General features: G+C 60.0%; 36 protein-coding genes and 1 pseudogene. 22 read left to right on the top strand and 15 right to left on the bottom strand.

Going from position 1 to position 43682, the window contains the following annotated elements; translation table 11 throughout:
* The 8 genes and pseudogenes from QZ511_RS05685 to QZ511_RS05650 all read left to right on the top strand — a co-directional run.
* Positions 1–814 (top strand): annotated as a pseudogene (locus QZ511_RS05685) (tryptophan 7-halogenase); the annotation flags it as partial.
* 34 nt (positions 815–848) lie between these two features.
* Complete coding sequence (locus QZ511_RS05680; protein WP_295800253.1) at positions 849–2015, top strand: beta-ketoacyl-ACP synthase; 1167 nt, start codon at positions 849–851, stop codon at positions 2013–2015.
* The gene (locus QZ511_RS05675; protein WP_295800250.1) at positions 2015–2485 is read left to right on the top strand and encodes a hotdog family protein; all 471 of its coding nucleotides are present in this window, start codon (positions 2015–2017) and stop codon (positions 2483–2485) included. Before QZ511_RS05680 ends, QZ511_RS05675 begins: the two co-directional genes overlap by 1 nt.
* Complete coding sequence (gene fabG / locus QZ511_RS05670) at positions 2486–3214, top strand: 3-oxoacyl-ACP reductase FabG (protein ID WP_295800247.1); 729 nt, start codon at positions 2486–2488, stop codon at positions 3212–3214. It abuts the gene before it with no gap.
* Positions 3214–4440, top strand: a complete 1227-nt coding sequence (locus QZ511_RS05665) for a beta-ketoacyl-ACP synthase (RefSeq protein ID WP_366935619.1) — start codon at positions 3214–3216, stop codon at positions 4438–4440. The genes fabG and QZ511_RS05665 overlap by 1 nt, the downstream gene beginning before the upstream one ends.
* Before the next feature lie 42 nt (positions 4441–4482).
* Positions 4483–5019 carry an acyloxyacyl hydrolase gene (locus QZ511_RS05660; protein WP_295800244.1) on the top strand — a complete coding sequence of 179 codons (537 nt, stop codon included), beginning with the start codon at positions 4483–4485 and terminating at the stop codon, positions 5017–5019.
* 10 nt (positions 5020–5029) lie between these two features.
* Positions 5030–5662: a sulfotransferase family protein gene (locus tag QZ511_RS05655; protein WP_295800241.1), complete on the top strand. Its 633-nt coding sequence runs from the start codon at positions 5030–5032 to the stop codon at positions 5660–5662.
* Between the two features lie 112 nt (positions 5663–5774).
* Entirely contained in the window at positions 5775–6236 is a 462-nt protein-coding gene (locus QZ511_RS05650; protein WP_295800240.1) for an Sbal_3080 family lipoprotein, read from the top strand.
* A 52-nt stretch (positions 6237–6288) separates the two neighbouring features.
* On the opposite strand, the gene QZ511_RS05645 is transcribed toward QZ511_RS05650, so the two are convergent.
* Positions 6289–6684, bottom strand: coding sequence for a hypothetical protein (locus tag QZ511_RS05645; RefSeq protein ID WP_295800237.1), 396 nt, complete (start codon positions 6682–6684; stop codon positions 6289–6291).
* 99 nt (positions 6685–6783) lie between these two features.
* A complete protein-coding gene (locus QZ511_RS05640; RefSeq protein ID WP_295800233.1) occupies positions 6784–7932 on the bottom strand; it encodes a GNAT family N-acetyltransferase/peptidase C39 family protein in 1149 nt (382 codons plus the stop codon).
* A 199-nt stretch (positions 7933–8131) separates the two neighbouring features.
* On the opposite strand from QZ511_RS05640, the gene QZ511_RS05635 reads away from it, so the two are divergent.
* Positions 8132–9604, top strand: coding sequence for a RimK family protein (locus QZ511_RS05635; RefSeq protein ID WP_295800231.1), 1473 nt, complete (start codon positions 8132–8134; stop codon positions 9602–9604).
* 28 nt (positions 9605–9632) lie between these two features.
* Here QZ511_RS05635 and QZ511_RS05630 read toward each other — a convergent pair whose 3' ends face one another.
* Positions 9633–10514, bottom strand: coding sequence for a LysR family transcriptional regulator (locus QZ511_RS05630; RefSeq protein ID WP_295800229.1), 882 nt, complete (start codon positions 10512–10514; stop codon positions 9633–9635).
* A 125-nt stretch (positions 10515–10639) separates the two neighbouring features.
* On the opposite strand from QZ511_RS05630, the gene QZ511_RS05625 reads away from it, so the two are divergent.
* Positions 10640–11416 (top strand): ferredoxin--NADP reductase, encoded by a 777-nt coding sequence (locus QZ511_RS05625; RefSeq protein WP_295800228.1) that lies wholly within the window; start codon positions 10640–10642, stop codon positions 11414–11416.
* A gap of 107 nt (positions 11417–11523) precedes the next feature.
* On the opposite strand, the gene QZ511_RS05620 is transcribed toward QZ511_RS05625, so the two are convergent.
* From QZ511_RS05620 to QZ511_RS05580, 9 genes are all read right to left on the bottom strand, one after another.
* The gene (locus QZ511_RS05620) at positions 11524–13248 is read right to left on the bottom strand and encodes a hypothetical protein (protein ID WP_295800225.1); all 1725 of its coding nucleotides are present in this window, start codon (positions 13246–13248) and stop codon (positions 11524–11526) included.
* Entirely contained in the window at positions 13245–15473 is a 2229-nt protein-coding gene (locus tag QZ511_RS05615; protein ID WP_295800222.1) for a hypothetical protein, read from the bottom strand. Before QZ511_RS05615 ends, QZ511_RS05620 begins: the two co-directional genes overlap by 4 nt.
* The gene (locus tag QZ511_RS05610) at positions 15463–16692 is read right to left on the bottom strand and encodes a BatA domain-containing protein (RefSeq protein WP_295800219.1); all 1230 of its coding nucleotides are present in this window, start codon (positions 16690–16692) and stop codon (positions 15463–15465) included. The genes QZ511_RS05615 and QZ511_RS05610 overlap by 11 nt, the downstream gene beginning before the upstream one ends.
* A 1-nt stretch (position 16693) precedes the next feature.
* On the bottom strand, positions 16694–17593 hold the full coding sequence (locus tag QZ511_RS05605; RefSeq protein ID WP_295800217.1) for a DUF58 domain-containing protein: 900 nt from the start codon (positions 17591–17593) through the stop codon (positions 16694–16696).
* A gap of 18 nt (positions 17594–17611) precedes the next feature.
* Positions 17612–18622 (bottom strand): MoxR family ATPase, encoded by a 1011-nt coding sequence (locus tag QZ511_RS05600; RefSeq protein WP_295800214.1) that lies wholly within the window; start codon positions 18620–18622, stop codon positions 17612–17614.
* A 36-nt stretch (positions 18623–18658) separates the two neighbouring features.
* Positions 18659–19372: a DUF4159 domain-containing protein gene (locus tag QZ511_RS05595; protein WP_295800212.1), complete on the bottom strand. Its 714-nt coding sequence runs from the start codon at positions 19370–19372 to the stop codon at positions 18659–18661.
* A gap of 221 nt (positions 19373–19593) precedes the next feature.
* Positions 19594–21225 (bottom strand): TldD/PmbA family protein, encoded by a 1632-nt coding sequence (locus QZ511_RS05590; RefSeq protein WP_295800207.1) that lies wholly within the window; start codon positions 21223–21225, stop codon positions 19594–19596.
* Positions 21226–21252: 27 nt separating this feature from the next.
* On the bottom strand, positions 21253–22584 hold the full coding sequence (locus QZ511_RS05585) for a TldD/PmbA family protein (protein WP_295800206.1): 1332 nt from the start codon (positions 22582–22584) through the stop codon (positions 21253–21255).
* Positions 22585–22614: 30 nt separating this feature from the next.
* Positions 22615–24246 (bottom strand): TldD/PmbA family protein, encoded by a 1632-nt coding sequence (locus tag QZ511_RS05580; protein ID WP_295800203.1) that lies wholly within the window; start codon positions 24244–24246, stop codon positions 22615–22617.
* Between the two features lie 385 nt (positions 24247–24631).
* Here QZ511_RS05580 and QZ511_RS05575 point away from each other — a divergent pair, with 385 nt between their 5' ends.
* From QZ511_RS05575 to QZ511_RS05540, 8 genes are all read left to right on the top strand, one after another.
* On the top strand, positions 24632–25087 hold the full coding sequence (locus QZ511_RS05575) for a hypothetical protein (protein WP_295800200.1): 456 nt from the start codon (positions 24632–24634) through the stop codon (positions 25085–25087).
* A 33-nt stretch (positions 25088–25120) separates the two neighbouring features.
* Positions 25121–25789: a PspA/IM30 family protein gene (locus QZ511_RS05570; RefSeq protein ID WP_295800196.1), complete on the top strand. Its 669-nt coding sequence runs from the start codon at positions 25121–25123 to the stop codon at positions 25787–25789.
* Positions 25789–26448, top strand: coding sequence for a YqiJ family protein (locus tag QZ511_RS05565; RefSeq protein WP_295800193.1), 660 nt, complete (start codon positions 25789–25791; stop codon positions 26446–26448). The genes QZ511_RS05570 and QZ511_RS05565 overlap by 1 nt, the downstream gene beginning before the upstream one ends.
* Before the next feature lie 15 nt (positions 26449–26463).
* Positions 26464–28158 carry a flotillin domain-containing protein gene (locus tag QZ511_RS05560; protein ID WP_295800191.1) on the top strand — a complete coding sequence of 565 codons (1695 nt, stop codon included), beginning with the start codon at positions 26464–26466 and terminating at the stop codon, positions 28156–28158.
* A 259-nt stretch (positions 28159–28417) separates the two neighbouring features.
* Complete coding sequence (gene hppD, locus QZ511_RS05555) at positions 28418–29515, top strand: 4-hydroxyphenylpyruvate dioxygenase (RefSeq protein ID WP_295800189.1); 1098 nt, start codon at positions 28418–28420, stop codon at positions 29513–29515.
* A gap of 34 nt (positions 29516–29549) precedes the next feature.
* Positions 29550–30098, top strand: a complete 549-nt coding sequence (locus QZ511_RS05550) for a VOC family protein (RefSeq protein ID WP_295800186.1) — start codon at positions 29550–29552, stop codon at positions 30096–30098.
* Between the two features lie 31 nt (positions 30099–30129).
* Entirely contained in the window at positions 30130–31137 is a 1008-nt protein-coding gene (locus tag QZ511_RS05545; RefSeq protein ID WP_295800183.1) for a fumarylacetoacetate hydrolase family protein, read from the top strand.
* A 192-nt stretch (positions 31138–31329) separates the two neighbouring features.
* The gene (locus QZ511_RS05540; RefSeq protein WP_295800180.1) at positions 31330–34020 is read left to right on the top strand and encodes a glycoside hydrolase family 3 C-terminal domain-containing protein; all 2691 of its coding nucleotides are present in this window, start codon (positions 31330–31332) and stop codon (positions 34018–34020) included.
* A 121-nt stretch (positions 34021–34141) separates the two neighbouring features.
* Here the strand turns inward: QZ511_RS05540 and QZ511_RS05535 are convergent, their stop codons facing one another.
* Both QZ511_RS05535 and QZ511_RS05530 read right to left on the bottom strand, forming a co-directional pair.
* A complete protein-coding gene (locus tag QZ511_RS05535) occupies positions 34142–34993 on the bottom strand; it encodes a carbon-nitrogen hydrolase family protein (protein ID WP_295800177.1) in 852 nt (283 codons plus the stop codon).
* 88 nt (positions 34994–35081) lie between these two features.
* Positions 35082–35945 carry a transporter gene (locus tag QZ511_RS05530; protein WP_295800175.1) on the bottom strand — a complete coding sequence of 288 codons (864 nt, stop codon included), beginning with the start codon at positions 35943–35945 and terminating at the stop codon, positions 35082–35084.
* 371 nt (positions 35946–36316) lie between these two features.
* On the opposite strand from QZ511_RS05530, the gene QZ511_RS05525 reads away from it, so the two are divergent.
* The 4 genes from QZ511_RS05525 (at position 36317) to QZ511_RS05510 (ending at position 43129) form a co-directional block, all read left to right on the top strand.
* Positions 36317–38041: a DUF885 family protein gene (locus QZ511_RS05525; RefSeq protein ID WP_295800172.1), complete on the top strand. Its 1725-nt coding sequence runs from the start codon at positions 36317–36319 to the stop codon at positions 38039–38041.
* 248 nt (positions 38042–38289) lie between these two features.
* Entirely contained in the window at positions 38290–40611 is a 2322-nt protein-coding gene (locus tag QZ511_RS05520; protein WP_295800168.1) for a TonB-dependent receptor, read from the top strand.
* Between the two features lie 13 nt (positions 40612–40624).
* Positions 40625–41965, top strand: a complete 1341-nt coding sequence (locus tag QZ511_RS05515; RefSeq protein WP_295800165.1) for a dipeptidase — start codon at positions 40625–40627, stop codon at positions 41963–41965.
* Positions 41966–42100: 135 nt separating this feature from the next.
* Entirely contained in the window at positions 42101–43129 is a 1029-nt protein-coding gene (locus tag QZ511_RS05510) for a zinc-binding dehydrogenase (RefSeq protein WP_295800162.1), read from the top strand.
* A gap of 112 nt (positions 43130–43241) precedes the next feature.
* On the opposite strand, the gene QZ511_RS05505 is transcribed toward QZ511_RS05510, so the two are convergent.
* The coding region (locus QZ511_RS05505; protein ID WP_295800160.1) for a hypothetical protein at positions 43242–43682 on the bottom strand (441 nt) is incomplete at its 5' end.

The following is a 43682-nucleotide window of genomic DNA, read 5'->3' as shown; positions in this document are numbered from 1 at the left end:
GCGTCTGATCGCCGAGTGCGATGGCGAGCAGGTGGCCTTCAACGGCAAGTTTGTGCTCGACGCCAGCGGTTTTGGCCGGGTGTTGCCGCGCCTGCTGGAGCTGGACCGGCCATCGGATTTCCCCGTGCGCCAGTCGGTGTTCACCCATGTGCAGGACAACATCGATGAGGTCGGCTTCGACCGCGACAAGATCCTGATCACCGTGCACCCGGAGCAGCGGGATATCTGGTACTGGCTGATTCCCTTCGCCGGTGGCCGCGCATCCCTGGGTGTGGTGGGTAAACAGGAACAGATCGAAGCGCTGGGAGAAACTCCGGAGGAAATCCTGCGCGCGGCGGTGAATGGCTCCCCGAACCTGGCCAAGACCCTGCAGAACGCCGAGTTCGATACCCCTGTGCAGCGCATCACCGGTTACGCCAGTGATGTGAAATCCCTTACCGGACCCGGCTTTGCACTGCTGGGCAACGCGGGGGAGTTCCTCGACCCGGTATTTTCCTCCGGCGTCACCATCGCCATGAAGTCCGCCCAGCTTGCCAGCGATTGCCTGGACCGGGAGTTGCGCGGGGAGACCGTGGACTGGCAGGCCGAGTTTGCCGCGCCGCTGAAGGCCGGCGTCGACGTGTTCAAGGTCTACGTGACCGCCTGGTATGAAGGGACTTTTCAGGATGTGATTTTCCATCCCAACCCGCAGCCGGAGATCAAGCGCATGATCTGCTCGATCCTCGCCGGTTACGCCTGGGACACCAACAACCCCTATGTGGCCAGTGCGCAGCGCCGCCTGCGCACCCTCGCAGAAATCTGCGCGCGCGACTGAACAGGACTGAGAGCGAAAAAGTACGAACAGCGTTATGCCCGATTACTACCTCAACCATATGAGCCTGACCTGTGCCCTCGGTACAGGAACCGATGCGGATGCCGAAGCACTGGCCCAGCGCCTGTTCCGCGGCGACACCTCGGGGATGCGCCAGGGCAGCCCGTGGCTCGGCCCGGATCACAGCCGTTTTGGCGCCGTGGGCATGGAGCTGCCGCAGGTCCCGGAACATCTGCTGGAATACGACTGCCGCAACAATCGCCTGGCACAGCAGGTGGTTTCCGGCCTGCGGGAACCGCTACAAAGCCTGATCGAGCGCGTCGGCGCTGCGCGTATTGGTGTGGTGATGGGAACCTCCACCTCCGGTATTGCCAGTGGTGAACAGCGCCTGGCCAGTCCGGGGCAGAAAAATTATCGCTATCGCTATCAACAACAGATGGCGGCGCTGGCAGAATACGTCGCCCGCTATTTACAGCTGGATGGACCGCGCCTGACGGTGTCCACTGCCTGCTCCTCCAGTGCCAACGCCTTCGCCAGTGCGCGCAGGCTGTTGGCCATGGACGTGTGCGACGCAGTCGTGGTCGGCGGTGTAGACACCCTGTGCGGCATGACCGTCACCGGCTTTAATGGCCTGGGTGCCCTGAGCGCTGGCCATACAAGCCCGTTCAGCGCCGACCGCGACGGCATCAATTTGGGTGAGGCGGGCGCGGTGTTTATCATGAGCCGCGAGCCGGGCCCGGTGCGCCTGTGCGGTGTGGCCGCGAGCTCCGATGCCCACCATATGTCGGCGCCGGACCCGGAGGGTCGCGGTGCGGAAGCGGCCATGGCCGGAGCGCTGAAAGACGCCGGCCTGCAGCCCGCGGATATCAGCTATCTCAATCTGCATGGCACCGGCACTCCGCAGAACGACATCATGGAAGCGCTGGCGGTGAGCCGGCTATTGGGGGAGGCGACACCCTGTTCGTCTACCAAACCCATGACCGGGCACACCCTGGGTGCGGCGGGCGCACTGGAGGCGGCATTCTGCTGGCTGGCACTCAGCCGTGGCCAACTGCCCCCCCACTGCAATGGCAGCGACCGCGACCCCGCACTGCCGCCAATCAATCTGGTGCGCACGGGTGATACCGCGAGCGCGCCGCGCTTTGTAATGAGTAACTCCTTCGCCTTTGGCGGGAGTAACTGTTCACTGATACTGGGAAGCTAATGGAACAGAATCCATCATCCCCGTCCCAGCCCTACAGTGCTGAGGAACTGGTACCCCACAGTGGCGACATGTCGCTGGTGGACGAGGTGCTGGAGGTGGCCGAGGAGAGTCTGCGCGCGCGACTGACCGTGCGTGATGACGACATCTTCAGCCGCAACCGGCGCGTGCCCGCCTATGTGGGTATCGAATATATGGCTCAAGCAGTAGCCGCTTTCTCCGGCTACCACGCGCGCGAGGCCGGGCAACCGGTGCAGTTGGGATTCCTGCTCGGCACCCGCCGCTTCGCCAGCAATGTGGCCTGGTTTGAGTGCGGCTGCCAACTGCAGATCGCGGTGGAGCGCCTGCTGCAGGCGGACAACGGCATGGCGACGTTCGAGTGCCGCCTCACCGGCGAGGGCATCGAACAGACCGCGCGGCTGAATGTGTATCAGCCGGACAACATCGAAGAATACCTGAAGGAAAAACGCTGAATGTCTGATTGGGTACTGGTAACCGGCTCCAGCCGCGGCATCGGGCGCGCCATCGCGCTGCGCCTGGCCAACGACGGATTCAATATCGTGTTGCACTGCCGCAGCCGCCGCGAAGAGGCGGAGCAGGTGGGCAGTGAGGTTGCGGCACTGGGCCGCGAAAGCCGCATTCTGCAGTTCGATATTCTCGATCGCGATGCCGCCCGCGCCGCGCTGGAAGGGGATGTGGAAGCCCACGGCGCCTATTACGGTGTGGTGTGCAATGCCGGCCTCACCGCCGACAACGCCTTCCCGGCGATGCCCGCGGCAGACTGGGACCGGGTGGTGCACACCAATCTGGATGGCTTCTACAACGTGCTGCACCCGCTCACCATGCCCATGGTACGGCGCAAGAGCGGCGGCCGCATTGTGGTGATGACCTCGGTGTCCGGTATCGCCGGCAACCGCGGCCAGGTGAATTACTCCGCCTCCAAGGCCGGCCTGATCGGCGCCAGCAAGGCGCTGGCGCTGGAGCTGGCCAAGCGCAAGATCACCGTCAACTGCGTGGCCCCGGGACTGATCGACACCGACATGGTGAGCGACGAGCTGCCGGTGGAGGAAATCAAGAAAATGATCCCCGCCCGCCGTCTCGGCAAACCCGAGGAAGTGGCCGCAACCGTGGCCTTCCTGATGGGCGAACACGCGGGCTATATCACCCGCCAGGTGATTTCCGTTAACGGTGGGCTGTGCTGATGAAACGTGTAGTGGTAACCGGTATGGCCGGACTGTCGCCGATCGGTCAGGGTTGGGAGGAAGTCGAAGCCTCCCTGCGCGGACGCGAGTCCGGCGTGGTGTACATGGACGACTGGGACAAATACGAGGGCCTGAACACCCGCCTGGGCGCCCCGGTGAAAGACTTTACAAAACCCGCGCACTACCACCGCAAGCGCGTGCGTAGCATGGGCCGCGTTTCCCTGCTGGCGGTGCGCGCCACCGAACTGGCGCTGCAAGACGCCGGCCTGCTGGAAGACCCGATTATCACCAGTGGCATGGCGGGCATCGCCTACGGTTCCTCCGCGGGTACTCCAGCGGCCATGGGGGACTTCGGCAATATGCTGCTGAACCACCGCACCGACGGCCTCAATGCCACCAGCTATATCAAGATGATGGCGCACACCGCGCCGGTGAACATCGGCGTGTTCTTCGGCATGTGCGGGCGTATCTATACCACCAGTTCCGCCTGTACCTCCGGCAGCCAGGGTATCGGCTACGCCTTCGAGGCGATCCGCAACGGCAGCCAGACGGTGATGGTAGCGGGCGGCGCGGAAGAACTGTGTGCGACGGAAGCGGCGGTGTTCGATACCCTGTTTGCCACCTCCACCAGCAACGACGCCCCGGGTACCACCCCGCGTCCGTTCGACCGCGAGCGCGACGGCCTGGTGATCGGCGAGGGCGCCGGCACCCTGATCCTGGAGGAGTACCAGCACGCCACGGCGCGCGGCGCGCACATCTATGCGGAAATCGTCGGCTTTGGCACCAACTCCGATGGCCAGCACGTCACCCAGCCGCAGGCAGAGACCATGCAGATTGCGCTCAAGCAGGCCATGGGCCAGGCCGGCATCGACGGTAGTGCCGTCGGCTATGTCAGCGCCCACGGCACCGCTACCGACCGCGGCGACGTGGCCGAGAGCCGGGCAACCCGCGCGGCCTTCGGCCGCGCGGTGCCGATCAGTTCCATGAAAAGCTATACCGGTCACACCCTGGGCGCCTGCGGCGCGCTGGAAGCCTGGGCCAGCATTCAGATGATGCACCGGGGCTGGTTCCACCCCACCATCAACCTGCAGCAGGTGGATCCCGAGTGCGCGGATCTGGACTACATTGTGGGGGATGGCCGGGCCATCGATACCGAGTACGTCATGAGCAATAACTTTGCGTTTGGCGGTATCAATACCTCGCTGATTTTCAAGCGGCCCAGTTAAATATCGGAATCACACTGATAACAACATAAACAGGTGAATACATTGGCTTTTCGTTTGCTCGCATTTCTGATTTCAGTCTTTTTTGTTCAGCAGGCGGCGGCCAATGAATTACTGTTCAGCGCCGGCGGCGGCCCGCAGCCGGATTCGCCGCAGAGCAACCGCACCTACGGTATCGATTACTCTTTCAAAAAATTCGAGAAGAGTTACCGCCAGCATATCCACCTGGGGGTTAGCTACACCAAGGTGACAACCGATGCGGATAGCCACCGCTCCTTCCAGGCCGTCTCTATTTATCCGCAGCTAAACCTGTACCCGCGCAAACAGAGCTGGGGTCAGCCGTACTTTTTTGTGCGCGCCCTGGGACCGAGCTACATCAGCAGCAACCAGCTGGGCGACCGCCACCAGGACAACCACTTCGCCTTCCAGGCCCAGGTCGGCTACGCCGCGCGTATCAACTGGCAGGACCGGGAAGACCTGGTGGTGATGGTTTCCTGGAAGCACTTCTCCAACGCCAATCTGTTCAGCGACAACGACGGTATCGATATGCCGTTCGTGGTTAATGTGGGGCTGAATTTTTAATAAAGAATAAGTGAACTCCCCGATCATCGGTGCCAGCCTGGGGCGGACCGGCACCTACTCGCTGAAGTTGGCATTGGAAAGGCTAGGATTTGCCCCGTGTCTGCATATGAGCGACTTCTCCTCGAACCCGGCGCTTTGCCGCAAATGGATACGGGCGCTGGATTCAGGCTTTCCGGATTGGCCTGCGCTGCTGAATGGTTATCGCGCGGTGGTCGATTGGCCCGCATGTAATCATGTAGCGGAATTTCTGCAGTGTTTTCCCAATGCGACGGTTATCTATACCGAGCGCACCTTTGAGGATTGGTACAGTAGCATCCGTCAGACCATTGTTCCTGCTTTGCAATGGTCAACACAGATCGCGTCTGGCAAACGTTCACCATTTATCGAGCTGGCCAACCATGAAGTGCTGGGTACAAGTTTTCAGGGAAAACTGGATCGTGACAGTCTGAAGCTTGTTTACGAGCAGCACCGGCAGCAAATCGCTGAGCTGGTGCCCTCCGAGCAGATTCTGTTTATTGACCTGCAGCAGGGCTGGGTTCCCCTGTGCCAGTTTCTGGGTTTTCCTGTACCAGAAGACACTTTTCCGCATGCCAATATGGCAGGGGATTTTGTTCGTACCCTGCGCCGGAACCGCCGCGCTTAGTGTGCCGATCAGGAATAATTGACCGAATAAGAGACTTTCAGGAGATTTTAATATCGCTATTTCTGTGTTGAAATGTGTGTCACAACATCAACAAAAGAAAATGGGGTATTAAATGTACAAAAAATTTTCACTTCTCCTGGGGGCACTGCTTTTGGTGGCCGGCTGTTCCATTCAGCAGACGGTAGAGCCGTCCAGTGTATCTACCGGTGGCGAGCTGTGTATTGTAGAAAACTCTGCGGTGCGCGAAGGGTTTCTGGCGGAGTTGCAATCTTCTTTAGCAGCCAACGGTGTGCACTATAAAGTCCTGCCTGCCAATTCATCACTGGTGGAGTGCGAGTGGACGGCTACCTATACAGCACGTTGGACCTGGGATCTCGCTCTTTACATGTCATTTGCTGAAATCAAGGTCTACCGCAATGGCGCGCCGGATGGTAGCGCTGTTTATGACTCCACTCGCGGTGGCGCAAACATGAGCAAGTTTATTGATGCGGAAACCAAAATTCGTGAGCTGGTAGATCAGTTGTTGCAGAAAACTGCGCTGCTGAAAGCGATCGAAAATGAAAACGCTGCGTAAAAGCTGCAAATTGCAGTAACAATAAAAAAGGCCCTTAAAGGGCCTTTTTTATTCAGATTGCCAGATTCTTGGCAATCGCGTGATCAAGGTTATTGATCCAGTTGTTGTAATTGCGATGGATGGTGTTGCGCCTGGCGTTGTAGTCCAGCAGGTAGCTGTCTTTGTAAACGATGCTGTAGCGGTTGGTATCGAAATTGATTTCTGTTGTGGCGCGGTGCTTTCGCAGAGCCAGGGATGCATCAATTTTTCCCGGTGCCACTTTCTTGCAGGTCCAGCCCTTGTCCATGCAGCCGGCAATAATGCCCTTTGCTACCGATTCCATGGTCTGGGGCTTGCCGTCGAGACGATCCGGCACCGGGCGGTCGAAAACATTCATTACCGGGTGGCTGGTGCAGGCGGTAAGCCACACGGTGCAGATAAGCAGTGAAAATTTGAATAGGCGCAACATCCTGATTTCTCCATGTTCTTGATACATACGCCGCTGCAATTCTGACAAAAGTTGCAGGGCAAAGACAGTTTTATACAAGAACCTTTTACCTTTCCGCGATTATGACGACTCCGCCAGCCCGACCACGATGGCGGTGCGCAGGCGATCCCGCCCGAACATCGACATCGCTGCAAAATCCTCGCGCGCAATCGGCAGGTACTGGCTGTCCAGTGGGTTGTCCTCATCGTCCACGTCCGGGTCGTGGACATAGAAGCACTGCTCATCCATTCCGCTCAGCGTCACCCAGTGGGGTATCTTCTTGCCATCCAGGCGGTAGGTGCTGATCAGCAGCAGCACAAGTGCGCCCTGCTCGAGCCACTGCTGGCACTGGGTCTGGGTAAATTCCCGTTCGATCACCGGCAACCCGGTTGCGGCGGCCGCGTTGCGGAAGTCCGCATCCACCAGCTCGATCACCGTCTTCTTTTCTGCACTGCGCACGCTGTCCACAAACAGCGGACCGGCCTGGTTCAGATACACCTCACACTGGAAGCCGCGTTTTTGCATCGCCAGTGCCAGGCCGATGGGATGGCAGCCACCGTGGCCGGAGGTCATAAAGATGGTGGTGGCTTCCCGCCACAGCGCCAGCTCCTCGCTCGGGCCCGGCTGGTACTCCGGGTCCAGTCCCGTCATGGCCATCATCGCCGCGGCGGGGCCGCAGGTGAAATCTGTGGTCTGGCCGTACCAGGGCACCTCCGCGGTACACAGGTTTTGCGGGCGGTAGCGGATGCGCTTCTGCATGCGCAGCGCCGCGCCTGCATCCTCGTAGTAATTGGCGTAGCTGCCGAAGGTGCGGTAACCGAGCTTCTGGTACAGGGCGATGGCGGCGCTGTTCTGCTCCGCCACTTCCAGGCGCATATACAGGCGGCCACTGCGGCTGCTGGCGTCCTCCGCGGCGGTGAGCAGTGCCTGACCGATACCCTGGCCGCGACCGGCGGGACTCACGGCGAGGGAATACAGTCGCGCCAGCCGGGTACCGCGGCGCAGCAGGACCAGCGCGTAGCCCAGCAGAAGACCATCGCGTTCCGCCACCAGGAATACCCGGTTGTCGGCGCGCACCCAGTGGCGCAGACGGCGCGGGCTCAGGCGGTCGCCGCGGAAGCTGGCCTGTTCCAGTGCTGACAGGGCACTGATGTCGGTCTCGCCGGCGGCGCGCAGGCGCAGGCCGGAGGTGTCCGCAGGGGCGGAATCGTCGGAAAGATCTCGGGACATGGCGGGGTGGATCACCGGGGCAGGGCACCGCAAAGGTACGGCGTGGCAACGTTAGCAAATCGTTCAAAAAAAACCAGATAGCGACACAAAAAATTATTAGGCGGGAGGGCGAAACTCTTCTATCTTTCGCACATTCACCGGGGCCTTCTCCAGGCCCTGTTTTACCGACCTCTTTCCCTCCGAGGCATATCCCGAATCCATGTCGCAGGTCCTGATTGTGATCGACGAGCCCGATGACTGGGCTCCCTACTACCCCAGCGAGCGGGTAATTACCTTTGCCGACTACCTCGCGTTGCCTGCCCGCCAGCAGCGGGTGCGGGTGATCAACCTGTGCGCCAGCTACGATTACCGCGGTGAGGGCTATTACTGCTCGCTATTGGCGGAGGCCCGCAGCCACAACGTGCTGCCGAGCGTGCGTACCCTCAACGACCTGGCGCTGCCGCAGCTGTACAAGTTGCAGATGGCGCAGGCGATGCCGGCGCTGGCGAAACTGCCATCCGCGGAAGCGGGTGCGGAGCGGGTGGTAAAAACCTATTTCGGACGCTGCAGCGATCCGGCACTGCAACCGCTGGCGCGGGCGCTGTTCGACCGCTTTGCCTGCCCGGTACTGGAGATCCACCTGCGCGCCGACCCCCGCTGGGAAATCGTGGAGTTGAAGATCTGCTCCCACCGCGACCTGAGCGAGGCGGAGGAAACCGAGTTCGCCGAGGCGCTGGACAATTTCAGCAACAAGGTCTGGCGCCAGCACAAGAAGGCCAGCAACAGCCGCTACGACCTTGCGATTCTGGTTAACCCGGAGGAGCAGCTGCCGCCGTCGGATGGCGCTGCGATCAAGAAGTTTGTGTCCGCCGGGCGCGAACTGGGGCTGTCGGTGGAACTGATCGGGCCCGGGGACTACATGCGCCTGTCGGAATTCGACGGCCTGTTTATCCGCGAGACCACCGCCATCGACCACCACACCTACCGCTTTGCGAAAAAGGCGGAAGCGGAGGGACTGGTGGTGCTGGATGACCCCACCAGTATCGTGCGCTGCACCAACAAGATCTACCTGGCGGACCTGTTCAATACTCACAAGGTGCCGGCGCCGCGCACCCGCATCCTGCGCCGCGGCGACGAAGAGAGCCTGCAGGTGGCACTGGAAGAGCTGGGCCTGCCGATGGTGGTGAAGATCCCCGACGGCTCTTTCTCCCGCGGGGTGGTGAAGGTAAAGACCGAAGAGGAGTTCCACCAGCAACTGGCAGAGCTGTTTGCGGAATCCAGCCTGCTGCTGGCCCAGGAGTTCCTGTACACGGAGTTCGACTGGCGCATTGGCGTGCTGGACAACAAGCCCCTGTACGCCTGCCGCTACTACATGGCCAAGAACCACTGGCAGATCTACAACCACGGCAGCAAGAAGAATGTCAGCGGCGGTTTCACCACCCTGCCCACGTTCGAGGTGCCCAAGGCCGTGTTGCAGGCCGCGCTCAAGGCCACCAAGCCCATCGGCCGCGGTTTCTACGGTGTGGATGTGAAGGAGTCCGCGGGCAAGGGCTACGTGATCGAGGTGAACGACAACCCCTCCATCGACAGCGGCGTGGAGGACAAATACCTGGGCCGGGAGCTCTACCGCCTGATCCTGCAGGAATTCATCCGCCGCCTGGATGCGCGCCGCGCGGGGCAGGCGGCAGAATAATAGGTAGGCTGGGCGAAATAGAGGGAACTCAGGGCGCCTGTCGGCACAGTTCCAGCCAGCGCTGGATACCGGCACTGCGGTATTTCTGCCGGTGCAGGGCGAAGTAGAATTCGCGGCTGAAGTCCCGCTGTGGCACCGGCAGTTCTATTAACGTGCCCCGTTTGAAGGCGTCGCTGAGGGAGACCCGGGACAGGCAGCTGATGCCGAGCCCGGCCTCCACCGCGCGCTTGATCGCCTCGGTATGCTGCAGTTCCAGGCGGATATTGAGTTCCGGCAGCAGCCCGGCCAGCGCGCGCTCGAAGGTCTGGCGGGTGCCGGAGCCGGTTTCCCGCAGTATCCAGGTGGCCCGACGCAGGTCGTCGTCACTCAGCTTTGCGCGCCCCGCCAGCGGGTGGTCCGGGGCGCAGAACACCACCTGCTCATCGTCGCGCCAGCGGATCATTTCCAGATCCGGGTGATTCAGTTCGCCCTCGATCAGGCCCAGGTCCAGCTCGAAGTTCACGACTCCCTGGGCGATGGCGGAAGTATTGCCCACCTCCAGTTCTACCCGCGCCCCCGGTTGCTCCTCCATATATCGGGCCATGATACCCGCGGCGAGATAATTGCCGATGGTCAGGGTGGCGCCGATCTTCAAGCGGCCCAGGTCGCCGTGGGCCAGCAGTGTCCCCTCCAGTTCCCGCGCCCGCTCCAGCAGTTCCTCGGCCCGCGGCCACAGCTGGCGCCCCAGCTCGTTGAGGCGCAGGCGCTTGCCGGTGCGTTCGAACAGGCGCAGGTCAAACTGCTGTTCGAACTCCTTCAGTGCGGTGGACGCCGCCGACTGCGACATATTGAGACTCTCGGCGGCACGGCTGACATTTTCGTGGTGGGCGCAGGCGAGGAAAACCTCGAGCTGGCGCAGGGAATAGCGCATGAGAATGGCCTGGCGGATAATCAATAAAACAGATAACGAATATCGAAATATCCCATTTTGCCAATAGATATGCCAGCGCTAGAATTCACCCAGCAAAAAGGTCAGGAATAAGTGGTTATATTGTTATGTCGAATTTGAATAAGGAAACGGTGCTCGAAGTCCATCATTGGAATGACACCCTGTTCAGCTTCAAGACCAGTCGCGACCCCGGTTTTCGTTTCGAAAACGGCCACTTCACCATGATTGGCCTCGAGCAGCCCAATGGCCGCCCGCTGTTGCGCGCCTATTCCATCGCCAGCGCCAATTACGAGGACGAGCTGGAGTTTTTCAGCATCAAGGTACCGGACGGCCCGCTGACCTCGCAGCTGCAGAAAATCAAACCCGGCGACGAGATCTTTGTCAGCCGCAAGCCCACCGGAACCCTGGTTGCCGACCACCTGCTGCCGGGCAAGCGCCTGTGGCTGCTGTCTACCGGCACCGGTCTGGCGCCGTTTATGAGCATCATCAAGGATCCGGACGTATACGAGCGCTTCGACCAGGTGATCCTGACCCACGGTGTGCGCTTCCAGTCCGAGCTGGCGTACCAGGATTACATTGAGAAGGAACTGCCGGAGCACGAGTACTTCGGCGAGATGGTCAAACAGGGCCTGCTGTATTACCCCACAGTGACCCGCGAACCCTACCGCAACAACGGCCGCCTCACCGACCTGATGCTGTCCGGCAAGATCTTCAGCGACCTGGGCCTGCCCACGCCGAATGTGGAAGAAGACCGCTTTATGCTGTGCGGCTCGCCGGCAATGCTGAAAGACCTCACCAGGATTCTTGACGACTGGGGCTTCAGGGAAACCCGCGCCGGGGTGCCCCACGAGTATGTGATAGAGCGGGCCTTTGTAGAGAAGTAATCATCCGGTGCCCTGCAATGGCAGGGCACCGGTGAACGGCCAACCCTGTATTGACAGCCACCCTGCGGGTGGTTTTTTTTGTGCCAAATTTTCTGAATGATTTTGCTTCAGCGCAGGTAGATGCGCTCCCGCCACCAGGTGGCTGTCAGTAACGCCAGCAGTACCAGTGCAATCCAGTAGCGCGGAATCGGGCGACCGGATAACTCGATTTTTTCTGCCGTCCCCAGCCTTGCGCTGGCCATTCCCATGGAATCCTGGCGCGCGAGCCGCGTCTGCCATTCGGGCCAGCTGGTTTTATCAAAAACATAAAATGCAAAACCGTCATCGCTCTCGTGCCAACCGGATTGCTGTGGCCAGAAATCGTAACACTGCCCGGATGTGTCAGTGTTTGCTCGCGCAGTGGGCAGCGGACGTTTATCCGGGTTGGCATTTTCAATGGCTAGTGAAAATAACTCCGGTGGCTGTGACGCAGAAAAATCACCGCTGCAAATGGTTGTACGCTGGTGTGTCCGGGGTAGCGGGGCGCGCATGCGGGTAGCGGCTTCGGTGCCGCGCCAGGCGAGCTGCTGGCGAATAATCTGCGACCACAAGTGGGAAAATTCATTGGCGAAGCCGGCAGTCTGCCAGCGATAGCTGTTGTTGAAAAATACAAACCCCAGTGACTGCTGCGGCCGGACGCGGGCCCAGTAAAGATCCCGTGCGCCCACCACTGTGCGCGCGTCCCCGCCAGCCCGTTGTGCCGGCTCAAACGATACCAGTTTCAATTCCGGGATTTCCGTTGGCGCGGATCCGGGTAGGGATTGGTAACTGATACTTGCCGCGGCAGCGCCCCGCAGTTCCATACCCTGTGCACGAGCGTAATCGGCAAAGCCGGTCCCGGAATCATTGTGCACCAGCCACAGCAGGGATTTTTTGCTGGCAAGCGTGCGCAACCGGGTGCGCTGGCGTGGGGATAATTGCGGCCACAGGCGGCTGTCGAGAATCAACAGGTCAAACGGCGTATCCGCGTCCAGGAGCCCGGCCTCGCGCAATTGAAATTCATTGAATGTCTCGGTGCGCACCATTTCCGGTGCCAGTTGTGTCACCACCTGTGCGGGGGTGCCCGACTGCCGCAGCCAGCGCGCCAGAGCGGCGGTCTCGAACCCGGGGCGTGCGGACCACAGCAGCACCGCGGGCCGTTCCGGTGGATGTACTACCAGGGGCAGGACCTCGCTGCGGGGTTCCGCGTCTGTCGTCTCGTCTGTAGCGACTGCGCTTTCTGCGGGCTCGATGCGCACGCGGTATTCCCAGCGCCCCGCAATCCTGGGTCGGTCGCGCAGTACCAGCTGCGGATTTTCTGCCGAGAGAATTCCGCTATCTACCGCATTGCCAAACGGATCCTCGAGGGTCAGGCTGCGGGTGGTGGCTGGGCCTTCCACCAGGCTGATTTCAAGCGCGAGGGTGTCACCGAGAGTGAGTTCCCGGTTCCAGTCGAGAGTCCAGGCTTCGGCATCCCAGTCCGGCGAGAGTGCGAGGCGCACGGGTGGCAGATCGCGCAGGGCGTCGGTAGTGAAGCCGTTACCGGCAACCTCGAGCGCCTGCAGTGCCTGCAGCTGTGTCGGAGAAATTGCAGCGAGCAGTTCTGTCCGTGCCAACGGCTCGCTGTGTAACAGGGCTTTCGTTTCCCGGGGCAACCACAGGGGTGGCTGCGCCAGGAACCACAGCAGGGTCCAGATGGCACCGTGAATCAGCCCCGCGGTCAGTCGCTTTGCGACGCCGGTACGCCGGCGCGCGATCAAAACCAGCGACAGCAAAATGCCCGCGAAGCACAGGAGATTGAACCAGAACATCATCGGCCTTCACCTCCCTGCTGTTGCAACCAGTTGCGATAGGAGGCGCCTTCCTGTGTGAAGCGCGGCAGCGACGGTTGCGGCTGCGGTGGGGGCAGTAACTGATACAACAGTGCGGCCAGTTCGCGACGGCAATTGGCGCACCCGGGCTGTTGCCGGTAGCGCCGCAATTGCTTGGCCAGCTCGACCCGGATCGATGGCTCTTCCCGCAGCGCGGGCAATTGCTGCAGGTCCGCTGCCGCGCTTTCCGCGATCGGCTCTCCACTGCGCAGATTTTTCAGCAGTGCAAGCAGTTGCTGTTGCTCGCTTTCGTCCCGCTGTCCGCTGACCCGGGGCGGGTCTGCCGGTTCGTGTTCGCCGGACAGGCGACGGGATTCGTCCAGTGCCGGCGCCTCGAAGCCCACCCGCTGCAGGTAGATGCGCGAAGCCTGTTGCACTTCCTTGATATACCGCAGGGCGGCGTGTTGGTCCGGGAGAGACGCGCGCGGCTCGACAATGGACAGGTCGCGCCAGGAGCTCCACATGGCATTCAGGGCATTGCGCAGCAGCTCCTTGGTCTCGGGGTCAAACAGCGTTGCGTGTTCCGAGCTGTCGTGCTGGTGGCCGGCAGCGGCAACGACGCCGGCGGAATCACCGAACTGCTGCGTTGCGCCATCATTATCGTGCCCGGAATGGTCAGCGTGCCCGCGGTGCTCTGTTTCACGCTCGGCCCCGCCTTCTGTGTGTTCTTCCGAATGCGCTTCTGCCGCGCCGGATTCTCCGCCGTGCTCCAGTTCCGAATCTTCTTCACCGAGAAAGCGGCCGTAGCGCATACGCAGTAAATTCTGTTCGTACGCCAGTGATTCGGAACGCTTGCGAAATTCGTCTTCGCCGATGTTGTTTTCATCCTCCAGCAGTGCTTCGGTATCGATGATCAGCTGGCGCTGGCTGCGGAAATACTCCGGCAATATTTTTATTGCCATGCCCTCGGTGTCGCTGAGGCCGAAAATTTCCTGCTGGGGCCAGCGTACGATAAAGTGCTGGCTCTTCTGCACATTGGCATCCGGGGCGCGGTTGTCCCTGGACTCCAGATACCAGTAAAGTTCGTCGCCGGGTTCAATCTGGTAGCGCTGCGCCGGAATGCTAAAACGGTAGTGCGCACTGGCCGGCTCACCGCTTGTGACCTGCAACGGAATGCGCTCATTGCGGAAGCGCACATTTTCCCCACTGCCGCTCGCCAGGGTGAGCAGCAGATCGGTCTGCTGCACGCCAAAGTCGTCACTGACCCGGACACTGACATTGAGCGGTGAGGACTGCTTATCGGCGGCCACATTGACCACGGTGACAGTGTCGCGCGGGTAGTCGAAGGAAAATTCTGGCGGCTGGTCGGGGACAATTTCAATATTGTAAATCTCCGGCAGCACGACATATTCGGCGTCCTCGCCAGTACCCCGGGCAGCCAGCAGGCTCAGCTGGTAAAAGTCCGTTTCCCGAAGGGTGCGGGTCAGGTTCCAGCGGCGGCTGGGCAGCGGGTCCACCGGGGAAAATCCGTAATTTTTGCGAGCGGCAACCATCTGCACCCCGAATACCGCGGAATCCAGAGTCAGGTGCCAGGTTCCCTGCGACAGTTCCGCTGCCTTCACGTGCAGGGATTGGCTGTTTGGCGCAAGGCCGGTATAGGGCGGGGGCTCGATATCGGTTACCGCCGCGACAATTGCTCCGCTACCCCCGACACGCGCGCTGCCGTCATCGCCATCCGCGCTCTGCACGGCGGCATTACCTGCGCCGGAAAACTGTTGCAGTGCCACATACAACAGCAGCCCGATACAGGCACCGGTTGCCGCCAGCAGCGGGCTGCGCAAAGGGGTGGGGCGAAAGCCGCGCAGCTTTCCCGCATCACGCAGTGCCCGCAGGGCTTTCGCGGTGCGGCGCCGCTGCAGTTGCACCAGCGCATATGAACGATCATTTACCGGGTCCAGCAGCAGCGCACAGCTATCCTGCAGTTCGGGAAAGTTGGCATCCAGTTTTGCGCACAGCGTTTTCAGCGGTAGACGCCAGTGCCGGTCCAGCAGCGCCGCCACCAGCGAGAAACCTGCCACCGCAAATAGCGGCCAGCTGGGCCAGGCGAGCAACTGACAGGCAGCAAATACAAGTGCCGAGATCGCAAGCGCAAACCAGAAATAGGGCAGCAGGCTGGCGACCCGCCAGCGCCGTGCCACTTGTCGCAACAGGATTGAATCAGTGGACATCGGCACTCGCTCCAGCGTGAACTGATTCGGTGGCCGCCGCTGGCCGGCGCAACAGCACCGCGCCGCGCTCGATCAGTAACAGTAACGCCAGGAGCAGCAGCAAAGCTTGCGTACCCGGCACATTTTCTTCGTTATCGACTTCTGTATCCGCCACCGGAATGCCGGGATTGCTGTCGAGGGACCAATTGCCGCGCGTGCGGTGCTGCAGGGGCCAGTCCTGTGCGCGCCACTGCTGCCAGAGCTGATACGGCAGGTCGGTGCGCTGGAAAAATGCCACGCTGTGCCAGTCGTCCACATAGCGCAACCAGCTGCCGCGACCGAGGGTCAGGGTTTCCAACGGCGGGTCGGATTCGAGGCGGGAGAATACCGGCAGATTTTCTCCCTGTATCCGCTGGTCGGTAATCAACAAGCCTCCCCGCTCGACAAAACTGCGCACGCCGTCGGGTAGAGCACCGGCACCGTCGTAGATCAGCCAGTCGACCTCGGTGGCAGCGGGCAGGGTGTTTTCATCTAATCCCTGCACCGCAAGATCTGTACCCAGTGACTTGCCCAGCTGCTCGATGGCCGCTGGCAGCCACGGCGGGGGGGAGCCAATAATGCCAATCCGCGGCAGTCCATCGGGTGCCGCGAGCGCGTCATTGTGTAGTGTGTTTCTGTGCAGTGTGTTTCTGTGCAGTGCGTGCCACTGCCAGTGCGGGCTCACCCGCAGGGCGTCATGGCCGCTGGGGTTCGTCGAATCCCGCAGCAGGATATGTGCCCGTCGGAACTTTCCCTGGCCTGCCAGGAGCGACAACGCCGACCAGAGATCGGTAGCCTGCGGGGGGGAATCGGCAAAGTGCGCCGGGTGGCGCTGTAGCCACAGCGGGTTTGTAAACTGCGGATGCCGGGTGAGGAATTCTTCCGCCGCCGCGCGCTCAATGCGCGGATCTATCAGCAGGATATCCCCGGTGGGCGGCGCGCCGCGTTGCAGCAGTGGCTGCGCCAGTAGCAGTGCCAGCAGTATGAACAACAGCAGCCGCAGCAGCAGTAGCCATTTGTCGCGCAGTAACAAGCGGTTGAGACGGCGCTGGTGTTTTGCCAGCAACCATTGCGCGGCGGCAAAGGTGATCTCACGTGGTTTGCTGCGGCGTACCAGGTGTATCGCCACGGGAACCGTGAGGGCCAGCAGCAACCACAGCCACTGGGGAGACAGCCACTGCAGGGCGGTATAGCCGGGCATCTCAGCCAATCCTCCCGTGGGCACCGATAAACGCGCGCAGCGACTGCTCCACCGGTGTTTCCACGGTGCTGGTGGTCAGCGGACATTCCCGCGCGGCAAAGCGGGCGCGAAGCCGGCTTTGGGCCGCGGCAAATGCGCGCAGGTATTCCTGTCGCTGTTGTCGCGCGCCCAGTTCGCGGATGCCGCTGCCCTCGGGGTCGAGGATTTTCAGTTCGCCGGTGAACGGAAAGGTCTCTTCTGCCTCCACCAGAATCTGCAGCGGCAGGCAGGGGCGGTTGGCGGCGTGCAGGCGGGCGGCAAACGCGGACTGTGCAGCGCCTTCATGCTGTTCGAAAAAGTCGCTCACCAGCACCACCTGGCAGGGCTGTTCGAAATACTGCCACACCGCGGCGAGCCGGGACTCGTCCGGCCAGTGACCATGGGCTTCGAGTTGCTCCAGTTCCAGCGCAATGCGCCGGTGATGGCTTTCACCCTGGCCCTCCGGCACGCGCCGGATGCCGGCATCGTTCAGCGCCAGCAGGGAGAAGCGGTCGCCCTGGCGGTACAGCAGCCAGCACAGTGTGGCGATCCAGCATTTGGCATACTGCAGTTTGCGAAGCGCCGGATAGGTAAAACTGGGCTGCTGCATCGAGGCACTGGTATCCAGCACGATACACACATGCATCTGGCTCTCCTGATCTGCTTCGCGCACGTAGTAGCGGTCCGAGCGGGCATACAGCTTCCAGTCGATATTGCGAATGGAATCGCCGGGTTCGTAGCTGCGGTACTGCTGGAACTCAACGCCGGCGCCGCGACGCTGGCTGTGTTGCACACCCAGCAACATGCCTTCGGCGATATGCCGCGAAAGCCACGCCAGGTCGCGGGTTGCCGCCAGCGTCAGGGGATCGATCAGTTGTTGCACTGCCAGACTCCGCGGTGATCAGTCTTTGCCGGGTTCCGGCACTGCACGTACCAGTTCGTCGATCACCTGCTGCACGGTGACGCCGTCCGCCTGGGCGTGGAAGCTGAGCAGAATGCGATGGCGCAGTACCGGCAACAGCAGTGCCTGGATATCCGCGCGGGTAACCGCGAGGCGCTGCTGCAGGAAGGCGCGGGCCTTGGCTGCCAGAATCAGAGCCTGGCCGGCGCGGGGCCCGGCACCCCACTTGATCCACTGCCCCGGCTGCGCCGCGGCATTGTCTCCGGCGCGGGTGGCGCGTACCAGTTGCGCGACATAGTGGTAAAGATCATCGCTGACCGAAACTTCGCGCACCAGTTTCTGCAGTGCCTGCAACTGCGCGGCGTCAAGGCAGGGCTGTGGTTTTTCTGGCGCGCCGCCGGTGGTCGCGCGCAGAATTGCCACCTCTTCCTGCTCCTGTGGATAGTCGATGTGGATATTCAGCAGAAAGCGGTCCAGCTGCGCCTCCGGCAGCGGGTAGGTACCGGCCTGCTCGATGGGGTTCTGGGTGGCGAGTACAAAGTAGGGGTCCGGCAGCGCCATGGTTTCGCCCGCCACCGTCACCGAATATTCCTGCATGGATTCCAGCAGCGCGGCCTGGGTCTTGGGCGGTGTGCGGTTGATTTCATCTGCCAGCAGAATATTGGTGAATATCGGCCCCGCCTGGAATTTGAAAAACCGCTTCCCGGTTGAGTGGTCCTCTTCCAGTATTTCACTGCCGAGAATATCCCCGGGCATCAGGTCCGGCGTGAACTGCACCCGCTTGAATGCCAGGCTGGAGGCATCCGCCAGGGTTTTCACCAGCAGTGTCTTGCCCAGCCCCGGTACCCCTTCGAGCAGCGCATGGCCTTTCGCCAGCAGGCAGATCAGCATCTGTTCCACCACATCCTGCTGGCCGACAATCACCTTGCCGATTTCGGTGCGCAGTTGTGCCAGCGCCTGCTGCTGTTGTTCGATCATCTGTTCGGTCTTGTCTGGTGTCGTGGTGTGCATGTCAGTTCAGCCAGTCTGTGCTCGGATATTTGGTGCTCAGGAAGTCAGTGCGTAGATAACGATATTGACCGCAAACTTGGTATTGTCGATCGCAAGCCAGCGCTTGTTGCGATAGTCGTAGTCCCACTCGCAGCCAAAATCCTTGTTGCTGTAGAGGACCGCAATGCGGCCATTGACCATTATGGCCTTTAGGTAATCGTGTACCAGGTCGTCACCCCAGCCATTCAGTTCGAAACTGGTGACCGGCAGCTCGTCGAACTCGAAAAAACAGCGGTACAGGTCGTGGTCTTGCGGCAGTTTCTGCAGGCAGTCTTCCCCGAACAGTTTCACCATCTGCGCTTCGAATGACTTGGCGAATAGCCCGTCGATATCGTGATTGCAGTCATCCACGAACACGAATCCGCCGCGATTGACATAGTCACGGAAATTACGCGCTTCCGCTTCGGAGAACTCCACCAGCTTGTGGCCCGCCATATAGCAGAAGGGCGCCAGCAGCATTTTTGTATCGGCAAGGGGCACGATGCGCTCCTTGGGATCCACTTGCAGGCTGGTGTATTCGATCAGTGAATTCAGCACATTGGAGGGCATGCGCTGGTCCACATCCCAGTCGCCGGATTCATACATCAGGCGGGTAAAGTAAAAATCGTAGTGAGGCGCACCGTTACCCTGCGCACGCACTACTCCCGGTAGTGCGAAACCACATCCGGTCAGCAACAGGTGCTGTAGAAATTGTTTGCGGGTAAAAGACACGGGTACTGCTCAAAAATGTCCGCGATACATCGATTATTCCGGTGCGATCCACACAGCGAGGCCGGTGGCGGTGGTGCTACCGGGTGTGGCTTTGCGAGACGCGCCGTAAACCCATCCATGGGGGCTCTGCACCGCCATCCATGGCGGTGAAGGTCTCGCAAAGCCACACCCGGCATCACCACCTTCGCGGGTAGCGCGGCACTGTGGTCAGCGCTGCGGAATTAACCGAGCTTGCGTTTGGTGTTTATTACGTTCACCCCGTCAAAGCGCGTGGTGGAACTGCCGTGGGATACCGCACTTACCTGGCTGGGTTGACCCTTGCCATCGAAGAAGGAACCACCCAGGCGATAATCGCGCTTGTCGCAGACCTGTGAACAGGAATTCCAGAATTCCTGGGTATTCGACTGGTAGGCAACGTCCTCCAGCATGCCGGTGATCTTGCCGTCCTCGATCTCATAGAACAGCTGGCCGCCAAACTGGAAGTTGTAGCGCTGCTGGTCGATGGAGAAGGAGCCATCCCCCACGATATAGATGCCTTTTTCCACATCCTTGATCATATCGTCGACGCTCAGCTCTTCCTTGCCCGGCAGCAGGGAAACATTGGCCATGCGCTGGAACTGCACACTGGACCAGCTATCCGCATAGCAGCAGCCGTGGGATTCTTTCTGGCCGAGCATATGGACCTGGTCGCGGATCGCCTGATAATTGGTGAGAACACCTTCTTTCACCAGGTCCCAGCTGCCGGTCTGCACGCCCTCGTCGTCGTAGCCGACGGCGCCCAGTGAACCGGGCTGGACCTTGTCTGCAAACAGGTTGACCTTGTCGCTGCCGTACTTGAATTTGCCACTCTTCCATTTGTCGATGGTGGCGAAGGAGGTGCCCGCGTAATTGGCCTCGTAGCCCAGTACGCGGTCGAGCTCCAGCGGGTGGCCGACGGATTCGTGGATGGTAAGCCACAGGTGCGAGGGGTCCAGCACCAGATCGTACTTGCCCGGCTTGACGGATTTCGCGGTGAGTTTTTCCTGTGCCTGTTGCGCGGCGAGTTTCGCGTCCTCGACCATGTCATAGGAATCGCCGTAGAGCACAGTCTGTGACTGCACCTTGTGTTCGGCGCGCCCGTCCAGGTATTCAAAACCGCGGCCTACCGGCATGCCGAGGCCGTCGCGGGTGCGGAAACCACCGTCCTTCTTGTCCACCGCGGTCACGCTGAACGGCGACCACAGGCGGTGCACATCCTGGTCGATGTAGGAACCGTCGGTGGAGGCGAAATATTTCTGCTCGTTGACCAGGAACAGCATGGAATTGACGAAGCTGGCACCGGCGTCCAGTGCCGCCTTGTTGACTTCCATCAGCAGGTCGACTTTCTCCGCCAGCGGGATGGTCATGGCGTTTTTCTGGATCGGCGTTTTCCAGCTGACTTCCCCGTGGCCTTTTACCGGTGCCAGTTCGACCGGCTCCTGCTGGTACCTGGAGTTGGCCTTGGCGGTGGCCACGGCCTGTGCGGTGGCGCGGGCGATACCGTCGGTGGTCATGTCGTTGGTGGCGGCAAAGCCCCAGGTACCGTTGGCGATCACGCGTACGCCCATACCGATAGACTCGGTATTGACCACGTTCTGTACCTTCATCTCGCGGGTCACCACATACTGGTTCAGGTAGCGACCGATACGCACGTCCGCGTAGGACGCCCCCAGTTTGGTGGCGGTGTTCAGGGCGGCATCGGCGAATTCTTTTTTCACCGCGACATCCATACCGCTCTGGGTCAGCTTGCTTTCTGCAATCACATTGCCGGACAGCGGCAACATGGATGCGCCGACACCGGCGCCGCTCAACTGCAGGAATTTTCTACGGTCCATAATGTGTTCCTCTTTTTCTGCAGTTGATCAAACAGCGTCGGACAGGCTGCTGAAGGTGAAGTCGCGCACTTTCAGCGCCGGGATCATGGCCGGGCCGCCCCACATGCTCACGCGCTCCGGGCGACCCATGTCTTCGATGTTGTTCAGCATGATGACCGGGCTTTCGTTGAAGCGGAAATTCTTGATCGGGTATTTGATCTTGCCGTTCTCGATGTAGAAGGTACCGTCACGGGTAAGGCCGGTGAGCAGCAGCGACTGCGGATCCACCATGCGGATATACCAGGTGCGGGTCACCAGTACGCCGCGGCGGGTTTTCTTGATCAGGTCCGCGGTGGACTTGTCGCCGCCCACCATGATCAGGTTGTTGGGGGAGGGGATCGCGGTACCCTTGGACTGCTCGGCCCAGTAGCGGCTGCAGGGCAGGTTCTGCACCACCCCGTCCTTGATCCAGTCGACCCGCTGCAGCGCCATATGGTCGTCGTCGGACCAGGGCTGTGCCGGCACACTCGGGCTGGAGGGGTCGGAGTAGATATTGACGCGCTTGTCGAACATCTTCTCGCCGGTGCGGTTGCCGCCGCCTTTCTTGCTCATAAAGCTGCGGCCTTCATCGGCGCTGCGCGCGTCGAAGTTGCCCATCATGTAGGCCACCAGGCCGGAAACCGCACTGGGTTCCAGGATCACGGTGTATTTGCCCGGTTCCAGCGCGCGCGCTTCCTGGGACAGCACCGCCTTGTCGATGGCGATGCCGGAGCTGGCCGCGGTATTCATCTTGCCGAAATCGGTCACGTCACTCTGCGCCCAGCCGGAACCCAGGCCGTTTTCGGTGCGCATGGTGACGGTAAAGTTGGCAGAAGTGGCGGCGTGGTAGCCGAACAGGCCGTTGGTGTTGGCCACTGCGGCAAAGGAGCGCGCATCCTCCAGGTAACCGGCGGCAACCACGTCTTTCTTTTTTGCAGCCACGATGGAGTCGGCCGCGGCCTTGGCGCGCTGGTCTGGAGTGATGTCTGCGGTGGACTCGGCGAAGCCGTCCACCGGCATATATTTCTGCTCGCCCAGCAGTGGCATGGATTCCGGGTTGTCCGGCGACAGCTTGGCCAGCTCCTCCGCGCGACGCATGACCTTTTCCAGCGAGGCATCGCTGAATTCGTTGATGGTGGCGATGCCGGATTTTTTGCCGAAACGCGCCTCCACCGCCAGCTCGATATCGTTGACGATACCGCTGGTGGACACGCTGTTGCGTGCGTAGCGGATATTGCCGGTTTCCGCGCCGCTCAGCTGCGCACTTGCGGCTTCCGCCTTGCTGTACTTCAGCACCTTGTCGAGAATTTTCTTGGCTTCACTTCTGGATAAAATTGCCATTTTGTTTGCTCCAAAAATTTATTTTTTTGCTTAGCCGATTTTGCGCTTTGTGTTGATAACGTTGATCTTGTCGAAGCGGCTGGTCGCACAGCCGTGGGAAACCGCGCTTACCTGGCTGGGCTGTCCCTTGCCATCGAAGAAGGTGCCGCCGAGACGATAATCGCTGCTGTCGCAGATAGCGGAACAGGAATTCCAGAATTCCTGGGTATTCGACTGGTAGGCGACATCCTCTACCTGCCCGACAATTTCGCCATCCTTGATTTCGTAGAACAGCTGGCCGCCGAACTGGAAGTTGTAACGCTGCTGGTCGATGGAGTAGGAACCGCGGCCGACGATGTAAATGCCTTTTTCCACGTCGCCGATCATGTCCTTGACCGAGTATTTTTCCTCCCCCGGGGCCAGGGATACGTTGGGCATGCGCTGGAACTGCACGCTGGACCAGCTATCGGCATAGGAGCAACCCTGGGATTCCTTCTGGTCGATCATGTGCACCTGGTCCCGGGTCGCCTGGTAGTTCATCAGAACGCCGTTCTTGATCAGGTCCCAGCGCTTGGCTTTGACGCCTTCGTCGTCGTAGCCGATGGCTCCCAGGGATCCCGGCTGGGTGCGGTCGGCGAAAATATTCACCTTGTCGCTGCCGTACTGGAATTTGCCGCTGCGCCATTTGTCCAGGGTTGCGAAAGACGTGCCGGCGTAGTTGGCCTCATAGCCGAGCACCCGGTCCAGCTCCAGCGGGTGGCCGACGGATTCGTGGATGGTCAGGCGCAGGTGCAGGGGTTCGAGCACCAGATCGTACTTGCCGGGTTCAATGGATTTGGCCGACAGCTTGGCTTTTGCCTGTTCCGCTGCGAGCGCGGCGTCCTCGACCATATCGTAGGAGTTCTTGTACAGGGTGGTGGGACCGGAAATCTTGTCCTCGTCGCGCCCCGCGAGATATTCGAAGCCCATACCCACCGGTGTGCTCAGGCCCTCGCGGGTCTTGAACTGCCCGCTGTCCTTGTCCACCACCGTGACCTGCATCGGCGCCCACAGGCGGTGCACATCCTGATCGATATAGGAGCCGTCGCTGGAGGCGAAGTACTTCTGCTCGTTCACCAGGTACAGGGCCGAGTTGATAAAACTGGCCCCGGCCTTCAGCGCCGCGTTGTTGACGTCCATCAGGAAGTCCACCTTCTCGCTGATGGGCACTTCGATGGCATTCTTCTGGATTGGCGTCTGCCAGGAAACCTCACCGACGCCTTTCACCGGCGCCAGCTGCACCGGCTCGGTCTGGTATCTGGCGTTGGCCTTGGCCACCGCAACCGCCTGGTGGGCCGCCTTGGCGATGCCGTCCGCGGTCAGGTCATTGGTGGCCGCAAAACCCCAGGTGCCGTTGGCGATCACGCGGATACCGGCGCCGAAGGATTCGGTGTTCACGATATTCTCGACGTTGGTTTCGCGGGTGATGACGAACTGGTTGAGGTAGCGGCCGATGCGCACATCGGTATAGGAAGCGCCGGCCTTGCGTGCGGCGTTGAGGACGATATCGGCGAGGCGTTTCTTCTGGCCCACGTCCATACCGTTGCTGGCGAGTTGCTCGGCGGAAACGGCCACCCCGGTTACCGGCAGCAGGATACCGCTGGCACCGACGCCGGCGAGCTTGATGAAATTGCGTCTGTCCATTGTCCTCCCCGGACTTCCGGTATGCTCACCCACCGGATAAGTGGGGGCGTCGGAAGACTGTTTATTGTTATTGCCGCCGGATCGCGGCGGGTAAGCCCTACAGGTAATCGCGCGCGGGACATTTTGTAAAGCGACAAGTCGTTGAATGGACATCTGGTGCGGCTGAATGGTTGTGCGCACCAGGTCGCGATTGGCCCCACAACCGGTGCAATTTTGGTGCCTTTGCGGGCAAGTGGCGGGAGATACGGCAACAAACCGTCTGTTAGGTGGTGACTTTGCTGTCATTGCGGGCGGTTTTGTCGCCAAAACATCGGTGTAAGCGCTTGTAATTGACCCCCCGGGAAAGCGTGTGTACTTTTGTATACATCGCTAGACAGGGAATGCCATGCTCAACAAAACCCAATCCATTTCGGCGCGACTTTCAGCGGATGATTACGCCTACCTCATGTCCATCGACCGCAACGGCGCCGTCACCCAGAGCGAAAAGATCCGCGAGCTGATCGCCATGGCGCGGGAATCCGTGGGCGTGGAGAGCTTTCCCCGCGCATATATCGCCTCCGGCGAAACCATGCTGCCGATCAAGGCCCGCTACGCGGATGAAAACCACCGCAGCCTGCTGGTGGAGGCGCTACTGGAAATCGTCACCGAAGGTGCCGCGGCGATACAGGTCTGCGCCGACCAGGAAGACTTCGCTCCGGCGCTGGAGCAGAAATTATTGCCCGCGGCGGAAGCCTTCCTGGAGAAGATTTTGTTGCTGGCGGTGCAACAGGATCCCCGGGTAATCGATCCCAAAGTCAAACAAAAAATCCAGCAGCGGCTCGACGGTCTCCTGAACCGCTAACCGACAAACGACAGTAGAGAAAGGAAGGAAAAAATGAAAGAAGGACTGATCAAACGTATCTCCCGCATCATATCCGCCTCCGCCAATGCGGTTGTCGACGCGGTGGAAAGCGCTTCACCACAACTGGTGATGGAGCAGGCCATCCGCGAAATCGACGACGCCATTGTCGAGGTGCGCGATCAACTGGGCAAGGCGGAAGCAGCCAAGTACCTGAGCAGCAAAACCCTCAACGATGAAAACAGCCGTCATGCGGCGCTGAGTGAGCAGATTGAAGTCGCAGTGCAGCAGGAGCGCGACGATCTGGCGGAAGCGGCCATCGCCAAGCAGATGGATATCGAAGCGCAGATTCCGGTACTGGAAAAAGCCATCGCCGAAACCGACCAGGAGATCAGCGAACTCAATGCCTACATCAGCGCACTACAGGGCAAGAAGCGCGAAATGCGCGAACAGCTGAAGGAATTCATCAAGGCCAGCGAACACATCAGCAATGGCACCACCGGCGAACAGAAAGGCAACAGTCGAGCCACCGCAGACAAGGTCGACCAGGCCACGGGTGCCTTCAATCGTATTCTCGAGGGTGCCGGCGTGCCCACTTCTGAATCCAGTGCCGATGCCAGCAAGCTGGCGGAGCTGGAAGACCTGGCGCGCAGTAACCGCATCAAGGAACGGCTGGCGAAAATCAAATCCCAGACGGAGGCCTGATGGCTTTTCTGCTGCAAGACGGCAACCAGCTGTTTACCGGCGCGCTGGTACTGATGCTGATGATTGCCGTACTCGAAGGGGTAATGACCCTGATCGGCGTCGGTATCTCGGACATGCTGGACAACCTGCTGCCGGATATGGATATCGATCTGGATACGCCGGATACCGAGCCCGGTGGTGTGCTCACCAAGTTGCTTGGCTGGTTGCGCTTTGGCGAAGTACCGGCGCTGATCCTGCTGGTGGCATTTCTGGTGAGTTTCGGGGTCTGCGGTCTGCTGATCCAGATGTTTGTGGACGAGCTGTTCGGCAAGCTGCTACCGGGTTGGCTGCTGGCGGTTCCGGTATTCATGCTGGCGCTGCCGCAGGTGCGGTTTGTCGGCAACCTGCTGCGCAAGTTTGCGGTGGGGGATGAAACCGAATCCGTGGGCCGCAGTACATTTATCGGTCGCGTCGGGGTTATCACCGTTGGTGAGGCCGCGGCGGGCTCGCCGGCGGAGGCGCGTTTCAGTGACGAATTTGGTACCACCCACTACGTGATGGTGGAGCCGGATGATGGGGAAACCTTTACACAGGGACAGCAGGTGCTGCTGGTGGAAGAGCGCGGAGCCAATTTCCGCGTGATCAAGCCCACCAACAAGCACCTGACGGAAAACAATTAAATTGGAGATACAGTAGTGATTCAGAATCTTTCCAGCATCGCGATCATGGCGGGGTCCGTACTCGTCGGCCTGATCGTCATCGGTACCATTTTTGCGCGGCTGTATACCCGCGCCTCCAAAGAGCGCTCTTTCGTACGCACCGGTATGGGCGGGCAGAAAGTCATCATGAACGGTGGCGCGCTGGTACTGCCGGTGCTGCACGAAATCATTCCGGTAAACATGAACACCCTGCGCCTCGCGGTTTCCCGCAAGGAGCACCAGGCGCTGATCACCAAGGACCGCATGCGCGTGGATGTACTGGCGGAATTTTATCTGCGGGTTAAACCGGATACCGATGCCATTGCCAATGCGGCGCAGACCCTGGGTATCCGCACCCTGGATCCGGAAGCGCTGAAAGACATGATCGAGGGCAAGTTTGTCGACGCCCTGCGCTCGGTGGCCGCGGAAATGCAGATGGCAGAACTGCACGAACAGCGCAGCCAGTTCGTACAGAAAGTGCAGCAGGTGGTGTCGGAAGACCTGTTGAAGAACGGTCTCGAGCTGGAATCCGTGTCCCTGACCGGTCTCGACCAGACCCACAAGGAGTTCTTCAACCAGGACAACGTGTTCGATGCGGAAGGTCTCGCCAGCATGACCCGCTCCATCGAAGCGCGCCGCAAGGAAGTGAACGACGTCGAGCAGGAAACCCGGGTCCAGATCGAGACCAAAAACCTGGAAGCCGAGCGCCAGCGTCTCGAGATCGAAAAAGAAAAGCGCTACGCCTATCTGGAGCAGCAGCGCGAACTGGAAAACCGCGAAGCGGCCCAGAAAGCGGATATGGCGAAAGAAACCGCCGCGCAGGAGCGCGCCGCACGCCAGGCAGAAATTGAAGCCGAGCGCGAAATCGACCAGTCCCGCATCGCCGCCGAGCAGGCCACCCGCCTGCTGGAAATCGAAAAAGAAAAACGGTTGCAGGAGCAGGAAATCGAGCGCGAGCGAATTCTCGACGAGCAGCGCATTTCCAAACAGAAATCCGTCGAGATTGCCGAACAGGAACGCGCGATTGCGGTAGCGGAAAAATCCAAGGAACAGTCCGTCGCCGACCAGCAGGCCAACGTCGCCCGCGCCGAAGCGGTGAAGGCGGAGGAACAGGTGCGCACCGCCCAGGACGTGGAAGTGGCCGAGCGTGACAAGCGCATCGAGATCATCGAGGCGGAAAAAGAGGCCGAGCGCCAGGCCACCTCGATCAAGGTTGCGGCGGAAGCGGAAAAGGCCGCGGCGGAAGACAAGGCCGAGGCCCTGCGCCTGCAGGCCTCTGCGGAAGCCGAAGCGGTGCGGATCAAGGTCGAGGCCGACCGTGAGAAGTACGCGGTGGACGCGGAAGGCCAGCGCCTGATGAACGAGGCCATGAACAGCCTCAGCGATGCGCAGATCGCCCTCAAGCGGGTACTCAGCCTGCACGAAAGCCTGCCGAACATTGTGCGCGAGAGCGTGCGTCCGCTGGAGAACATCGAGGGCATGAAGATCATTTCGGTGGAAGGTCTGAACGGGCTCGATGGTCGTGCCAGTGGCGGCATCCTCGACAGCGATGGCGAATCCAAGAGCCAGAGCCTGCCGGAAGCACTGGTTGGCAGCGCTCTCAAGCACCGTGCCATGGCGCCGCTGGTGGATTCCCTACTTAAGGAAGCCGGCGTCGGCGACCTGTCCAAGGTCGCGGAAACCGAAGCCTGACCACTCCCTTGTTCCGGGTCACGCTGTGGGCCCGGAACCCTCCCTGCCGCCGTAGATTGGCACCCAACCCCACCTATCGGTCACCTCTTTACCGGTCAATTGCCCCTATCGGGCCTATTACTTTAGGGCCGTTTTCGCAGCGCTCTGTGTCCGGTGCTTGACATTGGTTACACGCGTAACTAAATTCGTTGCGCCTGAAACTAATAATGCGTTGCACCGAAAGGGTGCAGCCCGATGTAACTGAATAATGGAGGATCGCATGGCCGATTTGTTTGAGAACCCCATGGGCCTGGACGGCTTCGAGTTCGTGGAATTCACCGCGCCGGAGAAAGGCATTCTGGAGACTGTTTTCGAGGCCATGGGCTTCACCAAGGTGGCCCGTCACCGCACCAAAGATGTGGAGCTGTGGCGCCAGGGCGACATCAACTTCATCACCAACTACGAGCCCGGCAGCCACGCGGACTACTACGCCCGCGAGCACGGCCCGTCTGCTTGTGGCCTGGCGTTCCGCGTGAAAGATGCCACCTTCGCCTACAACGAAGCGATCAACAAGGGCGCACAGCCGGTAGAAGTGGAAACCGGCCCGATGGAACTGCGCCTGCCGGCGATCAAGGGCATCGGCGGTGCCACCCTGTACCTGATCGACCGCTATAAGGAAGGCGAAACCATCTACGACATCGACTTCCACTGGCTGGAAGGTGTGGACAAGCACCCCGAAGGCTGTGGCTTCCACACCCTGGATCACCTGACCCACAACGTGTACCGCGGTCGCATGGACTACTGGGCCAGCTACTACGAAGACCTGTTCAACTTCCGCGAGATCCGCTATTTCGACATCAAGGGCGAGTACACCGGCCTGCTGTCCAAGGCGATGACCGCGCCGGACGGCAAGATCCGCATTCCGCTGAACGAAGAGGCGGCCGGTGGCGGCGGCCAGATCGAAGAGTTCCTGATGAAGTACAACGGTGAGGGCATCCAGCACATCGCCTTTGCCTGTGACGACCTGATCGCCTGTTGGGACCGCCTGAAAGCCCAGGGTATGGAGTTCATGACCCCGCCCCCGGAAACCTACTACGAAATGCTGGAAGAGCGCCTGCCGGGCCACGGTGAGCCCACTGCCGAGCTGAAGAAGCGCGGCCTGCTGCTGGACGGCACCACCGAGGGTGGCCAGCCGCGCCTGCTGCTGCAGATCTTCTCCGCCAACATGCTGGGCCCGGTATTCTTCGAATTCATCCAGCGCAAGGAAGACGAAGGCTTCGGTGAAGGCAACTTCAAGGCCCTGTTCGAATCCATCGAGCGCGACCAGCTGAAGCGCGGCGTGATCGGGGATAAAAACAAGGGCGAAGACGCAGCCTGATCGGCGGTCTGCAACGAGAGTACGGAGGCCCATAATGGCTATACAACGCATCCATCACGTGGCCTACCGCTGTCGCGATGCCAAGGAGACCGTGGAGTTTTACCGCGATCTGCTGGGCATGGACTTCCAGCTCGCCATCGCCGAAGACAAGGTGCCCTCTACCGGGGCACCGGATCCCTACATGCATATTTTTCTCGATGCAGGACAGGGCAATGTGCTGGCGTTCTTCGAGCTGCCCAACTCCCCGGATATGGGCCGCGATGAAAACACCCCCCAGTGGGTGCAGCACATCGCACTGGAAGTGGAAAGCATGGACGAGCTGCTGGCAATGAAGCAGAAGCTCGAGGATGCCGGCATCGACGTGCTCGGCCCCACCGACCACACCATTTTCAAGTCGATCTATTTCTTCGACCCGAACGGTCACCGCATCGAGCTCGCCGCCAACACCGCCAAGCCCGGTATGCACAGGGAGCTGAAGCGCGTGGCGGAGGATATGCTGGAAGAGTGGTCCCGCACCAAGAAGGCACCGCGGCACGCGGCCTGGATGCACGGCGACGAAGAGTTCAAGGCTCTGGATCCCTAAACCCAAAGATTTAACGTAAGAGGAAGGCACAGTGAAGTTAGCCAGCCTGAAAAACGGACGCGACGGCAAGCTCGTCGTGGTCAGCGACGACCTGACCCGCATGGCATCCGCCGCCGAGATCGCGCCCACCCTGCAGAGCGCACTGGACGACTGGGCAGAAAAATCTGCCCAGCTTGAAGATCTGCAGGCAAAACTTAACCGCGGTGAAATCGAGGGCGAAGCCTTCGACCAGGCCCGGTGCCACTCGCCGCTGCCGCGTGCCTACCACTGGGCTGACGGCAGCGCCTACGTCAATCATGTAGAGCTGGTGCGCAAGGCTAGAGGCGCGGAAATGCCGGAAAGCTTCTGGACCGACCCGCTGATGTACCAGGGCGGTTCCGATACCTTCCTGGCCCCGCGCGAGCCGGTAAAAATGCCGCAGTCCGAGGGCTTCGGCATCGACTTCGAGGCGGAAATCGCGGTGATCACCGACGACGTGCCGATGGGGGTTTCCCCGGAGGAAGCACTCAAGCACATCAAACTGGTGATGCTGGTAAACGACGTGTCCCTGCGCGGCCTGATCCCCAACGAACTGGGTAAGGGCTTTGGTTTCTACCAGTCCAAACCCTCCAGTGCCTTTTCCCCGGTGTGCGTGACCCCGGCGCAACTGGGCGACAACTGGAGAGAAGGCAAGCTGCACCTGCCGCTGGTATCCGAGCTGAACGGCGACAAGTTTGGCGAGCCGAACGCCGGCATCGACATGACCTTCCACTTTGGCCAGCTGATCGCCCACGCGGCGAAAACCCGCCCGCTGGGCGCCGGCACCATCATCGGTTCCGGCACCGTATCCAACAAACTCGACGGCGGCCCCGGCAAGCCGGTGAAAGAGGGCGGAGTGGGTTACAGCTGTATCGCCGAGATCCGCATGATCGAGACCATCCAGGACGGCAAGCCGAGCACCGGCTTTATGCAGTTCGGCGACAGGATTGCGATCGAAATGCTGGACAGTAACGGCCAGTCCATTTTCGGGCGCATCGAGCAGACGGTGGAGCAGGCCTGAGCCATTGCGCACAACCGCTCCGGACTGCCCTGAAGCCCGGGTCAAAAAAGCGAGCCTCGAGAGAGGCTCGCTTTTTTTGTGCCTGCCTGCGCGACGCTTCTCGCAAGCACGGCTTTATTAGTCAAAATGTAATCGTTTACATGTCGGTGTGTGTTCGCTATGGTTGCCGAAAAGCGCGATGAGAATAACAAGATGAAAAAATATCTATCCCTCGGTCTGTGCACCCTGGTGTTGGCCGCCTGCAGCAAGGGGCCGGCAGATACGACCACGCCACTGGCCACCGACGAAGCACCGGTGAACTCAGCCAGCACATACCCCTACCTGGATACATCCCTGCCCATCGAGCGCCGGGTCGATGACCTGGTAGGGCGTATGACCCTGTCGGAAAAAATAAGCCAGCTGTACAACGAGGCACCCGCCATCGAGCGTTTGGGGGTGCCGCGATACAACTGGTGGAATGAGGCGCTGCACGGTGTCGCGCGCGCCGGCAAGGCCACGGTATTCCCCCAGGCCATTGGTCTGGCGGCCACGTTTGACGACCAGTTACTGGGCGAGGTGGCCACTGCCATCTCCGATGAGGCGCGGGCCAAACACCACTATTTCGCGGACAACGATCTCGCATTTCGCTACGCCGGGCTCACGTTCTGGTCGCCCAATATCAATATATTCCGCGACCCGCGCTGGGGGCGGGGCCAGGAAACCTATGGTGAAGACCCCCACCTCACCGGCCGCATGGCGGTTGCCTTTATCAAGGGCCTGCAGGGCGATGACCCCAGGTACCTGAAAACCGCAGCGATGGCCAAGCATTTTGCGGTGCACAGCGGCCCGGAAAAATCCCGCCACTCGGACGATTATGAGGCGACCGCCAAAGACCTGGCGGAAACCTACTTCCCGGCGTTTAAAACCGCGGTAATGGAGGCCAAGGTCGAATCGGTGATGTGTGCCTACAATCGCGTCAATGGCGATCCGGCCTGCGGCAGTGAAATGCTGTTGCAGGATACCCTGCGTGAGCAGTGGGGTTTCGACGGCCATGTGGTTTCGGACTGTGGCGCCATCGCCGATTTTTACGAGCCCGATGCGCACAACCTGGTACGCGCGCCGGCGGAGGCCGCGGCCTGGGCACTGAAGGCGGGCACCGACATCAACTGCGGTACCCGGCGGCTCAGTACCTTTGCCAACCTGGGTTTTTCCCTGCAGCGGAATATGGTCGACGAGAGTGAAATCGATGCGGCGGTCAAACGCACGTTCACCACCCGTTTCAAACTCGGCATGTTCGATCCGGCGGAAGCGGTCCCCTACACCAGCATTCCCATGTCCGCAGTAGGTTCGGAACAACACCTGGAACTGGCGGTAAAAACTGCCGAACAGTCCATGGTGCTGTTGAAAAACAACGGTATTCTGCCGCTGGCAGAGGGCACCCGGGTTGCGGTAATCGGTCCGAACGCGAGCAACTTTTCCGTGCTGGTCGGCAACTACCACGGGTATCCGATAAAACCGGTTACTCCACTGGAGGGTATCCGCACGCGCGCCGGTGCCGGCAACGTGGTTTATGCGGCGGGCACATCGCTGATCGCCGATCAGTACGGAAATTATGAAACGGTAGCCGCCGGCAATGTTTTCCATATCGACAGTGACGGCGCACTGCAGCCGGGGTTGCACGCCGGTTATTACCCGGTGGATATCTCCCGAGGCAAAAAGACTCGCGATTTCAAACTGATTCCGCAGACTACCCTGGCGGAGGCGCCCGCATTCAGCCGTATCGAGTCGCAGGTCGACGCCTACTGGACACGCTCACCGCTGGACGACACGGTAAACGGCGATTTCGGCGTGGTCTGGAGTGGTGTGCTGGTGCCGGAAACCAGTGGCAGTTACCTGTTCAAGTCCGGCGGCAACCTGAAGATCGATGGTGCAGACGTCCATGGCGCAATCGAGCTGCAGGCAGGGCAGCGATACCCGCTGGAAATGTCCCGGGTTTTCCTGCGCAGCCTGACAGGCAGTCCACTGGAACCGAGTGTGCAGTTGAGCTGGGTCAACACGTCCACAGACTACCTGGCTGAAGCAATTGATGCTGCGCGCACGGCCGATGTCATCGTCTATACCGGTGGCATTTCTGCCGAGCTGGAGGGTGAGGAAATGCGCGTGGAGCTGGACGGCTTTGACCACGGCGACCGCACCAGTATCCAGCTGCCGGCCAACCAGCAGGCGCTGCTGCACAAACTCAAAGCACTGGGTAAGCCGGTGGTGATGGTGAATTTCAGTGGTAGCGCCATGGCCCTGAACTGGGAGGATAAAAATCTCGATGCCATCGTGCAGGCTTTTTATCCCGGCGAAGCCACCGGAACCGCGCTGGCGCGCATACTCTGGGGGGATGCCAACCCGTCGGGCAGGCTGCCGGTTACCTTCTATCACAGCGTTGACGATCTTCCCGACTTCAAGGGCTACGCCCTGGCCAATCGCACCTACCGCTATTTTACCGGCGATGTGCTCTACCCCTTTGGCTACGGCCTGAGCTACAGCAACTTCAGTTACAGCAATCTGAGTGTGCCGGACAGCGTGCAGGCGGGTGAGGATTTATCCTTTGCGGTCAAACTTACCAATAGCGGTGAACGAGATGGAGGGGAGGTAAGCCAGGTTTACCTGAGCCTGCCGGATGCGCCGGTGGATGTTCCGATTCGCGAACTCAAGGCATTCAGGCGCTCCGAATTGGCCGCGGGCGCATCCACCCAACTGCAATTCAATATTGCCGCGGCTGATATGCGCTACGTGGATAACGACGGCAAGTCCCACCCTTACCGGGGGCGACTGAAGCTCAGTGTCGGCTCTGGCCAGGGTGCATTTCTCGATGAATCGCAGTTCGCAGAAACCATCGTAACCATTCAGTAAGCGGGTGTTGTTGCGGCGGGCGATATCGAAGCACAGCGATTTGCCCGCCTGATCCAGGGCCAGTGCGGTTTATTCAGGCGAGAGAAATGGATGGCTGGCCTAAATCCGCAACAGGTGCTATTCACAGCTTGCGCATGGACAACAGCGGCATGTTTCTGCGCACTTTTGCCAGCTTCTGTCCATCCAGCGTGGCGGTAATCACTGCTTCCCCGAGACCGGCCTCGGCGAGCACATCCCCCCAGGGATCGATAATCACCGAGTGCCCCCAGGTGTGTCTTTTGGGCGAATGTTGCCCACCCTGGTTTGCTGCAATTACATAGCATCCATTTTCGATCGCGCGGGCGCGCAGCAGTGTCAGCCAGTGTGCCTGCCCGGTGGTGTGGGTGAAGGCTGCCGGCACCAGAAAAATCTCGGCAGCCGCCGCTGCCAGCTGCCGGTAGAGTTCGGGAAAGCGCAGGTCAAAACAGATGCTGAGCCCCAGTTTCGCCCAGGGGGTGGAGGCGACTTTTGTCTCCTCGCCGGGCTCGATACTGGCGGACTCCCGGTAACTGCCTGCGGCATCTTCCACTTCCACATCGAACAGGTGCAACTTGTCGTAACGGGCACGCAGTGCACCGGTGTCGTCATAAACCAGGCAGGCGGAGCGGCTGCGCTTCTCCGCGATGGCGCTGCCGTCCGGTCGCTCCAGTAATGGCGTGGCGCCGGCGACGATCCAGATACCCAGCTCCGCGGCCCAATTTTGCAAGGCGTGCTGCACCGGCTGCAGGCTGGCATCGGCAGCGCCGCCCGCGGCATAGGGTTCTGCGGCAGAGTAGCTGCCGTGATCGGAAAGGTGGGCGAAATTTTCCGGCAGCAGTACCAGCTGCGCACCGCGCTCGGACGCTTGTTTGAGCAGTGCGTATGCCCGTGCCAGGTTATCCGAAACTCTATCACCACTGACCATTTGCACTGCGGCTACACAAATATCTTTCACGGCTCGAGCCTCCGCCACTTTTTTCGATGAAACGCCCAATAAAAAGGCTACCTTGTGGTAGCCATTGTGCGCAATCTGGTTGGCGGGATTACTTATTTTTTCCCGTGCCCATCTGATACACAAACTTCAACCAGAAGTAATCTCCTTCCGTTGTGTTGGTGGAATCCAGCTGGGGCAGCCAGCGAAACTCAACCACAATATTGTCCTTGCCCTTTGGCAGCATGTAACCGATGACGGGGCCGATCCCTGCAGTTTTCTGGCGAAATGGCCCGAGGATTCCGCCCTGGATTTTGTCGTCACTGATCTGGTTGCCCCAGAAGGCGTTGACGCCCATGGTGACGAAGCCATCCCCGGCCTTGACCATTTGCTGCAGGCTGCCATCGAGGTGGAACAGGCGGCCGCTGCGGTAATCGGTATCGGGATTTTGTTCGTTGAGAGTAAGCCCGGTGAACAGTGTCGCGTTGAAGCCCGATTCCATATTGCTATAGGCAATGCCGAAGGTTGGGTCCGCAGACCAGTAATTGAGGCCCGGGTTGGCCAGGCGACCGGTCTCATAATCTCCGGTGGGGGCGTGTATCGGCAGAAAAGCGTTGTATTGCCAGTTGCCGTCCACCCAGGCGAGCATCAGCGGGATTAGCGTGGTGTCGCCCAGACCGGACTCCGACTGACTACGGCTAATTGAACCCACAGCGCTTTCGATGCTGCCGCTGACTTTCACATCCGCCCATGAAAGGTAGGCGCCCGCAGTATATTTTGCGCCAAGCACGGGGGTATCGAAGGTATACAAGGCTCCGCCAACCACGCTGTTTATTCTCACGTCTATGCCGGCGGCGATCAGTCCGGCAATGGGGGTATCAATCTCGGCACCGAAATCACCGCTGTAGTTCAGGTACATGGGCTCGAATACCCATCCGGTCTGCACCGGCGCGCGATCGATCAGGGTTGCTGCCATTCCTGGCACGTAGTACCCGATACCGCCTTCGGTTGCATGGGCGGCAAGCGGACACATTGGCAGCAGGAACATCGACAACAATATGCGCCACAAATAGCGCCGCCACAGGAGAGAACAGGAAGCAATTAAACGCATAACGGGCCCCGAGAAAATCCGATCTTTGCGCTATTGAGTGTAGTCGCTATGCTGTGTTGACCCTTTCGGGGAGGCGCCGACGCTAAATTTGTCGAGAAAGTGAGGCGCCATGGTATGGTTGCCGGCTAGCCAAGGAAAAAACTGAGGAGCTCGAGAGCATGCCCGGTAGAACAACGGCAAATCCATTGCGAATCTTCGCAATTCTGCCCCCAATCATCACCATTATTGCCGTCTTGATGACATCAGCAGTCTGGGCCGCCACCCCCGGTGAACAACTGCAGCAGGTGATCGACGATCACTGGCAATACAGCCTGCGCGAAGATCCCATCACCGCAAGCCGCATGGGCGAGAAGGGCTACGCCGATCGCCTGCCCGGTGTGGCGGAGAGGGACCGCGCCCGCCGCCTCCGGGCAGAAAAGCAGTTCGTCGCACGCCTCAACAAGATCGACAGTCAGCAGCTGGATACCTCGGAGCGGGTCAACAAGGATCTGCTCACCTGGGTGTTGAAAAATTCCATTGAATCAAACGAGCTGTATCTCGAGCGTATTCCGGTGAATACCTTTTACAGCTTCTGGAGTTTGGCGCTGGATGCCAGCAATGGCCTCAGCATGCCCCGGGTGGCCGACTACCAGGACTACATCAAGCGGATTCGGGATTTCGGGCGCTATTTCGACGAGAACCTGGCAAATATGCGCGCGGGTATCAAGGACGGCTTCGTGCTGCCGAAAATCGTGGTGGAGGGTATTGCCCCCACCGTGCGCGCCCAGGTATATGACGACCCGACAAAGAGCAGCCTGTATGAACCCTTCGAGAATCTGCCGGACTCCTTCTCGCCGGCGGACAAAAAGCGCCTGCAAACTGCGGGTGCCAAAGCGATTAGGGAACACGCCATTCCCGCCTTTGACCGCGTAGCTACCTTCCTCGAGGGGGACTACCTGAACGCGGCCACCGTATCCTTGGCCGCGGAAGACCTGCCCGGCGGTAAGGATTATTACCGCCACGCCATTCGCACCTATGTCACGGTGGATATGGACCCGGCAGAAATCCACAATATCGGTCTGGCGGAAGTTAAGCGCATTCGCGGCGAGATGGACGAGCTGATCAAACAGGTAAATAAAGAAACCGACTTCGATGGAGGCTTTGACGAATTTACCGAATTCCTGCGCACCGACCCGCAGTTCTATGCCAAGACCCCGCGGGAGCTGCTCAAGGAAGCCTCCTATATCGCCAAGCGCATTGATTACCGCCTGCCGGAATTCTTCGGCAAGCTGCCGCGCCTGCCCTATGGCGTGGTGCCGGTGCCGGCGGAAATTGCCCCCAACTACACCACCGCCTCCTACAATCCCGCGGCCATCGGCGGTACTCGCGGCGGTGCCTACTGGGTGAATACCTACGCCCTGGACCAGCGCCCGCTGTACGAACTTGTGGCGTTGACCCTGCACGAGTCGGTGCCGGGCCATCACCTGCAGGGCGCGCTTAGCCAGGAGCTGGAAGACGTTCCCGATTTCCGCCGCAACCTGTACCTGAGTGCTTTCGGCGAAGGCTGGGGCCTTTATTCCGAGCGCCTGGGAGTCGAGATGGGGGTCTATGAAAATGCCTACCAGCAGTTCGGCCGCCTCAGCTACGAGATGTGGCGCGCCTGCCGCCTGGTCATCGATACCGGTATCCACTCCCAGGGCTGGACCCGCCAGCGGGCACTGGACTTCCTCGCCGATAACACCTCCCTGTCCAAAGCGAACGTGCGCGCGGAGGTGGACCGCTATATCTCCTGGCCCGGGCAGGCGCTGTCCTACAAGATGGGCGAGATCAAAATCCGCGAGTTGCGTGCAAAGGCGGAAAAGGAACTGGGAGACAGTTTCGACCTACGTGCATTCCACGATGCGGTGCTCGCCAACGGTGCACTGCCGATGGAAATGCTGCAGGCGCAGATGAATCGTTTCATACAAAAAAACAAACAGTGAACCCTGCGGGCCCCGATATTTCCATCGGGGCCCATGCCTGCCACTTCTGTATCCCCCTCCCGAGTCCGTTTCCATCGCCGTTCACCTCTCCCAATCGTCATTTCATCCCGCCAGCAGCCTGGTGGCACACAAGTTGCTGATCCCCTGTTAGCAATCCCCGCCAGCGAGATTCGATATTGATAGAGACGGTCTCGTATCGGGGCTGCGCGTTGCGTTGAAAGGATCATCAATAAGAACGGTGCAGACATATGACGAGCAAATACCATTCGGCGGCCTATCTGCTGGCAGTTTCCGGAGCTTTAACGGCACTACCTACCATCGCTGCCGACGCGAACCCCGCGGCGGGGGAAATGGAAGAGGTGGTGGTGCAGGCAAAGCGCACCTCCCAGGCGGACATCGCCATCGGCGAAAACGAAACCAGCAATACCGTCGGCGTGACCCGCGAAGAGCTGCTGTCCGCGCCCGCCGGTATTTCCGGATTGAAAATGCTGGAAAGCCTGCCCGGATTCAACGTGCAGACCGACGGCGCGCTAGGCCTGTATGAATTCGGCAACTCGGTGCAGGTGCGTGCGTTCAGTCTCTCCCAAGTCGGGTTCGTGCGCGACGGCGTGCCGATGGGGCGCTCGGACGCTTTTGGTGGCAGCCCGATTTTCCGCTATGTGGATAACGAAAACCTGGCATCGGTACTGGCCTCTCCCGGTGCCGGCGATGTATCGCTGCCAAGCTATTCCTCCCTCGGCCCGATTGTATCCTACAACTCCACCGACCCGTCGGAAGAGGCGGGCGGTATGGTTTCCCTGACCTCCGGTGACGACAACCTGTTGCGCAGTTTTGTGCGCCTGGAAACCGGGGATATCAACGGTTTCGCGGCCTATTTAAGTCGCTCCAAAACCGATAGCGATCTCTGGCGCGGTCCCGGCACCATCGATCGCGAGCACCTGGAGGGCAAGGCGAAATACGATTTTGACGAGGACACATATATCGAGGCGAGCTTCGTCAGCAACGACTTCCACGATTACGATTCCCCATCCGGGCTGGAAAGCAGTTTCGACGCGGACTACTACTACGCCTACCTGGATGCCATTCCCGAGGGTTGCAGCAATCCGCTGTCCGGGGTGTACGACTTCAATGGCGACGGCAGCATCGACGACCAGGATTTCACCCCGGTGTTTACCGACAGCAGCTGTACCAGCTACTACGAAGACCGGGTGAATATTCGCGAGGATGCCCTCTACTCAGTGTCCATGGGCAGCGACATCACCAGTGACCTCTACCTGACGTCAACCTGGTATTACGAAGACAAGGACGGCTTCGGCGTGTCTCCGGATAGCTACGGCAATTCCCTGTCTATTTACCAGCGCCAGGCCGCCGCCGGCCTCGACGTTACCCACCCGCGGGGGGTGCAGTACGGTTACTCCGGTGTGGGCGGGGAGCGGGAAGGTTTTCTCGCCGGGCTCGAGTGGCAGCTCGGGCTGCACAGGGTGGAATTCGGTGGCTGGTTCGAGGACGAAACCTACAACCGCACCCAGCTGCGCTACAACAAGACCGCCGGCAGCGCGGATGGCAACGTGATCTGGGATGAGGTGGCCTACTACCGCCGCAACTACACCAGTAACCGCGAAACCGTGCAGTTGTATGTGAAAGACACCATCGCCCTGCTGGACGAGCGCCTGAATGTGGAGCTCGGAGCCAAGTCCCTCAGCATCGACTACACGCTCGAGGGTTATCGCGATTATGCCGACTACGAAATCGGTGGCATGCCCGGTTACGGACCGCAGTCCGTCAGCGCCGATTACTCGGAAAATTTCCTGCCCATGATCGGTGCGGTGTACAACCTGAATGATACCGATCAGCTGTTCGGCTCCTGGTCCGAGAGCTTTGCGTTGCCGAAAGGCGCCGACGATATTTTCTCTGTCGCCACCAGTTTCGACGCGCCGGCACCCGCCGGGGAAACCGCGGACAATATCGAATTCGGTTTCCGCACCAGCCGCGCGCAGTACAACGGTGCCCTCTCCATGTACTACACCAGTTTTGACAATCGCCTGGTTGCCGGCAACGTACTGAACCCGGCCACCGGCGAGCCCGAGGCTTTCTACACCAATGCCGGTGAAACCACTGCCTGGGGTATGGAACTGTCCGGTGTGTACATGCCAGCGGTGTTCGATCAGGCGCTCTACTTCAATGCCAACCTGAGTTACAACCACGCGGAACTGAAGGACGGCTTTGGCAGCAATCCCGCGGGCAGCGTGCTGGCAGACAGCCCGGAGTGGCTGCTGACCGGCGGCGTGACCTGGGAGCCCAGCGACTGGATGGTCGCCAACTTTTCGGTCAAATATACCGGCAAGCGCTACGCGGATTACGCCGAGATTTTCGAGATGGATGACTACATCGTGGCCAGTGCCTACGTGGATTTCAGTGGCGACTCCTTTGGCTTCGCCAACACCAGCCTGCGCCTCAACCTCGACAACGTATTCGATAAACAGGTAATGTCATTCGTCTATGCGGGTTCACCGTATTACCGTCCCCTGAGTCCGCGCACGTTCCAGGGCACACTTACCTACAGTTTCTGAGTTAGGGGAAATCATGTTGAAAAAACTTAATCTGGCTGCCTGTGTGATGAGTGCCATACTCGCAGGCTGCGCACCGGAATCCAGCGAGACAGTGGCGTCGGCGGAAAAGGCCGCAGCCGAGGCACCGAAGAATGAAAATATCAGTGTCGAGACGCTGCACCAGAAACTGCTCACCATGGATACCCATGTGGACCTGGATGTGGACAATTTCACCGCGGAGAAAAATTACACCCAGGACCTGCAGACCCAGGTTGACCTGGGCAAGCTGGAGCAGGGCGGGCTCGACGCGGTCTGGTTCAGTGTCTACACCGGCCAGGGTGAACTCAGCGAAGCAGGCTATGCCGCGGCACTGGAAAATGCGCTGGCCAAGTTCGACGCGATACATCGCCTGACCGAGGAAATTGCCCCGGACCGCATCGGTCTGGCGACCACTCCGGAACAGGTGCAGAGCCTGATTGCCGAAGGCAAGCTGGCGGCACTGATCGGGGTGGAAAACGCCTATCCCCTCGGTACCGACCTGAGCCTGGTGCAGGAGTTCTACGACCGCGGTGCGCGCTATATGTCGCTGGCACACAATGGTCACAGCCAGTTTGCCGATTCCAATACCGGAGAGAGCGACGATGTCTGGCTGTACAACGGCCTCAGTGATCTGGGACGCGAGCTGGTTGCGGAGATGAACCGGGTCGGCATCATCATCGACCTGTCTCATCCCTCCAAGGCCGCCAACCTGGAAATGCTGAGCCTGAGCAAGGCGCCGGTAATTGCCTCGCACTCCTCCGCCAGGGCGCTGAACGACGTCAGCCGCAACCTGGATGACGAGGAGTTGCTGGCGATCAAGGAAAACGGCGGCGTGGTGCAGACCGTGGCGTTTGCTTCCTACCTCAACACCGGGAAATACGACGCGTGGAAGGACAAGGCCATGGAGGTGATGGCCCGTGAAGCCCACAAGACCGGTTTCCAGATGATGGACTGGAAGGCGGTGGGTGAACTGGATAGCGATGCCCGCCATGAATACATGGCCAGCTTCATGAAGCTGCGCGCCGAGGTGGCTCCCATGATCGAGCAGGAAGTGGACCCGCTGGTACCGCCGGTTAACGTGCAGGACTTTGTCGACCACATCGATTACCTGGTGAAAAAAATCGGTATCGAGCACGTGGGCATCAGCTCCGACTTCGACGGTGGCGGCGGCGTCGCCGGCTGGAACGATGCCTCGCAGACAGCCGCGGTGACCGAGGAGCTGCTCAAGCGCGGATACAGCGAGGAGGAAATTGCCAAACTCTGGAGTGGCAACCTGATGCGGGTCATGGGCGAGGTGCAGGCAGTGGCGAAATCCCTGCAAAAAAACCAGGGGTAGGGCGCCGCAATAATCCCTTCGGGACTCACAGCCCGGGCAAAAATTGCCGGGCTGTGAATTACGTCTCAACTTCAAATAGCGCGGAGTCACCCGGCGCGCTACGCTTTTCTACCCGTGTCCGCTATCGGAAGTTTCATGCCTGTTTCGAATAGCCGAAGAGTCTGGCGCACGCCCAAGGCCGGTGCCATCAGTAACCTGCAACTGGTGGATGAGCCGTTGCAGCCGCTGTCTGACGAATGCATCCGCATCAGTACCCGGTGCGTAGGGCTTAACTTTGCCGATATTTTTGCCCTCACCGGGCTGTATTCTGCGACCCCCGAAGACAGCTTTATCCCGGGCCTGGAGTTCTCTGGTGTGGTCGTTGAGATGGGGGCATCCGCCAATACCGAATTGAAAATTGGTGACCACGTTTACGGCTGCACAAGATTTGGCGGCTATGCGGATACCGTGGACGTACTGCCCCAGCACTGCCGTAAAATGCCTCGGGACTGGACCTTTGCCCAGGGTGCCGCATTCCCCGCACAAAGCCTCACCGCCTATTACGCACTGACCGAACTCGGTGCGCTCAAGCGGGGGCAGGTGGTATTGATCCAGAGCGCCGCCGGCGGTGTCGGCCTGCAGGCGATGCGCATGGCGCGGGAGCTGGGGGCGACCCCTATCGGCACGGTGGGTACGCCGGCGAAAAAACAATTTTTGGCGGAGCAGGGTTTCGACGAGGTGATCGTCCGCGGCGAGGATTTTGCCGAAGAGCTGGCGATCCAGCTCGGCTATCGGCCCCTGCACCTGGTATTGGACGCCATCGGCGGCAAGATCCAGACCCAGTGCTTCGAGGCCCTGGCGCCCACCGGCAGGCTGGTGGTTTTCGGAGCCGCGGAATTTACCCCGGGCGACCGCGCCAACTGGCTGAAGGCCCTGCGGCTATACCTGAAAAGGCCCCGCTACGATGTGATGGATATGATCAGCATCAACAAGTCGGTGCTGGCATTTAATCTCATTTGGTTGTGGCAGGAGCAGGCCATGTTTGATCAGCTGCTGAGCGGCTGCGCGGAGCTGGCGCTATCTGCACCTCATGTAGGTCACGAGTTTGCATTTGCCCAGGCCCATGACGCGATTGAGTGTTTGCGCAGCGGCCATTCCATCGGCAAAGTAATTCTTAGTATTTAAAGTGATAGCCACACTTTGGCTGTGGCAGCCGCGCGGCCAAAGTTTGATGTTCAAATATCCTGATTTTTTATTGAAGTCCCGGGGTATGTGGATGCGCGGTCTTAAGAGTCCCTCAGTCAGCCCAGTGCCCGAACCCCATGTATTCCCACATGGCATCTTTGGCCTCATGTTTTTCCACCGACTTGCCCCGGCTAAATTTTTCGAGGGTCATCGTGCTTACGAAGCGGGTGTAGTTCGCCTCGTTTCGCCTCCATTTTTCCTTGTCACCCAGGGGCGTATCGTAGAGTGAATTGACCAGTAAAGAAGCCTTGTATGATTTCCACTCACTGACATATCTGGTATCGCCATCCTCATAGGTAAATTTTAATTCCTGAGGCAGTTTAAGATCACTGCCTGGCACTGTTTGCTCACCGATCTTTTCAAAGGTCACTTTAGAGAGATTGTCGGCGACAATTTTTCCGTTTTTGGCCAGCATAAAAACGTTGGTCCATTCACCGCCCAGTTCTTTGCGGTGCTGGATCGGATAGGCAACCAGCGGGTACGGGCCGATATT

The organism is uncultured Microbulbifer sp. (assembly GCF_913055755.1).
Classification (GTDB): domain Bacteria; phylum Pseudomonadota; class Gammaproteobacteria; order Pseudomonadales; family Cellvibrionaceae; genus Microbulbifer.
Note: the sequence above shows the minus strand (reverse complement) of the source record. Positions and strands in the feature narration are given on the sequence as shown.

Coding starts and splice junctions, on each gene's coding strand:
- QZ511_RS05680 (WP_295800253.1), top strand. CDS start 849: ATGCCCGATTACTACCTCAACCATATGAGCCTGACCTGTGCCCTCGGT.
- QZ511_RS05675 (WP_295800250.1), top strand. CDS start 2,015: ATGGAACAGAATCCATCATCCCCGTCCCAGCCCTACAGTGCTGAGGAA.
- fabG (WP_295800247.1), top strand. CDS start 2,486: ATGTCTGATTGGGTACTGGTAACCGGCTCCAGCCGCGGCATCGGGCGC.
- QZ511_RS05665 (WP_366935619.1), top strand. CDS start 3,214: ATGAAACGTGTAGTGGTAACCGGTATGGCCGGACTGTCGCCGATCGGT.
- QZ511_RS05650 (WP_295800240.1), top strand. CDS start 5,775: ATGTACAAAAAATTTTCACTTCTCCTGGGGGCACTGCTTTTGGTGGCC.
- QZ511_RS05645 (WP_295800237.1), bottom strand. CDS start 6,684: ATGTTGCGCCTATTCAAATTTTCACTGCTTATCTGCACCGTGTGGCTT.
- QZ511_RS05640 (WP_295800233.1), bottom strand. CDS start 7,932: ATGTCCCGAGATCTTTCCGACGATTCCGCCCCTGCGGACACCTCCGGC.
- QZ511_RS05635 (WP_295800231.1), top strand. CDS start 8,132: ATGTCGCAGGTCCTGATTGTGATCGACGAGCCCGATGACTGGGCTCCC.
- QZ511_RS05630 (WP_295800229.1), bottom strand. CDS start 10,514: ATGCGCTATTCCCTGCGCCAGCTCGAGGTTTTCCTCGCCTGCGCCCAC.
- QZ511_RS05625 (WP_295800228.1), top strand. CDS start 10,640: ATGTCGAATTTGAATAAGGAAACGGTGCTCGAAGTCCATCATTGGAAT.
- QZ511_RS05620 (WP_295800225.1), bottom strand. CDS start 13,248: ATGATGTTCTGGTTCAATCTCCTGTGCTTCGCGGGCATTTTGCTGTCG.
- QZ511_RS05615 (WP_295800222.1), bottom strand. CDS start 15,473: ATGTCCACTGATTCAATCCTGTTGCGACAAGTGGCACGGCGCTGGCGG.
- QZ511_RS05610 (WP_295800219.1), bottom strand. CDS start 16,692: ATGCCCGGCTATACCGCCCTGCAGTGGCTGTCTCCCCAGTGGCTGTGG.
- QZ511_RS05600 (WP_295800214.1), bottom strand. CDS start 18,622: ATGCACACCACGACACCAGACAAGACCGAACAGATGATCGAACAACAG.
- QZ511_RS05590 (WP_295800207.1), bottom strand. CDS start 21,225: ATGGACCGTAGAAAATTCCTGCAGTTGAGCGGCGCCGGTGTCGGCGCA.
- QZ511_RS05585 (WP_295800206.1), bottom strand. CDS start 22,584: ATGGCAATTTTATCCAGAAGTGAAGCCAAGAAAATTCTCGACAAGGTG.
- QZ511_RS05580 (WP_295800203.1), bottom strand. CDS start 24,246: ATGGACAGACGCAATTTCATCAAGCTCGCCGGCGTCGGTGCCAGCGGT.
- QZ511_RS05575 (WP_295800200.1), top strand. CDS start 24,632: ATGCTCAACAAAACCCAATCCATTTCGGCGCGACTTTCAGCGGATGAT.
- QZ511_RS05570 (WP_295800196.1), top strand. CDS start 25,121: ATGAAAGAAGGACTGATCAAACGTATCTCCCGCATCATATCCGCCTCC.
- QZ511_RS05565 (WP_295800193.1), top strand. CDS start 25,789: ATGGCTTTTCTGCTGCAAGACGGCAACCAGCTGTTTACCGGCGCGCTG.
- hppD (WP_295800189.1), top strand. CDS start 28,418: ATGGCCGATTTGTTTGAGAACCCCATGGGCCTGGACGGCTTCGAGTTC.
- QZ511_RS05550 (WP_295800186.1), top strand. CDS start 29,550: ATGGCTATACAACGCATCCATCACGTGGCCTACCGCTGTCGCGATGCC.
- QZ511_RS05540 (WP_295800180.1), top strand. CDS start 31,330: ATGAAAAAATATCTATCCCTCGGTCTGTGCACCCTGGTGTTGGCCGCC.
- QZ511_RS05530 (WP_295800175.1), bottom strand. CDS start 35,945: ATGGCAGCAACCCTGATCGATCGCGCGCCGGTGCAGACCGGATGGGTA.
- QZ511_RS05525 (WP_295800172.1), top strand. CDS start 36,317: ATGACATCAGCAGTCTGGGCCGCCACCCCCGGTGAACAACTGCAGCAG.
- QZ511_RS05520 (WP_295800168.1), top strand. CDS start 38,290: ATGACGAGCAAATACCATTCGGCGGCCTATCTGCTGGCAGTTTCCGGA.
- QZ511_RS05515 (WP_295800165.1), top strand. CDS start 40,625: ATGTTGAAAAAACTTAATCTGGCTGCCTGTGTGATGAGTGCCATACTC.
- QZ511_RS05510 (WP_295800162.1), top strand. CDS start 42,101: ATGCCTGTTTCGAATAGCCGAAGAGTCTGGCGCACGCCCAAGGCCGGT.